At 30.4% G+C, this 57,671-nt stretch carries 57 protein-coding genes and 1 tRNA gene (1 of these 58 running past the window's edge); 45 read left to right on the top strand and 13 right to left on the bottom strand.

The genetic code is table 11. The features are described from left to right. Positions 1-261: the beginning of a multicopper oxidase CueO gene (gene cueO, locus BGS40_RS06675; RefSeq protein WP_087704418.1), read on the bottom strand. The gene continues 1,281 nt to the left of window position 1, outside the view; 261 of the gene's 1,542 nt are visible here — the first part of the coding sequence; it begins with the start codon at positions 259-261; its stop codon lies beyond the left edge, outside the window. Positions 262-384: 123 nt separating this feature from the next. Here cueO and nspC point away from each other — a divergent pair, with 123 nt between their 5' ends. The 13 genes from nspC to putP all read left to right on the top strand — a co-directional run bounded on the left by nspC (position 385) and on the right by putP (position 17,801). Further along, positions 385-1,533 carry a carboxynorspermidine decarboxylase gene (gene nspC / locus BGS40_RS06670; RefSeq protein WP_009883017.1) on the top strand — a complete coding sequence of 383 codons (1,149 nt, stop codon included), beginning with the start codon at positions 385-387 and terminating at the stop codon, positions 1,531-1,533. A 303-nt stretch (positions 1,534-1,836) separates the two neighbouring features. Further along, complete coding sequence (locus tag BGS40_RS06665) at positions 1,837-2,550, top strand: TorD/DmsD family molecular chaperone (protein WP_087692179.1); 714 nt, start codon at positions 1,837-1,839, stop codon at positions 2,548-2,550. Continuing rightward, positions 2,525-2,716, top strand: coding sequence for a twin-arginine translocation signal domain-containing protein (locus BGS40_RS06660; RefSeq protein WP_002851537.1), 192 nt, complete (start codon positions 2,525-2,527; stop codon positions 2,714-2,716). Before BGS40_RS06665 ends, BGS40_RS06660 begins: the two co-directional genes overlap by 26 nt. Beyond that, a complete protein-coding gene (locus BGS40_RS06655; RefSeq protein ID WP_087692178.1) occupies positions 2,716-5,520 on the top strand; it encodes a formate dehydrogenase subunit alpha in 2,805 nt (934 codons plus the stop codon). The genes BGS40_RS06660 and BGS40_RS06655 overlap by 1 nt, the downstream gene beginning before the upstream one ends. After that, complete coding sequence (gene fdh3B, locus BGS40_RS06650) at positions 5,517-6,158, top strand: formate dehydrogenase FDH3 subunit beta (RefSeq protein ID WP_002851264.1); 642 nt, start codon at positions 5,517-5,519, stop codon at positions 6,156-6,158. The genes BGS40_RS06655 and fdh3B overlap by 4 nt, the downstream gene beginning before the upstream one ends. After that, on the top strand, positions 6,155-7,087 hold the full coding sequence (locus tag BGS40_RS06645) for a formate dehydrogenase subunit gamma (RefSeq protein ID WP_002851174.1): 933 nt from the start codon (positions 6,155-6,157) through the stop codon (positions 7,085-7,087). Before fdh3B ends, BGS40_RS06645 begins: the two co-directional genes overlap by 4 nt. A 167-nt stretch (positions 7,088-7,254) precedes the next feature. Then, positions 7,255-8,037 (top strand): formate dehydrogenase accessory sulfurtransferase FdhD, encoded by a 783-nt coding sequence (fdhD, locus tag BGS40_RS06640; RefSeq protein ID WP_096738531.1) that lies wholly within the window; start codon positions 7,255-7,257, stop codon positions 8,035-8,037. Further along, entirely contained in the window at positions 8,030-8,767 is a 738-nt protein-coding gene (locus BGS40_RS06635) for a winged helix-turn-helix domain-containing protein (RefSeq protein WP_002822570.1), read from the top strand. Before fdhD ends, BGS40_RS06635 begins: the two co-directional genes overlap by 8 nt. Positions 8,768-8,879: 112 nt before the next feature. After that, positions 8,880-10,982: an aspartate chemotaxis receptor CcaA gene (gene ccaA, locus BGS40_RS06630; RefSeq protein WP_087692177.1), complete on the top strand. Its 2,103-nt coding sequence runs from the start codon at positions 8,880-8,882 to the stop codon at positions 10,980-10,982. 109 nt (positions 10,983-11,091) lie between these two features. Beyond that, entirely contained in the window at positions 11,092-11,664 is a 573-nt protein-coding gene (yedF, locus tag BGS40_RS06625) for a sulfurtransferase-like selenium metabolism protein YedF (protein ID WP_002851218.1), read from the top strand. A gap of 9 nt (positions 11,665-11,673) precedes the next feature. Beyond that, positions 11,674-12,696: a selenide, water dikinase SelD gene (gene selD, locus BGS40_RS06620; RefSeq protein ID WP_096738530.1), complete on the top strand. Its 1,023-nt coding sequence runs from the start codon at positions 11,674-11,676 to the stop codon at positions 12,694-12,696. Between the two features lie 129 nt (positions 12,697-12,825). Further along, a complete protein-coding gene (locus tag BGS40_RS06615) occupies positions 12,826-16,314 on the top strand; it encodes a proline dehydrogenase family protein (RefSeq protein ID WP_096738529.1) in 3,489 nt (1,162 codons plus the stop codon). 17 nt (positions 16,315-16,331) lie between these two features. Continuing rightward, positions 16,332-17,801 carry a sodium/proline symporter PutP gene (gene putP / locus BGS40_RS06610; protein ID WP_058001008.1) on the top strand — a complete coding sequence of 490 codons (1,470 nt, stop codon included), beginning with the start codon at positions 16,332-16,334 and terminating at the stop codon, positions 17,799-17,801. 15 nt (positions 17,802-17,816) lie between these two features. Here the strand turns inward: putP and yedF (BGS40_RS06605) are convergent, their stop codons facing one another. After that, on the bottom strand, positions 17,817-18,044 hold the full coding sequence (gene yedF, locus BGS40_RS06605; protein WP_002851188.1) for a sulfurtransferase-like selenium metabolism protein YedF: 228 nt from the start codon (positions 18,042-18,044) through the stop codon (positions 17,817-17,819). A gap of 3 nt (positions 18,045-18,047) precedes the next feature. Then, positions 18,048-19,256 carry a selenium metabolism membrane protein YedE/FdhT gene (gene yedE, locus BGS40_RS06600; protein ID WP_096738528.1) on the bottom strand — a complete coding sequence of 403 codons (1,209 nt, stop codon included), beginning with the start codon at positions 19,254-19,256 and terminating at the stop codon, positions 18,048-18,050. Positions 19,257-19,395: 139 nt separating this feature from the next. Between yedE and BGS40_RS06595 the strand changes: the two genes are divergently transcribed. The 30 genes from BGS40_RS06595 (at position 19,396) to BGS40_RS06450 (ending at position 47,889) form a co-directional block, all read left to right on the top strand. After that, positions 19,396-19,493 (top strand) — tRNA-Sec (locus tag BGS40_RS06595). A 27-nt stretch (positions 19,494-19,520) separates the two neighbouring features. Then, complete coding sequence (locus BGS40_RS06590) at positions 19,521-20,771, top strand: adenylosuccinate synthase (RefSeq protein ID WP_096738527.1); 1,251 nt, start codon at positions 19,521-19,523, stop codon at positions 20,769-20,771. Beyond that, complete coding sequence (locus BGS40_RS06585; RefSeq protein ID WP_002877466.1) at positions 20,768-21,196, top strand: flagellar export protein FliJ; 429 nt, start codon at positions 20,768-20,770, stop codon at positions 21,194-21,196. Before BGS40_RS06590 ends, BGS40_RS06585 begins: the two co-directional genes overlap by 4 nt. Further along, positions 21,189-21,707, top strand: coding sequence for a MotE family protein (locus BGS40_RS06580; protein ID WP_002851265.1), 519 nt, complete (start codon positions 21,189-21,191; stop codon positions 21,705-21,707). The genes BGS40_RS06585 and BGS40_RS06580 overlap by 8 nt, the downstream gene beginning before the upstream one ends. A gap of 92 nt (positions 21,708-21,799) precedes the next feature. Further along, positions 21,800-22,351: a DUF507 family protein gene (locus BGS40_RS06575; protein ID WP_002855802.1), complete on the top strand. Its 552-nt coding sequence runs from the start codon at positions 21,800-21,802 to the stop codon at positions 22,349-22,351. Then, complete coding sequence (gene carA / locus BGS40_RS06570; protein WP_002851156.1) at positions 22,351-23,469, top strand: glutamine-hydrolyzing carbamoyl-phosphate synthase small subunit; 1,119 nt, start codon at positions 22,351-22,353, stop codon at positions 23,467-23,469. The genes BGS40_RS06575 and carA overlap by 1 nt, the downstream gene beginning before the upstream one ends. After that, positions 23,466-24,125 (top strand): sulfite exporter TauE/SafE family protein, encoded by a 660-nt coding sequence (locus BGS40_RS06565; RefSeq protein ID WP_002851528.1) that lies wholly within the window; start codon positions 23,466-23,468, stop codon positions 24,123-24,125. The genes carA and BGS40_RS06565 overlap by 4 nt, the downstream gene beginning before the upstream one ends. Further along, positions 24,122-25,333 (top strand): butyrate sensor histidiine kinase-like phosphatase BumS, encoded by a 1,212-nt coding sequence (gene bumS / locus BGS40_RS06560; RefSeq protein ID WP_096738526.1) that lies wholly within the window; start codon positions 24,122-24,124, stop codon positions 25,331-25,333. The genes BGS40_RS06565 and bumS overlap by 4 nt, the downstream gene beginning before the upstream one ends. Before the next feature lie 2 nt (positions 25,334-25,335). Continuing rightward, a complete protein-coding gene (gene bumR / locus BGS40_RS06555) occupies positions 25,336-26,016 on the top strand; it encodes a butyrate response regulator transcription factor BumR (protein ID WP_057100491.1) in 681 nt (226 codons plus the stop codon). 125 nt (positions 26,017-26,141) lie between these two features. Continuing rightward, complete coding sequence (gene ccoN, locus BGS40_RS06550; RefSeq protein WP_096738525.1) at positions 26,142-27,608, top strand: cytochrome-c oxidase, cbb3-type subunit I; 1,467 nt, start codon at positions 26,142-26,144, stop codon at positions 27,606-27,608. Positions 27,609-27,620: 12 nt separating this feature from the next. After that, positions 27,621-28,286: a cytochrome-c oxidase, cbb3-type subunit II gene (gene ccoO, locus BGS40_RS06545; RefSeq protein WP_002869793.1), complete on the top strand. Its 666-nt coding sequence runs from the start codon at positions 27,621-27,623 to the stop codon at positions 28,284-28,286. A 4-nt stretch (positions 28,287-28,290) separates the two neighbouring features. Continuing rightward, positions 28,291-28,554 carry a cytochrome c oxidase, cbb3-type, CcoQ subunit gene (locus tag BGS40_RS06540; protein ID WP_002804842.1) on the top strand — a complete coding sequence of 88 codons (264 nt, stop codon included), beginning with the start codon at positions 28,291-28,293 and terminating at the stop codon, positions 28,552-28,554. Next, entirely contained in the window at positions 28,554-29,417 is an 864-nt protein-coding gene (locus tag BGS40_RS06535) for a c-type cytochrome (RefSeq protein WP_096738524.1), read from the top strand. The genes BGS40_RS06540 and BGS40_RS06535 overlap by 1 nt, the downstream gene beginning before the upstream one ends. After that, positions 29,414-29,635 carry a DUF4006 family protein gene (locus tag BGS40_RS06530; RefSeq protein ID WP_002858873.1) on the top strand — a complete coding sequence of 74 codons (222 nt, stop codon included), beginning with the start codon at positions 29,414-29,416 and terminating at the stop codon, positions 29,633-29,635. Before BGS40_RS06535 ends, BGS40_RS06530 begins: the two co-directional genes overlap by 4 nt. Next, a complete protein-coding gene (locus BGS40_RS06525; protein WP_052782868.1) occupies positions 29,632-29,733 on the top strand; it encodes a hypothetical protein in 102 nt (33 codons plus the stop codon). The genes BGS40_RS06530 and BGS40_RS06525 overlap by 4 nt, the downstream gene beginning before the upstream one ends. Further along, positions 29,730-30,332 (top strand): hypothetical protein, encoded by a 603-nt coding sequence (locus BGS40_RS06520; RefSeq protein WP_002869204.1) that lies wholly within the window; start codon positions 29,730-29,732, stop codon positions 30,330-30,332. The genes BGS40_RS06525 and BGS40_RS06520 overlap by 4 nt, the downstream gene beginning before the upstream one ends. After that, positions 30,319-30,840: a FixH family protein gene (locus BGS40_RS06515; RefSeq protein ID WP_002869790.1), complete on the top strand. Its 522-nt coding sequence runs from the start codon at positions 30,319-30,321 to the stop codon at positions 30,838-30,840. The genes BGS40_RS06520 and BGS40_RS06515 overlap by 14 nt, the downstream gene beginning before the upstream one ends. Beyond that, positions 30,837-33,203, top strand: a complete 2,367-nt coding sequence (locus tag BGS40_RS06510; RefSeq protein WP_096738523.1) for a PD-(D/E)XK nuclease family protein — start codon at positions 30,837-30,839, stop codon at positions 33,201-33,203. The genes BGS40_RS06515 and BGS40_RS06510 overlap by 4 nt, the downstream gene beginning before the upstream one ends. Then, on the top strand, positions 33,200-35,965 hold the full coding sequence (locus BGS40_RS06505) for a RecB-like helicase (RefSeq protein ID WP_096738522.1): 2,766 nt from the start codon (positions 33,200-33,202) through the stop codon (positions 35,963-35,965). The genes BGS40_RS06510 and BGS40_RS06505 overlap by 4 nt, the downstream gene beginning before the upstream one ends. 83 nt (positions 35,966-36,048) lie before the next feature. Continuing rightward, entirely contained in the window at positions 36,049-36,474 is a 426-nt protein-coding gene (rplM, locus tag BGS40_RS06500; RefSeq protein WP_002779321.1) for a 50S ribosomal protein L13, read from the top strand. A gap of 2 nt (positions 36,475-36,476) precedes the next feature. Continuing rightward, positions 36,477-36,866, top strand: coding sequence for a 30S ribosomal protein S9 (gene rpsI, locus BGS40_RS06495; protein ID WP_002851459.1), 390 nt, complete (start codon positions 36,477-36,479; stop codon positions 36,864-36,866). A gap of 125 nt (positions 36,867-36,991) precedes the next feature. Further along, a complete protein-coding gene (gene cadF / locus BGS40_RS06490; RefSeq protein ID WP_087692169.1) occupies positions 36,992-37,951 on the top strand; it encodes a fibronectin-binding outer membrane protein CadF in 960 nt (319 codons plus the stop codon). Next, positions 37,951-38,592 (top strand): HAD family hydrolase, encoded by a 642-nt coding sequence (locus BGS40_RS06485; RefSeq protein WP_052782179.1) that lies wholly within the window; start codon positions 37,951-37,953, stop codon positions 38,590-38,592. Before cadF ends, BGS40_RS06485 begins: the two co-directional genes overlap by 1 nt. 92 nt (positions 38,593-38,684) lie before the next feature. Continuing rightward, entirely contained in the window at positions 38,685-42,245 is a 3,561-nt protein-coding gene (gene nifJ, locus BGS40_RS06480; RefSeq protein WP_096738521.1) for a pyruvate:ferredoxin (flavodoxin) oxidoreductase, read from the top strand. A 23-nt stretch (positions 42,246-42,268) separates the two neighbouring features. Beyond that, a complete protein-coding gene (locus tag BGS40_RS06475) occupies positions 42,269-42,580 on the top strand; it encodes a hypothetical protein (protein ID WP_002880445.1) in 312 nt (103 codons plus the stop codon). Continuing rightward, positions 42,558-43,970 carry a pilus (MSHA type) biogenesis protein MshL gene (gene mshL / locus BGS40_RS06470; RefSeq protein WP_044260333.1) on the top strand — a complete coding sequence of 471 codons (1,413 nt, stop codon included), beginning with the start codon at positions 42,558-42,560 and terminating at the stop codon, positions 43,968-43,970. The genes BGS40_RS06475 and mshL overlap by 23 nt, the downstream gene beginning before the upstream one ends. Continuing rightward, entirely contained in the window at positions 43,963-44,571 is a 609-nt protein-coding gene (locus BGS40_RS06465; protein WP_002851464.1) for an ATP-binding protein, read from the top strand. The genes mshL and BGS40_RS06465 overlap by 8 nt, the downstream gene beginning before the upstream one ends. A 3-nt stretch (positions 44,572-44,574) precedes the next feature. Continuing rightward, on the top strand, positions 44,575-45,162 hold the full coding sequence (locus BGS40_RS06460; RefSeq protein WP_002851370.1) for a membrane protein: 588 nt from the start codon (positions 44,575-44,577) through the stop codon (positions 45,160-45,162). Continuing rightward, positions 45,152-46,711, top strand: a complete 1,560-nt coding sequence (locus BGS40_RS06455) for a GspE/PulE family protein (RefSeq protein WP_044260336.1) — start codon at positions 45,152-45,154, stop codon at positions 46,709-46,711. Before BGS40_RS06460 ends, BGS40_RS06455 begins: the two co-directional genes overlap by 11 nt. Further along, positions 46,708-47,889: a type II secretion system F family protein gene (locus tag BGS40_RS06450; protein ID WP_002868229.1), complete on the top strand. Its 1,182-nt coding sequence runs from the start codon at positions 46,708-46,710 to the stop codon at positions 47,887-47,889. Before BGS40_RS06455 ends, BGS40_RS06450 begins: the two co-directional genes overlap by 4 nt. Here the strand turns inward: BGS40_RS06450 and BGS40_RS06445 are convergent. The 10 genes from BGS40_RS06445 to BGS40_RS06400 all read right to left on the bottom strand — a co-directional run bounded on the left by BGS40_RS06445 (position 47,882) and on the right by BGS40_RS06400 (position 55,581). Next, a complete protein-coding gene (locus BGS40_RS06445; RefSeq protein WP_002855821.1) occupies positions 47,882-48,646 on the bottom strand; it encodes a TSUP family transporter in 765 nt (254 codons plus the stop codon). The genes BGS40_RS06450 and BGS40_RS06445 overlap by 8 nt on opposite strands. A gap of 3 nt (positions 48,647-48,649) precedes the next feature. Next, on the bottom strand, positions 48,650-49,414 hold the full coding sequence (locus tag BGS40_RS06440; protein ID WP_002877433.1) for a TIGR02757 family protein: 765 nt from the start codon (positions 49,412-49,414) through the stop codon (positions 48,650-48,652). 16 nt (positions 49,415-49,430) lie between these two features. Beyond that, positions 49,431-51,257: a flagellar hook-associated protein FlgK gene (flgK, locus tag BGS40_RS06435; RefSeq protein WP_002855300.1), complete on the bottom strand. Its 1,827-nt coding sequence runs from the start codon at positions 51,255-51,257 to the stop codon at positions 49,431-49,433. A 9-nt stretch (positions 51,258-51,266) separates the two neighbouring features. After that, positions 51,267-51,701 carry a flagellar protein FlgN gene (locus BGS40_RS06430; protein WP_002826016.1) on the bottom strand — a complete coding sequence of 145 codons (435 nt, stop codon included), beginning with the start codon at positions 51,699-51,701 and terminating at the stop codon, positions 51,267-51,269. Between the two features lie 44 nt (positions 51,702-51,745). Continuing rightward, positions 51,746-51,943, bottom strand: coding sequence for a flagellar biosynthesis anti-sigma factor FlgM (gene flgM / locus BGS40_RS06425; protein WP_002779262.1), 198 nt, complete (start codon positions 51,941-51,943; stop codon positions 51,746-51,748). Positions 51,944-52,005: 62 nt separating this feature from the next. Continuing rightward, entirely contained in the window at positions 52,006-52,347 is a 342-nt protein-coding gene (locus BGS40_RS06420) for a hypothetical protein (protein ID WP_002784057.1), read from the bottom strand. Beyond that, positions 52,347-53,393: a flagellar basal body P-ring protein FlgI gene (locus BGS40_RS06415; RefSeq protein ID WP_002826014.1), complete on the bottom strand. Its 1,047-nt coding sequence runs from the start codon at positions 53,391-53,393 to the stop codon at positions 52,347-52,349. The genes BGS40_RS06420 and BGS40_RS06415 overlap by 1 nt, the downstream gene beginning before the upstream one ends. Positions 53,394-53,451: 58 nt before the next feature. Beyond that, positions 53,452-54,135, bottom strand: coding sequence for an RsmD family RNA methyltransferase (locus BGS40_RS06410; RefSeq protein ID WP_002867028.1), 684 nt, complete (start codon positions 54,133-54,135; stop codon positions 53,452-53,454). Further along, complete coding sequence (locus tag BGS40_RS06405) at positions 54,128-54,511, bottom strand: hypothetical protein (RefSeq protein ID WP_052797930.1); 384 nt, start codon at positions 54,509-54,511, stop codon at positions 54,128-54,130. Before BGS40_RS06405 ends, BGS40_RS06410 begins: the two co-directional genes overlap by 8 nt. Next, on the bottom strand, positions 54,508-55,581 hold the full coding sequence (locus BGS40_RS06400; RefSeq protein WP_002880438.1) for a DUF5644 domain-containing protein: 1,074 nt from the start codon (positions 55,579-55,581) through the stop codon (positions 54,508-54,510). The genes BGS40_RS06405 and BGS40_RS06400 overlap by 4 nt, the downstream gene beginning before the upstream one ends. 86 nt (positions 55,582-55,667) lie before the next feature. On the opposite strand from BGS40_RS06400, the gene BGS40_RS06395 reads away from it, so the two are divergent. Both BGS40_RS06395 and truD read left to right on the top strand, forming a co-directional pair. Further along, entirely contained in the window at positions 55,668-56,489 is an 822-nt protein-coding gene (locus BGS40_RS06395) for a thiamine-phosphate kinase (RefSeq protein ID WP_012006780.1), read from the top strand. Continuing rightward, positions 56,458-57,576, top strand: a complete 1,119-nt coding sequence (truD, locus tag BGS40_RS06390) for a tRNA pseudouridine(13) synthase TruD (protein ID WP_096738520.1) — start codon at positions 56,458-56,460, stop codon at positions 57,574-57,576. Before BGS40_RS06395 ends, truD begins: the two co-directional genes overlap by 32 nt. Positions 57,577-57,671: the final 95 nt, after the last annotated feature.

Here is a 57,671-nt window from a genome sequence, read left to right as displayed (position 1 = left end):
TAGGGTAGCACGAAAAATATTTTTTTCTTTACTTTCATTTTTGAGCAAAGGTAAGGCTTTTAAAATTTCTCCTTGGGGGAATTGTTTTGGATCTAAAAGTTTTAAATTTTTTGGAGCAAAGTTTATAAAAGAAGTATCTAAGTCATGATTTATAGAATGATTTTTATGCATGGAGTGCATATCGTGCATAGGATTTGCATAGGCTACACCCATACTTGCTAGAGTAAGTGCATTAAATTTTAAAAAATTTCTTCTATTCATTAGTTTTTCCTTTTGCTTGATTTTTTGTATTATAGTCATTATTTTTTTAGTTTTAGTAAATATTTATTTTGAAAATTTGGTTTAATTTTGTTATGATTTTAGCAATTTAATCAAGGAAAAATAATGTTTTATGAAAATATTCAAACCCCAGCTTATATTTTAGAAGAAGATAAATTAAGAAAAAATTGCGAGCTTTTAGCAAGTGTTGGCGAAAAAAGTGGTGCTAAAGTGCTTTTAGCTTTAAAAGGTTTTGCTTTTTCAGGAGCGATGAAAATTGTTGGAGAATACTTAAAAGGTTGTACTTGTAGCGGACTTTGGGAAGCAAAATTTGCTAAAGAATACATGGATAAAGAAATTCATACTTATTCGCCTGCTTTTAAAGAAGATGAAATCGATGAAATAGCCAGCTTATCTCATCATATAGTGTTTAACTCTTTAGCTCAATTTCATAAATTTCAAGCTAAAACACAAAAAAATTCCTTAGGTCTTCGTTGTAATGTTGAATTTTCTCTAGCCCCAAAAGAACTTTACAATCCTTGTGGAAGATACTCAAGACTTGGAATTCGTGCTAAAGATTTTGAAAATGTGGATTTAAGTACCATAGAAGGACTTCATTTTCACGCACTTTGTGAAGAAAGTGCTGATGCTTTAGAAGCTGTTTTAAAGGTTTTTGAAGAGAAATTTGGCAAATGGATAGGGCAAATGAAATGGGTGAATTTTGGAGGAGGACATCACATCACCAAAAAAGGCTATGATGTTGAAAAGCTTATTGCTTTGTGTAAAAATTTCAGTGATAAATATAGCGTGCAAGTTTATCTTGAACCAGGTGAAGCGGTAGGTTGGCAAACAGGAAATTTAGTGGCTAGTGTAGTAGATATCATAGAAAATGAAAAGCAAATTGCTATTTTAGACACTTCAAGCGAAGCGCATATGCCAGATACTATTATCATGCCTTATACAAGTGAAGTTTTAAATGCTAGAATTTTAGCCACAAGAGAAAATGAAAAAATTTCAGACTTAAAAGAAAGCGAATTTTCCTATTTGCTTACTGGAAATACTTGTTTAGCAGGTGATGTAATGGGAGAATACGCCTTTGATAAAAAGCTTAAAATCGGCGATAAAATTGTTTTTTTAGATCAAATTCATTACACCATTGTGAAAAACACAACTTTTAATGGCATAAGACTTCCAAATCTCATGCTTTTAAATGCAAAAAATGAACTTCAAATGATAAGAGAATTTTCTTATAAGGATTATTCTTTAAGAAATTAGTATTATTTATAATTTGCATAAAATGTTAATTTTACTCGGAAGAGAATCAAAGATGTAAATTTTATGCAAAGTATTTTATTTTTTCAAATATAAAATCAACTCAAATATCTAATTTTCAATACTTTGGTATGATTTTTTAATATTTTAAATCCTTGTGGAATTTTATTGAAATTCAGTGATTTTTAAATCAAATAGTATTAAGATAAATCGATTTAAAAATCGGCTTTAAAATGAATATTAGGTATATTTTGCATAATATTCATTCAAGCAAAATTTAAAGCTATTTTTGAAAATTTTGAATGCATGGGAGCTTTAATGGATTTGGAAAAATTAAGATTAGCTAGAAGTCTTTATTATCAATGTCTAGGAGAGCTTTTTGTTTTTTCATTTTCTGAAGAAAGATTGTCAAAATTACAAGAGTATTTAAAGACAATGCAAGAATGTTTATTTGATGAAAATTTAAAATCAAATTTTGATATCTTGCTTAAGCATTTAGATGATGAAAATTCTATACAAGCATTTTTTAAAGAATATGATTTGCTTTTTTTAAGTCTTAAAAATAGCATTCCAACGACTTTTTCTTACATAGAAGAAGGTTTTGAAAATTCAAATCCTTTACTTTGCGTGCGTCAAATTTTAGTCAAAAGTAAAATAAGACGCAATGAAAAATTTTTTAAAGAAAGTGAAGATAGTGTTGGATTTTGTTTATTGTTGATGAGTGAATTTTTAAGGCAAAATGAAGATGATTTAGCCAAAGAGCTTTTTGAAAAAGTGATCAATAAAAACATCGATGAGTTTTTAGGTGATGTTTTCATGAATAAAAATGCGAATTTATACAAGGAAATTTCAAGTATTGCATTGGCTTTTATGGAATTTGAAAGACTTTGCTTTGAAGTAGAAAAACCTGTAAAAATAAATTCTAAAAAAGTGCAAAACGATCTATCGCGTTCAGAATTTTTAAGAAGAGAAGCAAATAAACAAAGGAGGACTCGTGAAAAATCGCAGGGAATTTCTTAAAAAATCCGCTTTTGCCTTAGGGGCTGCTGGAGTGCTTGGTAGCACGACTTTAGCTCTAGCTAAAGATGAAGAAAGAAAAGATTTAGTTAAAGGTAAAAGTAAGAAAAAAGAAGTGCTTTTTCAAAGAAGTGCTAATTGGGAAAATTATTATATAAAGGCTGAGTAATGTCAAGTGTAGGTGAAAATATCAAGCTTACGCGTCGTTCTTTTCTTAAAATGGCAGCACTTTCAAGCCTAGCAACACCGTTGCTTGCTAGAAGTGAAACTTTAAGAGAAGCGAGTGCTGATGAGCTTAAAGAAGCGTACGAAGGTAGTAAAAAAGTAAAAACAGTTTGTACAGCCTGTTCTGTAGGCTGTGGGATTATTGCAGAAGTGCAAAATGGTGTTTGGGTGCGTCAAGAAATCGCTCAAGATCATCCTGTGAGTTCAGGTGGACATTGCTGCAAGGGATCTGATATGATCGATATGGTGCGTTCACATGTGCGTTTAAAATATCCTATGAAAAAAGAAAATGGAGAATGGAAACGCATAAGTTATGAGCAAGCTTTAAGTGAGATCGGAGAAAAACTAGCTGCTTATCGTAAAGAAAATCCTGAAAGTGTTATGTTTTTAGGTTCTGCAAAACTTAATAATGAACAAGCTTATTATATAAGAAAATTTGCAGCATTTTTTGGAACGAACAATGTAGATCATCAAGCTAGAATTTGACACAGCGCAACAGTCGCCGGTGTGGCGAATACATTTGGTTATGGCGCTATGACAAACCATCTTGGAGACATTCAAAGAAGTAAATGTATCATTATCATTGGGGCAAATCCAGCGGTAAATCATCCTGTGGGTTTTAGACATTTCTTAAAAGCAAAAGAAAAAGGTGCAAAGCTTATCGTTGTAGATCCTAGATTTACAAAAAGTGCGGCAAAAGCGGATATTTATGCAAGAATTCGTCCAGGAACTGACATTGCTTTCATGTATGGAATGTTAAAAATCATCTTTGATGAAGGCTTAGAAGATACAAAATATCTTGATGAAAGAGTTTTTGGAATTGATAAAATTCGTGAAGAAGCAGCAAAATGGACAGCTGAAGAGGTGGAAAATGTTACAGGGATCTCTAAAGAACTTTTGGTGCAAATCACTCACGAAGTAGCTAAAAACAAACCAACTACGCTTATTTGGGCTATGGGTTTAACTCAACATACTGTAGGAACTTCAAATACACGTTTAGCACCTATTGTACAAATGGTACTTGGAAATATAGGTAAATTTGGCGGCGGAGTTAATATCTTACGCGGACACGATAATGTTCAAGGTGCTTCAGATATGGCTTGTTTAAGCGAAAATTTGCCAGGTTATTATCCTTTAAATGAAGCGACTTGGAGATACTATGCCAAAATTTGGGGTGTGGATTATGAGTGGCTTTTAGGAAATTTTGTAAGTAAAGATTGGATGCATAAAACTGGACTTTCACTTGCTAGATGGTGGGCAGCGGCTTTAAATGGAAAAGATGGAAATGATGCTATCGATAATGCAGGAACGCCTTTAAAAGCTTTAGTAGTTATGGGAAATGGTATCACTTCAACTGCACAACAAGTAAAAGTTAAAGAAGGTTTGGAAGCTTTAGAGCTTTTAGTTTTAGCCGATCCTTTTGTAAATGAAGCAGGGATTATCGCAGAAAGAAAAGATGGAATTTATCTTTTACCTGCAGCAACACAGTTTGAAACAAGTGGAAGTGTAACAGCTACAAATCGTAGTGGGCAATGGAGATTTAAAGTTGTAGATCCACTTTATGAAAGTATGGAAGATCAAGAAATTTTATTTGAGCTTGCTAAAAAATTAGGCTTTTATGAAGACTTTACCAAGACTTTACGCGATGAAAAAGGTGAGATCGTTTGGCCTGAAAATGCAACAAGGGAAATTGCAAAAGCAGTTAGAAGTATAGGACTTAATGGTTGGAGTCCTGAAAGGCTTAAAAAGCATACTTTATACTGGGATAAATTTGATGAGGTAACTTTAGAAGGAAAAGACGAGGTTGCTGGTGAGTATTATGGGCTTCCTTGGCCTTGTTGGAGTGATAAGCATCCAGGTTCTCCTGTGCTTTATAATACCGATATTGAAGTTGCAAAAGGTGGTATGGGCTTTAGAAATAATTTTGGACTCGAGTATGAAGGAGAGAGTTTGCTTGCTAAAAATGCACCTTTAAATTCGCCTATTAATACAGGTTATCCACAAATTACTAAAGATAATATAGAAAAAGTTTTAGGCATTACTTTAAGTGCTCAAGAAAAAGAAAAAATGGGATCAACTTGGTCTTATGATGATAGTAATATCATAGCAACTAAATGTATAGAAAAAGGCATAGTTCCTTATGGAAATGCTAAAGCTAGGGCTGTAGTTTGGACTTTTAAAGATAAAATTCCACTCCACCGTGAGCCTTTACATTCCCCAAGAAACGATTTAGTACAAAAATACCCAAGTTTTGAAGATCAAAAAGCACTTTATCGCGTGGATACTAAATTTGCTTCTGTGCAACAAGCTAAGGATTATTCTAAAGAATTCCCACTTAATCTTGTTACCGCAAGACTTGTGAATTTAAATGGCGCAGGTATGGAAAATAGAGCATCTATGTATCTAACGCGTTTAACACCTGAAATGTTTTGTGAGATCAATCCTGAATTAGCAAAAGAGCAAGACATTAAAGCAGGAGATATGATTTGGGTGCATTCTCCAGAAGGTACTAAAATTCATGTAAGAGTGAAGGTTAATCCAGGTGTAGCAAAAGATATGATTTTCTTGCCTTTCCATTTTACAGGAGTTATGCAAGGTGTAGATTTAACGCACAATTTCCCAGAAGGAACTAAGCCTTATGCAAGCGGAGAAAGTGCTAATACGGTAACAAATTATGGTTATGATATCATGTGTCAGATTCCAGAGACTAAAGGTGGACTTTGTAGAATCAGTAAGGATGGAAAATGAGTAAGGTAAATTTTGCAAATTTAGAAAAAGAACGCTTGAAATTTTTTTGTGATAATGAGCGTTGTATTGATTGTAATGGTTGTGCGGTAGCTTGTGATGAAGCACATGAGCTTCCTATTCATATTCGCCGCCGCCGTGTGATTACTTTAAATGAAGGAATTCAAGGAAAAGAAGTTTCAACTTCTATTTCTTGTATGCATTGTGATGATGCTCCTTGTTCTATCGTTTGTCCTGTGGATTGTTTTTACATCCGTGCTGATGGTATTGTTTTACACGATAAAGAAATTTGCATAGGTTGTGGATATTGTCTTTATGCTTGTCCTTTTGGTGCACCACAATTTCCAAAAGATAGTGTTTTTGGAAATAAAGGCATTATGGATAAATGTACTATGTGTGCAGGTGGCCCTGAAGCAACGAATTCAGAAAAAGAAAGAGAACTTTATGGTCAAAATCGTATTGCAGAAGGGAAAGTTCCTGTATGTGCTGCGATGTGTTCGACAAAAGCACTTTTAGTAGGTGAAAGTTCTAAAATAGAAGAGATTTATCATAATAGACTTATGAATAGAAATTATGGCATTCCAAATCCTTCGGAAAGTTTGGAGTGGAAGATTGCTTACACAGGAAAGGAACGCTTATGAGAAAAGTATTTGTAACGCTTTTATTAAGCGTAGTGAGTTTATTTGCTTATGGTAGCGAGAGAATGGGACAAGATACTCAAATTTGGGATTTTCATCGTATTACAAATATCCCAAATTATGATACTTTTGGCAAACTTTGGACAACTTTGCAAGGTGAATATATAGCTACTATAGCTTTAATCGCTGTTATTGCGGTATTGTCTGCATTTGCTTTGCATTATATGGTTATAGGACCTAAGCAATTTTCACACGATGGAAAGAAAATTTATGCTTTTACATTATTTGAAAGACTTTTTCATTTTATCGCAGCGATTTCTTGGGTGATTTTAGTGCCAACTGGTTTTGTGATGATGTTTGGAGAAGTTTTTGGGGGTGGAGTTTTTGTAAGGGTTTGTAAAAATTTACACGCTTTTGCAACGATTTTGTTTATCATCTCTATAATCCCTATGTTTTTATGCTGGATTAAAAGAATGCTTCCTGCAAGTTATGATATCAGATGGATGATGATAGTAGGTGGTTATTTAAGTAAAATCAAACGTCCTGTACCTGCAGGTAAGTTTAATTTTGGTCAAAAATCTTGGTATTATATAGCTGTATTTGGTGGATTTTTGATGATAATTACAGGTGGATTTATGTATTTTCTTGATTTTAATTCTACAGCAATTCAAGGTCTTTTTGGTTTAACTCAAATTGAACTTTTGAGAATTTCAGCTATAGTGCATAATTTCTTGGGTATAGTGTGTGCAGTGTTTTTTGGTGTGCATATTTATATGGCAGTATTTGCAATCAAAGGCAGTATCCATTCTATGATTAGTGGTTATAAAGAAGAAGAAGAGGTTTATATTTTGCATTCTTATTGGTATAAAGAATTAAGCAATAAAAAGCAAATTGAACCTAGTTTTTCTTATGATCCTAATGTAAAAATTTAATCTTTAACCGCTATGTTATTGCATAGCGGTAGTTTTAAGCTTTTTTGAAATAAATAGAACGAATTTTATTTTATAAGTTGAATCTAAAATCTATTTTTCCATATGTGAATTTGTTATTTATGTTTTTTTTGATATAATATTATTTAAAGATAATTAAAGGATAAGGTATGGATCCGTTATTTACAACTCAAATTTTAAAATATAAAGGCAATGAATCTTTTACATGTGATGATACTTTAGTGCGTGAAATTAAGCTTGAAATTTTTATTAATGATGAAAAAGTAGGTGCTTTAATGGCAACTCCTGTAGATGAACAGGCATTAGCAATAGGATATTTAATGAGTGAAAATATCATTGCGAAAGTAAGTGATATTGAGAGTATAGAAACAAAAGATGATGGTATGAGTGTGCATATTAAAGCAAAGATTGATAAAGAAAATTTAGCAAAGCTTAATGCTGAAGGTGTAGTTATAAGTGGTTGTGGTAGAGCACATACTGCAAATATCGATCCAGAAGCCATTGAAGCGAGTAAAATTAGTTCTGATGCAAAATTTAGCAAAGGTGAAATTTTAAAACAAATGAGTACTTTTTATACTCAATGCGAGCTTTACGAGAAAACAGGCTGTGTGCATACGGCTAAGTTTTTTGTAGATGAGAAAACTTTTTTTATAGGTGAAGATATAGCTCAACATAATACCATAGATAAAGCTTTAGGAAAAGCACGTTTAGCTGGGGTTGATTTAAGTCAATGTTTTTTAATGGTTAGTGGAAGGCTAAGTTCTGAAATGGTAGCTAAAGCAGTTATGCATAAAATTCCAGTGCTTGTTTCACGCACGGCTCCTACTTGTTTAGGGGTTATGATAGCAAGAAAATTTGATTTAACGCTTTGTGGTTTTGCTAGAGAAAATAAGATCAATATTTATAGTGGAGAATTTAGAATTCATGGATAAAAATCAAGAAAAAGAAATCATCTCATATATGAGAGAATTGTTAAATAGTAATGAAAAATTAGATTGTGGTACGGCTTTTAAAATTGCAAAGAAATTTAATATAAATATAGAAAAAATCGGACAATTAGCCGATGAAAATCACATGAGAATTGATAATTGCGAGTTGGGGCAATTTGGACATTTAGATTTTGAAAAAGCAAAGATTGAAGTGCTTAAAAAAATAGAACCTAGTTTAGATGAAAAGCGTAGAATTTTTTGTAAAGATGCAAGAGATATTGCTAAAGAAGGTTGTGGACTTAAAAGTATGCGTTCAGCTTTAAAAACTTATAAGGTTGATGTAAAGTATTGTCAACTTGGTTGTTTTAAAGAAAAAAAAGGTAAGCAATTTATAGTAAGAACAAAAACTTGGATTGAAAATGCGGATGGAGATTTGCTTTTTGGTCGAGGAAAAACAGAACTTTTAGAACTTATCGGACAAACAGGTAGTTTATTACATGCTTCTAAACTTATGGGGATTAATTATAAAAAAGCTTGGATGCATTTACAAACCTTACAAAAAAATTCTCAAGAAATTTTAGTTAGCACAAGACAAGGACGCTCTAAAGAATCAGGAACAAAACTTACTCCTAGAGCTATGGAATTGATGGAAAATTACTCTATTTTGCAAAAAGACATAGAAGAATACGCTAATAAACGCTTTAAAGAATTGTTTTTAAAAGGAAAAAAATAAATCTTCTATCAAAAAATACTAATACATAATTTTTTTATAATTAATTAATATTATTTTTTTAAAAATATGTTAAAATTAGAATCTAAATTTTTTATTTTTTAGGAGTTATAAGATGTTTAAATCTTTAAATATAGGTTTAAAACTTATTTTTTCTGTAGCAGCTGTTGTTGTTATTGGACTTGTTATTTTAATTTCATTAATCACAAAACAAGTAAGTCAAAATATTACCAAAAATACAGAAGATATTCTTGCTTCTATCACGAAAGAATATGCTACTCAAACTCAAGGAATTTTTGGGGAAATGATCGCTTTAAATAAAAGTATTTCAGGTACTTTAACAGAAATGTTTAGATCAACCTCTAAAGAAGATTTAGATATAGACAATATAACAAATATTATAACCAATACTTTTGATAATAGTGCTTATTCTAATTTTACTTATTTGTATCTTATTGATCCGCCAGAATACTTTAAAGAAGAGAGTAAATTTTTTAATACTCAAAGTGGAAAATTTGTTATGCTTTACGCTGATGAAGAAAAGGATAATAAAGGCGGAATAAAAGCAATACAAGCTAGTGATGAAATAGCTAATCTGCAAGTTGTGCAAGATATATTAAAAAAAGCAAAATATGGGGAAAATAAAGTATATATAGGCCGTCCTATTAAGATGAATTTAGAAGGTCAAGATTTTGATGCTGTAAATGTTGCTATGCCTATTTTTGATCGAAAAAATCAAGTTGTAGGTGTCATAGGCATGACTTTAGATTTTTCAGATATTGCTACTTATCTTTTAGACCCTAAAGGTCAAAAATATGATGGTGAATTAAGAGTTCTTTTAAATTCAGATGGTTTGATGGCGATACATCCAAATAAAAATCTAGTTTTAAAAAATTTAAAAGATGTCAATCCTAATAAAGGTGCACAAGAAACTTATAAGGCCATAAGCGAAGGAAAAAATGGAGTTTTTGACTATATAGCTTCTGATGGTGATGATTCTTATGCTGCGATTAATAGTTTTAAAGTGCAAGATAGTTCTTGGGCAGTTTTGGTAACTGCTCCTAAATATTCAGTATTTAAACCCTTAAAAAAATTACAATTAATTATTCTTGGTGCATCTTTTATTTTTATTTTTGTTGTTTTAGGAGTGGTTTATTATTGCGTAAGAAAAATTGTCGCATCTAGATTGCCTGTGATTCTTAGTTCTTTAGAATCATTTTTCCGTTTTTTAAATCATGAAAAAATTGAACCTAAGGCTATTGAAATTCGTGCTAATGATGAGCTAGGAGCAATGGGAAGAATCATAAATGAAAATATTGAAAAGATTCAAATATCTTTAGAACAAGATCAAAATGCTGTAGATGAATCGGTGCAAACTGCTAGAGAAATCGAAAAGGGTAATTTAACTGCAAGAATTACTAAAAATCCTATAAATCCTCAATTAGTAGAACTTAAAAATGTTCTTAATAGGATGCTTGATGTTTTACAAAGTAAAATTGGTTCTAATATGAATGAAATTAATAGAGTTTTTGATAGTTATAAGGCTCTTGATTTTAGTACAGAAGTATTTAATGCTAAAGGTGAAGTTGAGATTACAACTAATATTTTAGGCAAAGAAATTAAAAAGATGCTTTTGGCTTCTTCAAATTTTGCTAAAGATTTAGCCAATCAGTCAGAAGAGTTAAAAAATTCTATGCAAAAACTTGCTGATGGCTCTAATGCACAAGCGAGTTCTTTAGAACAATCGGCTGCAGCCGTAGAGGAGATTAATTCTTCTATGCAAAATGTAAGTGGAAAAACAGTTGAGGTTGCTTCACAAGCTGATGATATAAAAAATATTGTCAATGTGATTAAAGATATCGCTGAGCAAACGAATCTTCTTGCTTTAAATGCAGCTATTGAAGCTGCACGTGCTGGAGAACATGGGCGTGGTTTTGCAGTTGTTGCAGATGAGGTAAGACAGCTTGCGGAAAGAACAGGAAAATCCTTATCTGAAATCGAGGCAAATATTAATATACTTGTTCAAAGCGTAAATGAAGTAGCAGAATCTGTAAAAGAACAAACAGCAGGAATCACACAGATTAACGATGCTATAGCACAACTTGAAACTGTAACTAAGGAAAATGTCGAAGTTGCAAATGTCACCAATAATATAACAAATGAAGTCAATCAAATTGCTGCGGCAATTCTTGAAGATGTGAATAAAAAAAGATTTTAAAAAAGCTCATTTTTGAGCTTTTAAATTTTTTTATATTATTTAAAATTTTTAAACACAAAACAAGTAATAAAATAATATTATTTTTCAAAGCTAATATCAAGGAAAAATAATGAAAATTGATTGTCGCAATCTATCTTGTCCTCAGCCTATAGTTGAAACAAAAAACGCTCTTGAAAAACTTCAAGAAAATGAAATTTTAGAAATTGTTTTAAATTCTATTATTTCAAAAAATAATGTTGTAAAATTTCTTAACTCTTTAAATTTAAACCCTGTTGTAGATGAAAATGCACAAGAGTTTTGCATCAAAGTACAAAAAAAGAATTTTGATTCTAGTGAAGTAAATATTCACGATTATAATGTTTTATTTTTAAAAACTGACAAAGTGGGTGAGGGTGAATTGGGACAAAATTTACTTGTAGGATTTTTAAGTACCTTAAAAAATTTAGATCATGCTCCAAGTAAAATTCTTTGCGTAAATGAAAGTGTTTTAATCAATGTTGATGAAAATCATAAAGCACATTTAGCTATGAAAGAACTTGAAAATTTAGGTATTGAGATCATAAGTTGTGGAGCTTGTCTAGAATTTTTTAATAAAAGCAAAGAACTTAAAATAGGAAATATAGGCAATGCTTATGAAATTTTAAACGAGCTTTTTGGTAAAGCAAAAATCATTACTCTATAAGGAAAAACACTGCAATATAAAAATCAAAATTTAACGCATTTTGTTAAAGCAGCAGGCTGAGCAGCGAAATTAAGCCCGGGTGGTCTTAAAACAATTTTAAATTTCATGCAAAAAACTCCTGCTTTACTTAGTGGTATCGGAAATAATGAAGATGCAAGCGTATATCAAATCAGCCCCGATTTAGCTTTGGTGCAAACGCTTGATTTTATCACTCCTATAGTAGATAGTGCTTATCATTTTGGTGCTATTGCTGCAGCAAATGCTTTAAGCGATGTTTTTGCTATGGGTGCAGAGGTAATTAATGCCTTAAATATAGTAGGTTTTGATACTTGCAATCATGATTTAAACATCTTAAAAGAGCTTTTAGAAGGTGCAAATGATAAAGTTAAAGAATGTAATGCTTTAGTTGTGGGTGGCCATACTATAGAAAGCACCGAGCTTTTTTTTGGACTTAGTGTTACAGGAAAAGTACATCCTAGTAAATTTATTGCTAATAATACTTCTAAAATCGGAGATTGTATCATTTTAACCAAGCCTTTAGGAACAGGAATTTTAAGTACAGCTTTAAAGGCGCAAATGTTAAATCAAAAACATTTAGATATAATGCTTAAAAACATGATGGAGTTAAATTATAAAGCCAGTCAAATTGCTCTTAAATTTCATCCAAGTGCCATGAGTGATGTTACAGGTTTTGGACTTTTAGGACATTTAAAAGAAATGCTAAATAAAAATATTTCTTTTGAAATTTTTGAAAGTGAACTTCCTTTTTTAGATGGAGTAAAAGAGTATTTTAATATGGGTTTAATTCCTGCTGGAGCTTATAAAAATTTAGAATTTATAAAAGAACTTACCCCTGATTTAAATGAAGAAAAATTATTACTTTGTGATCCACAAACTTCAGGAGGACTTTTAATTTCTATAAGTGAAAAAGATTCCTTAGAATGTTTAAAAAAACTAGAAGATGAAAATATTCAAGCTAAAATTATTGCTAAGGTTGTAAATAAGCAAGAAAATGATATTATCATTTCTTAATTTTTGTTACTTATATACCCATTAAAATTTTTTTTATCATTTTTTATACATTTTCTATGATTTAAAATATTATTTTTATCTTATTTATATATTATTTATTAAAATTTATTTTATCTTAGGAGATACGAAATGATACAAAAAGCTTTAGCCTTAGCTGAAGAATTGCAAGGACAAATAGAAGCCAATATTTCAAATTCTGAAAAAGAATTCCATGCTAAAATGCAAAAACTTCTTAATAATCCCAAAAATAAAGTTATGCTTATAGAGCTTTTAGATCGTTCTTTTAGATGTAAAGATAAAAATGCAAGTTTTGAGCTTATAGAATATACTTTGAGTAAATATGGCATAGCGGATTTTTTTAGCACTTTTGAAAAATTCCTACTTTTTAGCTTTTTAAATTTTGGCAAATTTGCTCCTAATTTAAGTGTACCTTTTTTTGTCAAACATTTAAGAGAAGATACTAAAGCTATGGTTCTAGATGCAAATCCTAGTGTTTTAGAACCACATATTAAGAAAAGAAAAGAGCAAGATAAAATTACCTTAAATGTGAATTTAATCGGCGAAGAGGTTTTAGGTGAAGCTGAGAGTAAATATCGTATGCAAAAATACGAAGAAGCCTTAAAATCAAGCTATATCACTTATATTTCCATAAAAATTACTACTATTTTTTCACAAATTAATATTATAGATTTTAATTATTCCAAAGAAGAGGTCGTAAAAAGACTAGATTATCTTTATGCTTTAGCCTTAGAAGAAGAGAAAAAACAAGGTGTATCTAAATTTATCAATCTTGATATGGAAGAATTTAGGGATTTAGAGCTCACCGTTGCAGCTTTTATGGAAAGTGTGGCTAAATTTGATATTAAAGCAGGGATTGTTTTGCAAGCTTATATTCCTAATTCTTATAAGTATCTTAAAAAACTTTTTGCTTTTTCAAAAGAGAGGGTTTTAAAAGGTATGAAGCCTATTAAGATCCGTTTTGTTAAGGGTGCTAATATGGAAAGTGAAGAAACCGTTGCGTCTCAAAGGGGTTGGGAGCTTCCTACTTTTTACAAAAAAATAGATACTGATAGTAATTATAATAAAATGCTTGATTTTATTCTTGAAGGAGACAATTATAAATACATCAACATAGGAATTGCAAGTCATAATATCTTTGAGATTGCTTATGCTTATACACGCATAAGTGAAGTGGGTGCTTTGGATTCTTTTACTTTTGAAATGCTTGAAGGTATGAGTTTGCAATGTTCTTATGAATTATCTAAAATGCATGATCTAATCCTTTATGCCCCAGTTTGCGATGAAGCACATTTTAACAATGCCATTGCTTATCTTGTAAGACGCCTTGATGAAAATACAAGTGAAGATAATTTTATGCGTTATTTTTTCAATCTTAAAGTAGGAGATAAGAACTGGAATATCCAAAAAGAACTTTTTTTAAAATCTTTAGAAGGCATAAAAACTCTTGATAATACTACACATCGTAAGCAAGATAGAAATAAAGAATCAAATATCATAAGTTCTTATGAAAGTAAAAAATTTAGCAATGAAAGCGATACGGATTTTATTTTAGCACAAAATAGAGCGTGGGCTAAAGAAATTAAAACTAAATATGAAAATTTAAAAGATTATGATGTTTATCCTGTTATAGGCGAACTTGATTTTAAAGCAGAAAATTTAAATGTTTTAGAAGTTAAAGATAAGATCGAAGATAGAGTTATAGGAAAGGCTTATTTAGCAGGAGAAAAAGAAATCAAACAAGCTTTAGAAGTAGCTAAAAATTCCAAATTTACACAAAAAAGTCATGATGAAATTTATCAAATTTTAGCCAAAAGTGCAAAACTGATGAGAGAAAGAAGAGGGGATTTGATAGGTTTGGCAGCTTTAGAAGTGGGCAAAACCTTTTTAGAGATCGATCCTGAAGTAAGTGAGGCTATTGATTTTATAGAGTTTTATCCGCACTCTTTAGAAGAGCTTAAAAAACAAAATCCAAAAGTTACATTCACACCTAAAGGTATAGGGGTTACCATAGCTCCTTGGAATTTTCCTATAGGAATTTCAGTAGGTACTATAGCTGCACCACTAGCCGCAGGTAATGTGGTGATTTACAAACCTTCTTCACTTTCAACTCTAACAGGTTATATGCTTTGTAAGTGTTTTTGGGATTCGGGTATTCCAAAAGATGCTTTGATTTTCTTACCTTCAAAAGGAAGTGATATTTCTAAATATTTACTTATTGATGAAGCGATTAAATTTTCAATTCTTACAGGAGGAGAGGATACTGCTTATGCTATGTTAAAAGCTAATCCAACCTTGCTTTTAAGTGCTGAAACTGGCGGAAAGAATGCGACTATCGTTTCTAAATTTGCTGATCGTGATAGTGCGATTAAAAATATCATTCATTCTGCTTTTAGCAATAGCGGTCAAAAATGTTCAGCTACTTCTTTGCTAGTCTTAGAAGAAGAGGTTTATCATGATGAAGAATTTAAAAAGACTTTAGTGGATGCTGCGAGTTCTATGGCAGTGGGCAATCCTTTTGAATTTAAAAATAAATTAGGTACTTTAGCTGATAAGCCAAGTTCTAAAGTTCAAAAGGCCTTAGATGAATTACAACCTTATGAAGAATGGGCATTAAAACCTAAGTTTTTAGAGGATAATCCTTATTTGATGACTCCAGGCATAAAATATGGCACTAAAAAGGGTGATTTTACTCATATGAATGAACTTTTTGTACCGATTTTAAGTGTGATGAAGGCTAAAGACTTAAAAGAAGCTATTGATATAGTAAATTCCACAGGTTATGGTTTAACTGCAGGTTTTGAAAGCTTAGATGAAAGAGAATGGGAGTATTTTCACACTCGCATAGAAGCAGGAAATATTTATATCAATAAACCAACCACAGGGGCTATAGTGCTGCGTCAACCTTTTGGTGGGATTAAAAAATCAGCTATAGGTTTGGGTAGAAAAGTGGGAATTTATAATTATATCACTCAATTTTTAGAGATTAAGCAAGAAGATTTTGATGATCATTTAATTGAAGATAAATTTTCAAAAAAATTAGCACAAATAAATTTAAAAGAAGCACAAGATTTTATGAACAATTTAATTAAAATGTCTCAATCTTATGCTTATCATTATAAAAACGAGTTTAGTGTTTCAAAAGATTATGTCAATATTCGTGGAGAAGATAATCTTTTTTCTTATACTAAAATAAAGAATATGGTTTTAAGACTTTGTGGAAAAGAAAGCTTAAAAGATGTTTTAGGTGTGGTTTTAGGTGCAAATATTGCAAATATTGATCTAAGTATCAGTTATGATGAACAAGATGTTAGTATGATAGAACGAATTGTTCAAAGCATAGGAGCAAAAGTATTATTTTTAAAAGAAAATAAAGAAAATTTTATCAAGAGTATTAAAGAATATGAAAGAGTGCGTTATTTAGCAAAGCCAGATGTAAATGATGAGATTTATAAAGAGGCTGCAAAGCTTGCTAAAATCATTATAAGAGAAAAGCCATTATTAAATGGTCGTTTTGAACTTTTAAATTATTTTAATGAAAAAGCTTTAAGTATATCTTTTCATCGCTATGGAAATTTAGGCATTAGAGCAATATCTTAATGATCAAGGAGAGATTGATGGAAGTGGTTCAAATTAATACCCCAATAGCAGTGATGTTTGTAGTGTATGCCTTATTAATGCTTTATATAGGTTTTTATTTTTATAAGCAAAATAAAAATTCAGAGGATTATTTTCTAGGTGGGCGTACTATGGGGCCTGTGATATCTGCACTTAGCGCAGGGGCTTCTGATATGAGTGGTTGGCTTTTAATGGGTTTACCGGGAGCTTTATATGTAAGTGGTTTTATAGATTCTTATATTGCAATTGGGCTTACTATAGGAGCTAGTTTAAATTGGATTTTTGTGGCAAAAAGACTTAGAATTTATACCAGTGTGATTGCAAATTCTTTGACTATTCCTGATTATTTTGAAACTCGTTTTGATGATGATAAACATATACTGCGCATCGTATGTGCGGTGGTAATTTTGATATTTTTTACCTTTTATGTTTCATCAGGGCTTGTAAGCGGAGCAAAACTTTTTGAAAGTACTTTTGGTATCAGATACGATTATGCTTTAACTACTGGAACGATTATTATTGTTGCTTATACTTTTTTAGGTGGATATAAGGCGGTTTGTTGGACGGATATGATACAAGGGCTTTTAATGATGATGGCTTTAATTATTGTACCTTTGGTTATGCTTTATCATTTAGGTGGTTTTGGTGAAGCGATGAATATAGTAAGAGAAATAAAGCCACAAGCTTTATCTATGGGCGAAGGAGTAGGAACTGTAAGCATTATATCTGCACTTGCTTGGGGTTTGGGTTATTTTGGTCAACCACATATTTTAGTGCGTTTTATGTCGATTCGTTCTACTAAAGATATTCCTATGGCCACTTTTATAGGTATTACTTGGATGGCGGTTTGTCTTTTAAGTGCTTGTATGATAGGTATTTTAGGTATAGCTTATGTGCATAAATTTGAATTAAGTTTGCAAGATCCTGAAAAGATTTTCATCGTGATGTCGCAGCTTTTATTTAATCCTTGGATAGCAGGTATTTTACTCAGTGCTATTTTAGCGGCTATTATGAGTACGGCAAGTTCACAATTGCTGGTTTCAAGTTCTACTATAGCGGAAGATTTTTATAAAAAGATTTTTAGAGAAGATGCACCAAGTCATATTGTATTAAATTTAGGTAAATTAGGTGTTTTATTGGTAGCTGTAATAGCGTTTTTGATTTCTACTGATAAAAACTCAAGTGTTTTGAGTATAGTTTCGTATGCATGGGCTGGATTTGGAGCTTCTTTTGGTTCTGTAATGCTTTTTTCTTTATTTTGGAGTAGGATGACAAGAGTAGGAGCGATCTTAGGTATGATAACAGGAGCTGCTACTGTGGTGCTTTGGAAGAATTTTGCAAATTCAGGTCTTTATGAAATAGTTCCAGGGTTTTTAGTAGCTTCGGTGGTGATTATTATTGCAAGTTTGTTTACAAATGTAAGATCTGGAACTAAGGCAGCTTATGAAAAGATGTTAAAAGAGCTTTGAGAATAAAAGCCTTTTTTAAGGCTTTTGGATTAAAAATCTTAGTGTAGGTCCACTTTGATCGATTTCAAGCACTTTAAAACCACGGTTTTTTACATCTTGAGGTATAGAATTGATACTTTGTGGGCAATCGCAAAGCACTTCCAAAATTTCTCCACTTTTAAGCTTAGGTAAGACATCAAGTGTTGCTATAGCAGGATAAGGACAAGCTTCACCTTGTAAATTTAAACTATAAGTAATTTTCACTGTTTATCCTTTAAGTTGATTTTTAAAAAAGTGTTTTTTGTAAAATACTACAAAAACAAACATTAAGATGAATAAAATAAGGTTGATAAAAAATCCATTTAAATTGCCAAATTCAGTTAAAAGATTGATTTTTATACCTTCTTTAAAAGCTTTTGGTAAAAAGTCATAACTTAAAGCTAAAATCATAGTTCCTATTATATTTGCAATTCCTACTATTATAAAATGACTTTGTCCTTCAAAGGCACGATAAGTCCAACCACACTCGCAACCTCCGGCAAAAACTATACCAAAACCAAACAAAAATGCTCCCACAGCTACAGCAGGAGAAAGTTCTATGAGTTTGCTATTATGACCTTGCAAGATAAAAGCAAAAGCGATTAAAGAGGCGATAATCATACCGATTAATGCGCCTTTTATAGCATTATCTCTACCAAATAAAAATAAATCTCTAAAGCAAGAAGTAAAACAAATTTGCCCTCTAGAAATAACAAAGCCAAAAACAAAGCCAAAAATCAGTGCTAAAGCTAGAAGACTTTGTTTGTTTTGTGTGCTGATATTGCCATTTGTAAAAACAAGATAAAACACCCAAACTAAAAAGGCTATGAAAAGCAATATGCCTAAGTTAAAATATAATTTTGTACGCAAACTTTGCTTGTTTAACGGCAAGTTTTCTTTATTTACCCGTTCTAATTTAGCTTTAGGTTTAAAAAAGGAAGTGTTGCAAATTTTCACTCCTAGATAAATTCCTAAAACCATAAAAACAGTAAAAAGCCAAGTGTGTAAAGAAAAATAAGGTAAACCTGTAAAAAAATTAGCTAAATTGCATCCAAATGCAAGTCTTGCTCCATATCCTGAAAGAATTCCACCTACTATTGCTTGAAAAATTCTTATATTGCTAGCAGGTAGACGAAATTTGACTTTGTTAGCTAAAAGTGCGGCTACTAAACAACCTATAAACATACCTATGAGCATAATACCATCAGTTCTTGTTAAAGGGGTCCCATTTAAATTTTGCTTTTGGTAATAAGAATACCCATCTAAATTCATACCTAAAAGTTCTAAAAATTCACCACCCCAACGCGTCATTTCCCCAGTAACAGCCCAAACGCCACCAAAAATTCCAAAATACACTGCACTTAAAATTCCAAGCGCAATCATAGAACGGGAATTGTCCCAAAAATTGATTAAATATTTTTGTTTAAAAAAATTCAAAGAAAGATCCTAAAAATGTAATCATCAAAACTTGATGCTAAAAAAGAGTGAGATTATAGCTTAAATTTAATGTGAAGTCAAAAAGAATATTGATAAATTTATTTTGTTTTTCATTAAAAATCGCTATAATTATCACTTTGGAAGATTAGCGTATCTGGTGATCGCCACTGACTTCAAATCAGATGAAAGGATAGTTGACTATTCTTTGGGGAGTTCGATTCTCTCATCTTCTCGCCAATATTAAGTAAAATCAAGGAAATTTTTATGAGCAAAGCAGATATTATTGTCGGCATTCAATGGGGCGATGAAGGAAAAGGTAAGGTAGTTGATAAATTATGTGAAAATTATGATTTTGTTTGCAGAAGTGCAGGTGGACACAATGCAGGACATACGATTTGGGTAAATGGTGTAAGATATGCGCTTCATCTTATGCCAAGTGGAGTTTTGCATCCAAGATGTATTAATATTATCGGAAATGGAGTTGTGGTTTCTCCTGAAGTATTGATTGCTGAAATGGCTCAATTTGAAAATTTAAAAGGTAGATTATATATCAGCGATAGAGCTCATTTAAATTTAAAACATCATTCTTTAATAGACATTGCAAAAGAAAAACTCAAAGGCAAAAATGCCATAGGAACAACAGGTAAGGGTATAGGACCTTCTTATGCAGATAAGATTAATCGTACAGGACATAGAGTTGGAGAGCTTTTAGAACCACAAAGACTTTGCGAGGCTTTGATAAAAGATTTTGAAGCTAATAAAACTTTTTTTGAAATGCTTGAAATTGAAATTCCAAGTGCTGAAGAATTGCTTGCTGATTTAAAACGTTTTAATGAAATTTTAACTCCTTATATTACAGATACTACAAGAATGCTTTGGAAGGCTTTAGATGAAGATAAAAGAGTACTTTTAGAAGGAGCTCAGGGCTCTATGCTTGATATTGATCATGGAACTTATCCTTATGTTACAAGCTCAAGTACTATTTCAGCAGGTGCTTTAACAGGACTTGGGTTAAATCCTAAAGAAGCGGGAAATATTATAGGTATTGTAAAAGCTTATGCAACGCGTGTGGGAAATGGAGCTTTTCCTACTGAGGATAAGGGTGAAGATGGAGAAAAAATTGCGCAAATTGGAAAAGAAATTGGCGTAAGCACGGGACGTAAAAGACGCTGTGGATGGTTTGATGCAGTTGCTGTAAGATATACAGCAAGGCTTAATGGTCTTGATGCTTTATCTTTGATGAAGCTTGATGTTTTAGATGGTTTTGAAAAGATAAAAATTTGTCGTGCTTATGAATATAAGGGCATGGAAATCGACTATATACCAAGCGATTTAGAAAATGTTCAACCTATTTATGAAGAAATGGATGGTTGGGATAAAGTTTTTAGTATAAAAGATTATGATTTATTGCCAGAAAATGCTAAAAAATATATAGCAAGACTTGAAGAGCTTGCAGGGGTTAAGGTAAAGTATATTTCCACTAGCCCTGAAAGAGATGATACTATCATCTTATGAAAAGTAAATATAATTCTGTTGTAAAAGTAAGAAAACAACAACTTGATAAAGCAGAATCAAATCTTAATCAAGCCAAACAAAGACAGCTTGAATATGAAAAAGCTTATGAACTTTCACGCCAAGAGTGTGAAAATTTAGGCGTATTGCCAAAATCAGGATCTATAGCAGAGTTAAGATCGAATTTAAGTATGGCGCAAGTAGGACGCGAGGCTTTGGCAAGAGCTAGGGAGAAAGTAGAACTTTCTAAAAAAGAAATGAATCATTATCAGTTTTTATATCAAAAAGCACATTTAGATTATGAAAAAATGAAGGTTTTAGAAGCCGAGGAAATTAAACAAAAGCAAAAAGAACTTGCCAAGGCTGAAGAAAAATTTTTAGATGAAATTGCAATCAGTCGTTTTTTCAAAGGAGAAAAAGATGATTAAAAAATTTATATTGTTAGTTTTTATTTCAAGTGTAGTTTTTGGAGCTGAACAAGATTGTGAGCAGTATTTTGAAGCTAGAAAAGCTCAAATTGAATTGCAAACTAGAGAATTTGATGAAGCAAGACAATCTTTAGAAGCTTATAAAGCCTCTTTTGAAGCTTTGCAAAAAGAAAGGCTTGAAAATTTAGAAAAAAAAGAGGCTGAGGTTAATGCAACTTTGGCAAAAATTGAAGAATTAAAGCTTGAAAACGCAAGGCTTGTAGAAGAACAACAAAAGATTTTAAATTCAATCAATGATAAAACTCAAGGTAGGGTTAAAGAAATTTATTCCCAAATGAAAGATGCAGCCATTGCAGATGTTTTAAGTCAAATGGATGCAGAGGATGCAAGCAAAATAATGCTTTCTTTGGAATCGCGTAAAATTTCAGGTGTTTTATCTAAAATGGATCCAAAAAAAGCCAGCGAGCTTACTTTGCTTTTGAAAAATTTAGATAATAATGCTAGTAATTAGGTGATTAAAATAATGAAAATTTTTCATTTTTAACATTCTTTTACCAAAAATAAGCTATTATTTCAAACATTATCAAATAAAAGGTTTTTAAGATGCGTATAAAATTACCACATATTCCTTATATCGCAAATAAAATGATGTTAGATATAGCTAATTCTTCTTTTGTAGAAATTAAAGATCAATTAGAAAAGCTTAAGGTATGTATAATAGAAGTTTTAGAGAAAGATATTCTAAATGAAAGAAAATTAGATGAAAGAGTAAAAGAGCTTTTAGAGCAACAAGAAGATGAAATGGAGCTTATGCAAGTAGATCGTAAAAATATGTTTTGGCTTGTGAAGAAAAAGTTAGCTCCTGAATTTAATGTGATTTTAGATTCTGAAGATAGACATAATCATCTAGCGCATCAAATTTTAGAAGAACTTGTAGAGAATGATTATATTAATTTTATAGTGAGTGAAAATAGAGTTAAAAATTTAATCTTTTCAAGCATAGAGTCTTATCTTAAAATTTATGAACAACTTGAAGATGAGGTTTATGAGAAAATTAGCAATTATAAAACAAAACCTATTCCAGGTAGCGAAGAATACGATCTTATCTTTGAAAAACTCTATCAAGAAGAGCTTAGAAAAAAAGGTATGTTTTAATGAAGGCTTATATTTATTTAGAAAATGATATTTTTTTAAGTGCTAAGGCTTTTGGAAAGAGCGGTACTTTTTTTGGAGAGCTTGTATTTAACACTTCTTTAACAGGGTATCAAGAAATTATTTCAGATCCTTCTTATGCAGGGCAATTTATCGTATTTTCCATGCCAGAAATTGGTATAGTGGGAACCAATGAAAATGATAATGAAAGCAAGGAAATTTTTGCAAGTGGTGTTTTAATGCGTGAATTAAGTTCCAGTTTTTCAAATTTTCGCGCTAAAGAAAGTCTGCAAGATTATCTTGAAAAACATGGAAAAATAGGAATTTATGAACTTGATACGAGATATCTAGTAAAAATGATAAGAAATAATGGCAATTTAAGAGCTGTAATTTCAACTGAAATTTCAAATAAAGAAGATTTAAAAATCGCCTTAGAAAAATCAGCAAAAATTGATGAAGTAAATTTTGTAAAAGAAGTTAGCACTAAGAAAAATTATTCTCATAAACAAGGCGTTTGGAATGCTAGTTTTCAAAAATTTAATGATGCTAAAAGAAGTGAGAAAAAAGTTGCTGTTATAGATTATGGTGTTAAAACAAATATCTTAAATGAACTTGTAGAAGTAGGTTTTGAAGTAGAAGTTTATCCATATAATGTTAAAGCAGATGAGTTGATTACTCTGTATAAAAAAGGTGAAATTCAAGGCGTGTTTCTTTCTAATGGTCCAGGTGAGCCAAGGATTTTAAAACAAGAGATTGCAGAGATTAAAAAACTTGCAGAAGCTAAAATTCCTATGCTTGGAATTTGCTTAGGTCACCAGCTTTTAAGCAATGCTTTTGGATATGAAACTTATAAAATGAAATTTGGACAACATGGAGCAAATCATCCTGTGATCAATCTTGATACAAAAACGGTAGAAATTACCGCACAAAATCATAATTATAATGTTCCAGAAGAATTAGCTCAAGTGGCTCATATCACTCATAGAAATTTATTTGGCGATAATGTTGAAGGAGTAAGATATAAAGACTATCCTATTATTTCAGTGCAACATCATCCAGAAAGTTCTTCAGGTCCTCATGAAAGTAAGTATATTTTTAAAGAATTTATGAATTTGATGTGAGTATAGATTTTTTAGCTATTATCAGCGTTGCTTTTTTATCTAGTTTTGGACACTGTTATTCTATGTGTGGTGGTTTTAATTTACTTTTTATAAATTTGAATTCAAAAAGCAATAATTTATTTTTATTAACTTTTATTTATAATTTGTTTAGAATTTTTGCTTATATTGTTTTAGGGATAATTTTTGGGACTTTTGGGAATATCTTGGCAATCAATGCTAAGGTTCAAAGTTTGTCATTTTTTATTCTTGGTATATTTATGATGATTTTGGGTTTTGCTCTTATTTTTAGAGGCAATATGTTATCTTTTATTGAAAATAATGTTTTTTTTGATAGTTTTGTAAAGAAAATTATTAAAAAATCTAAAAATTTTAAAGGATTAAAATCAGCCATATTTTTAGGATTTTCAAATGGTTTTGTTCCTTGTGGATTGGTGTATTTTTTTATAGCCAATGCAATGAGTAAGCAAAATATTTTTGAAGGTATTTTGGTAATGATGATTTTTGGAATATCAACTTTACCTGCGATGTTATTTTTTTCTAAAATTTCACAGTTTTTTAGTGATTTTTTGAAAAATTTATTTAATTATTTATCGTATGGCGTTATTGTTTGTTACGGTATAAATCTTGCCTATATAGGTTTTAAGGCTTTTCAATGAAAGATTTTTTTAAAGATCAGTTTTTTAAAGCTCTTGAAAAAAATACAATTTTTTCAAGAGCTGATGTTCAAGGAAATTTAATTTTTGTCAGTGATAAGCTTTGTCAAATAAGTGGATATAGTAAAAAAGAGCTTATAGGAAAAAAACATTCAATATTTAAACATCCAGATGTTGAGGAATGTTATATTGAAGAACTTTTAAAAAAACTTTCATATAAAAAACCTTATCAAGTTATTTTTAAAAATATTGATAAATTAGGCAAAACTTTCTATCTTGAAACCTTATTAATCCCCATATTGGATAAAAATAATGAATTAATAGAAATAGTAGCATTCTCTCATGATGTTAGTAATTCTTTTAAGCTTAATGAAGAGCTTGCTCTAAATCACGCTAAATTAAGAGAATTAAGTATTAATCTTGAAAATACAGTTAAAAATCACCAACAAGAATTTATACAGTTAGGTAAAAAATTTGAGAAAAAAATGCAAATTGCCTTGGAAAAAAATGAAAAAGATATTAAAATAGCATATGAAGAGATTTTGAAATCTTCATTAGAACAAATGATTAGTGATATAGCACATCAATGGAGACAACCGTTAAATGAGCTCGGTATTGCCATGTTTCAAATGAAGCAAAATCTTAAAGATGAAAAAGGATTTGCTGAAATTTACTCACAATCAAAAGATATGATTAAAAATATGTCAGAAACAATTGATGTGTTTAGAACTTTGTTTAACAAAGGAGTAGAGCAGTGTGTATTTATAAAAGAGACTTTAAATAAAGCCTTGGAAATTGCTTTTGAAACTATAGAAAAAAATCATGTAAATATTAATATTGTTTCGAAAAGTGATTATGAAGTTTTGGCATATGAGAATGGTTTAATAAGAGTTTTTCTTAATTTGATTTTAAATTCAATAGAAGCATTTAAAAACAAAAAAAGGAAAATCATAACAATAAATTTTTCAAAATTTGGAAAAAATTATCTGAAAATTACAATAAAAGATAATGCTGGTGGGATTGATAAAGAAAATTTAGATAAAATTTTTCAACCTTATTTTACAACAAAACATCCTGGTCAAGGTATAGGAGTAGGACTTTATATAAGTAGACAAATTATCGAAAGTTTCCAAGGAAAAATAAAAGTTAAAAATGGAAAAGACGGGGCTTGTTTTGAGATATTTTTAAAACTAAAAGAGAGGGTAGAGTAGAAATGTCACAAGAATGTAAAGAATTGATAATATTAGTAGTTGAAGATGAGGTTAAGACTAGAGAATCAATGATTAATATCTTAAGCGAACGCTTTAGTAAAGTAATCGGAGCTCAAAATGGAGATGAGGGGCTTAAAAAATTTAAAAAATTTAAGCCAGATTTAGTTATCACAGATATTGCTATGCCTATTATGGATGGACTGGATATGGCAAGAGAGATTAAAGAAATTTCAGATGATGTCCCAATTGTTGTTCTTAGTGCGTATTCAGAGAAAGAGAGACTTTTGCGTTCTATTGATATTGGTATAGATAAATATTTGATTAAACCTGTTGATATAGAAGAGTTGTTTAAAGTTTTAGATTATCTGATAGGTGAAAAAATTGAAGCAAATATGCTTGTAAAAATTTCTGAAGAATATCAATTTAACAAAACTAAACGAACTTTAATTTGCAGTGGTGAAGAAATTGTTTTAACTAAAAAAGAATTGGCTTTTATTTCTTTGCTTTTAAAGCAACCTGGAGCTTTGGTTTTGCATGAAGATATTAAGAAAAATGTTTGGATAGGTGAACATGTGAGCGATACTGCTGTTAGAACTTTTATAAAAAGAGTAAGAGATAAAGTGGGTGAAGATTTTATAAAAAATGTGCCAAGTTTAGGTTATAAGATAAATATCAATAAATAAGACTGATTTAACCTTAAAATATAAAGCATAACAAATGATTAACAAAATTGTTGTTTTTAAGAAAAAATGTATAATTAATATTCTATAATATTCTCTTGTTATCAAAAATTTTAAGGAGAAAGTCGATGCATCCAGGTAATGTATTAAATTACGACTATACGGTTGCAAGATATTTTATGTTTGCGACCATATTGTTCGGCATTGTTGGTATGGCTATAGGAACTCTTATAGCTTTTCAAATGGCATATCCTAATTTAAACTATTTAGCAGGAGAATATGCTACTTTTTCAAGACTTAGACCACTTCATACTTCGGGTGTGATTTTTGGTTTTATGCTTTCAGGGATTTGGGCAACTTGGTATTATATAGGTCAGCGTGTTCTTAAAGTGAGTATGGCTGAGTCAAGATTTTTGATGGCTGTTGGTAAGCTTCATTTTTTGCTTTATATGCTTACTATGGTTTTAGCTGTTATATCTTTGTTTATGGGTGTGACTACATCTAAAGAATATGCAGAGCTTGAGTGGCCTTTAGATATTCTTGTTGTTCTTGTTTGGGTTTTATGGGGTGTAAGTATTTTTGGACTTATTGGAATTCGTCGTGAAAAAACTCTTTATATTTCTCTATGGTATTATATAGCTACATTTTTAGGTATAGCTATGCTTTATCTTTTTAACAACATGGAAGTACCAACTTATTTTGTTACTGGAATGGGGAAATGGTGGCATAGTGTATCAATGTATGCAGGAACAAATGATGCTTTAGTGCAATGGTGGTATGGACATAATGCTGTGGCGTTTGTATTTACTGTAGGTATTATTGCTCAAATTTATTACTTCTTGCCAAAAGAAAGTGGTCAGCCGATTTTCTCTTATAAACTCTCTTTGTTTGCATTTTGGGGCTTAATGTTTGTTTATCTTTGGGCAGGTGGTCACCATTTGATTTATTCAACTGTACCCGATTGGATGCAAACTATGGGTTCGGTTTTCTCTGTAGTATTGATTTTACCTTCTTGGGGTTCAGCGATTAATATCTTGCTTACTATGAAAGGCGAGTGGAGCCAGCTTCGTGAGAGTCCATTGATTAAATTTATGATTTTAGCATCAACTTTCTATATGTTCTCAACACTTGAAGGGCCAATTCTTTCAATTAAATCTGTTAATGCTTTAGCACACTTTACAGATTGGATTCCAGGACATGTTCATGATGGAACATTAGGTTGGGTAGGATTTATGACTATGGCTGCGCTTTATCATATGACTCCTAGAGTTTTCAAAAGAGAGCTTTATAGCAAATCTTTAATGGAAGCTCAATTTTGGATCCAAACCACAGGTATAGTTCTTTATTTTGCTTCAATGTGGATTGCAGGTATTACTCAAGGTATGATGTGGAGAGCGACAGATGAGTATGGTAACTTGCTTTATAGCTTTATTGATACCGTTGTGGCTATTGTTCCTTATTATTGGATTAGAGCGATTGGTGGATTGTTGTATCTTATCGGTTTCTTTATGTTTACTTATAATATTTACAAAACAATTGCTTGTGGAAGAGTGCTTGATAAAGAACCAAAAAGCGCTTCGCCTATGGCAGCATAAAAAGGAGAAAATATGTTTAGTTGGTTAGAAAAAAATCCATTCTTTTTTGCTGTAGCTGTTTTTGTAGTGATTGCTTATGCAGGCATAGTTGAAGTTTTACCAAATTTTGCAGAAAATGCAAGACCAATTGAAGGTAAAAAACCTTATACGGTTTTACAACTTGCAGGGCGTGCAGTATATATTAAAGATAGTTGTAATGCTTGTCATTCACAGCTTATTCGTCCATTTAAATCAGAAACAGACCGTTATGGTATGTATTCTGTAAGTGGTGAATTTGCTTATGATAGACCTTTTCTTTGGGGTTCAAAAAGAACAGGACCTGATCTTGCTCGTGTAGGAAATTATAGAACGGCTGATTGGCATGAAAATCATATGTGGGATCCTACTTCCGTTGTTCCAGATTCTATTATGCCTTCATATAAGCATATGTTTAAAAATAATGCAGATATTGAAACTGCTTATGCTGAGGCTTTAACTGTGAAAAAAGTTTTCAATGTTCCTTATGATACAGAAAATGGAACAAAACTTGGTTCATGGGAGGATGCACAAGCTGAAGTAAAAGCCGAAGCTCAGGCTATAGTTGATCAAATGAAAAATCAAGAAGTAAAAGATGCTTTTGCTAGAGGTGAAATCAAAGAAATAGTTGCTTTGATCGCTTATTTAAATAGCTTAAAGTAAGATGATGGAACATTTATCAATAGTTTTTGATGTGATTAAAAATTTAATCACATTTGATTTAGCAACAGTTCAAAAACATGAGTGGGAGATTTTCCAAGGTTATGGTTTTTTTGCACTCGTGATGTTTTTGTCAATAGTATTATATGCGTATTTGTATCATTTATATAGAACAGAAAAAAAAGGCGAGAGAAATTATGAAAATTATGCAAACCTTGCCTTAAAAGATGATATTGATGATAGTGTATTAGAAAGTAAAAGGAGTGCTTAATGCAATGGTTAAATTTAGAAGATAATGTTAATCTCTTATCTTTAATTGGAGCTATTCTTATCATTTTAATCACACTAGTTATTGTGGGTAGAATGTTTAAGCAAATGAAAGAAAAGAAAGGCGAGTCAGAGCTTAGTGAATATAGTTGGGATGGAATAGGAGAGTATAAAAATGCTGTTCCTACTGGTTGGGCTGTGGTATTTTTCCTGACTATTGTTTGGGCTATTTGGTATTTTCTATGGGGATATCCTTTAAATTCTTTTTCAAGTATAGGTCAATATAATGAAGAAGTAGCAACTCATAATACAAAATTTGAAGAAAAATTTAAAAATTTATCTCCTGAAGATAAAATAGTAATGGGTCAAAATATCTTTTTAGTTCAGTGTTCGGCTTGTCATGGAATTACAGGAGATGGTATCAATGGTAAAGCTCAAAATTTAAATATTTGGGGTAGTGAAGAAGGTATAATCAATGTAATTAAACATGGTTCAAAAGGTATGAATTTTCCAGGTGGAGAAATGCTTGGTGCTGCTGATTTAGGTGTAGCAGAAGAAGATATCCCTGCTATTGCTGCTTATGTAGCAAAAGATCTTTCAGCTATTAAGAAAACTGCAAATGAAAATTTAGTAGCAAAAGGTAAAGAAGCTTATGCAACTTGTGCAGCATGCCATGGAGAAGATGGAAAAGGTCAAGATGGAATGTTCCCAGATCTTACAAAATACGGTTCTGCAGCTTTTGTCGTAGATGTTTTACATAGTGGTAAGGCTGGTTTTATAGGAACAATGCCGAGTTTTCCAACACTTAATGATATTCAAAAAGAAGCTGTTGGCGAGTATGTAATTTCTCTTTCAAGGGGTGAATGATGGAAAATAATAATAGATGCGTGTTTTCTCTTTCAGGTGTTACAGGTATGTTAATTGCTACGGTTTTGTTGCTTGCTATCTTAGCAGTTTTAACTATTTGGGGTCTTAAAGCTCAGCAAGAAGTGATGCAAAAGCCATATAGTCTTAAAGATGTACAAAGTGTAAAGATGTTTGGTTCAAAAGAACAAGATCATAGAAGTATAAAGGAAGCACAATGAGTAAGGCTTTGGAATATTTAATTGTTATTGGTTTAGTTGTTGCTGCTGCAATCACCGCTTGGTCGGTTTTAACTGCAAATCATCTTCATATAGGATGAAAAAAATATTACAAGATGGCTTTTTTTTAGCCATCTTCTTCTTTGTTTTATTGCCTTCTAGGGTTTTTGCTCTCGATGCTGTACTTTTTAATGAAAATATTTTAAGTCAAAAAGTAAGTAATGAGATTAATCTTATAGGAAAAGAGCTTTACCAAAAAAGTAATATTTTTATTGGCGTTATGGTTGGTGATAAAACTGAAATTGAAACTTTATTAAATAAACAAAAAGAACTTCCTCAATCTTATATATTGCTTCTTTTGTCAAAAAATTCTCACAAAGTTGATATAGTGGGCTCAAAAGGTACTTTAGCTTTGATTGATAAAGAAGCCGTGCTTAGTCCTTATCCTGGAACAGGATCTATTTTACCGATATTAGCTACAAATAAAGGTGATATTTATAATGCTGCTATACTTAATGGTTATGCAGATATTGTAGATCGTGTGGCAAAATCCTTGGGATTGCAATTAGAACATTCTATAGGTAATGCAAATCGTGATACTATCAATATCTTAAGAATACTTATTTATGGATTTATTTGCTTTGCATTGTTATACTATGCACAAAGAAGAATAAAGAGGAAAAAAAATGTTAGAAACTAAAAAAAGTTTTTGGCCTTATGGTATTTTGCTTTCACTTTTGGCTATAATTATTGCTTGTATTGTAACGATTTTTATAGCAAGTCACCATCCTGTGTATGAGGATGATTTTTATTTTGACTCTTATCAAAATGTTGAAAATAATTACAATCAAATACAAAAACAACAAGTAAATTTTGATAAATTTTTTAAAGTAAATTTTCAAAATGATAAAATCACTTTTATAGGTAAAAGAAAAATTCCTAGTTATGAAGTGGATCAAAATTCTTATGTTGCAAATTTTAAAATTTCTGCATTACAAAATATAAATTCTGATGATTTAAAAGTTCAAGTTCTTCTTACAAGACCATTCACTAAAAATTTTGATCAAAAGTTAGAAGGACAAGTTAAAAATGGAATTTTAAGTATCGCTTTACCTAAATTAGATAAAGGTAGATGGGAGCTTAAGCTAAAGTTTTATGCAAATCAAGAAACAGTGGGTTTTTTTAGCTACGAATTAAATGCTCAATGAAATTAAGAATTTTTAGTTCTTCAAGACAAATTAGAGAATATTATAATCAAAAAAAACAGCAAAATGCTTTATTAGATAGTGCTATTCATATAGGTGAATTTTTAGATAAAGTTTGTTTGAGCAATTTTCATAAAGCAAGTTCTTATGAAAGTTTGCTTTTAATGCAAGAAGCTTGTCTAAAAAGTAAGGATTTAGAAAAAAAACTAGGAATTTCGGTAGAATTTTTTGCTTTTTTGAAAAATAACGAATATCTTTTTTCTTTTTTTAAAGAACTTAGTTTAGAAAAAAAAAGCATAGAAGATCTTAAAAATAATGATTATTATGCCACCTATAATGAACATTTAGAAATTTTAGATGAGGTATATAAAAATTATCTTGCTTTACTTGAAAAAAATTCTTTTTATGATGATCTTTCTTTACCTAAAAATTACACTCTTAATAAAGATTTTTTAGATGAGTATGAAGCTATAGTTTATGATTTGCAAGGTTTTTTGAGTAAATTTGAAGAAAATTTATTAAGTGAAATTTCTCAGATTAAAGAAGTGGTTTTAAGTTTTAAAACAAGTAAATTTAATCTTGAATATCTTTTAAAACTTGATTTTTTAAAAATATTTGATTTAAAAATAAACACTCATTATAAAATCAATCTTTCAAAACAAGAGATTTTAAAAGAAGAAATTTTTAAAACAAAAAATTCAAAAATTAAACTCAAATCTTTTGAATTAAGGGCTTTACAATGTGCCTTTGTTATGGATGAAATTTCACATTTTGTACGCAAAGGTTTAAAGCCTGAAAATATTGCAGTTATAACTCCAGATGAAAGTTTTTGTGAATTGTTGAGACTTTTTGATAAAGACAATATGCTTAATTTTGCAAGTGGAATTAGTATTAAAGAGAGTTTGTTTTATCAAAAATTTCAAGCACTTTATGAAAGTGCTAGCAGTGCTTCTTTTGTCTATAAAAATCAAGAGGATTATTTTGAAGACGCGCAGATGATTTTTGATTATCACAATACGCTTTTACATTCTTTAAAGCTTGATTTTATAGAGTTTAAAAAATATTTTGATCAGAAATGTGATTTTGAATATTTTGAAAAATTACTTGCTTTGTTTTTAGAAAATGAAAAACAAGAGCTTATTTATTTGATACGAAAAGAACTTTATTTTATTAAAGATTTATTGAAAAATCAGTCTTTAACTCTTAAAGAGTTGATCCATCTTTTTTTCATGCAAATTTCACAACTTTCCCTTAGTGATGTAGGTGGAGGTAAGGTTACGGTAATGGGACTTTTAGAAAGTCGTGGGCTTTGTTTTGATGGGGTGATTTTGGTTGATTTTAATGAAGAATTTATTCCTAAAAGAAGTGTTAATGAACTTTTTTTAAACAATGAAGTGCGTAAAAAAGCAGGATTGATTAGCTATGATAGAAGAGAAAATTTACAAAGATTTTATTATGAAAGCTTGATGAAGAATGCTTTAGAAATAAGTATTTGCTTTGTGGAAAATGAAGAAAAAAGCAAATCACGTTTTTTAGATGAACTTGATTTTGACTTTTATTATGAAACCCATATTCACCAAAAAGCTTATCTTAATGCTTTAAAATTAGACTATGAAGGCATAAAACCTAATCTAACTCCTATAAAAGCTCCTATTTTAAAGCATAATCCTTTCGAGTTCCCGCTTTCTTTTAGTCGTTTTAATTTATTGGAAAATCAAAAAAGAACTTATTATTATCGCTATATTTTAAATTTAGCAGAACCTAGGGTTTTAAGCGAGGAAAGCAAAGCGAAAAATCAAGGAAATTTCATCCATAAAATGCTTGAAATTTATTATAAAAATTATGCAAATAATGATTTTGATATAAAAGTTTTTACAAATTTATTGGATAAAGAATATCAAAAATACAATATCAGCGAACTTGATCTTGAAGTATTTAAATTAAAATTTATACAATTTGCTAAAAATGAAAAAGAGCATTTTTCAAAAGGCTTTTATGTCGCACATACAGAGCTCGAGTTAAATAATATTTTAAAGCTTGGAGCAGATAGTATAAAACTTAAGGGCACTATAGATCGTATCGATAGTTCAAAAGAAGGTAATTTGATTATTGATTATAAAAGTGGAAAAGTGCCAAGTAATTCTTATCAACTTGCTTTTTACCAAGCTTTATATGATGAAAATGCAAGCATGGGTTTTTATGATTTAAATAGTATGCAAATATTGCATCAAAAAGCCAAAAGTTTAGATGAGCTAAGAGAAAGACTTAAAGATTTAGTTCTTATGAGCAAGGAAGAAATAGAGTTTGAAAATGAACAAGATGAGTATTGTCCTTATAAACTCATTTATAAAAAGGAATTAAAATGAGTCAATTTGAGCCTTTTTTGGCATTAGAAGCGAGTGCAGGAAGTGGAAAAACCTTTGCCTTGAGCGTGCGTTTTGTAGCACTTATTTTAAAAGGAGCTAGGATTAATGAAATTTTAGCTTTAACTTTTACTAAAAAAGCTGCTAATGAAATGCAAAAAAGAATTATTGAGACTTTTTTAAATTTAGAAAAAGAAAATAAAACCAGTGAATGCAATGAGCTTTGCAAGCTTTTAGGTAAAGATAAAGAAGAGCTTATTTCTTTAAGAGATGCTAAAAAAGAAGAATTTTTAAGAACAGAGTTAAAAATCAGTACTTTTGATGCTTTTTTCGGAAAAATTTTGCGTGTTTTTGCTTTAAATTTGGGCTTAAGTAGTGATTTTACAATGAGTGAAGAGAAGCTTGATGTAAGAGAGATTTTTTTAAAACTTCTTAAAAAAGATGAATTAAAAGATTTGGCTTATTATATTAATTTAGTTGATGAGAAAGAAAATTTTTTTAACGAGCTTGAAAAATTTTATGAGAATGCTTATTTTCAAAATCTTCCTAAAATTCCAAATCCATCTAAAGCTTATATCAATAAAGCTTATAGTGAGTTAAGAAGTTATTGTTTGGGTCTTACTCATGTAAAAAATTATAAAAATTTGTGTGACAATTTTAAAAGTGAAGTTTTAGATTTGTCTGTATTTATGCAATCAAGCTTTATGACAAAATTTGAAAGTACAAAATATTTGCAAGATTTAGAAAGCACTAACTTGCATTTTAGCGCAAAAAGAATGGAGCTTATAAATGCTTTAAATACTTATGCTATAGAGCTTGAAAATTATAAAATTGCTAATTTAATGAATCTTTTAAATCATTATAGTGAAGCTAAAAATATATTTCATAAAGATAAAAATACTTTAAATTTTCAAGATGTGAGTAAAAAAGTTTATGAGTTAATAACCAGTGAATTTAAGGATATGATTTATTTTCGCTTAGATGGTTTTATTTCGCATTTGCTTATTGATGAATTTCAAGATACAAGCGTGATCCAATATCAAATTTTACGCCCTTTGATTGCTGAGCTTGTTTCAGGGGAAGGAGTTAAGAAAAATCGCACTTTTTTTTATGTAGGAGATAAAAAACAAAGTATTTATCGCTTTCGTAAAGGAAAAAAAGAATTATTTGATTTGTTAAAACAAGAATTTGAACAAATTAAAAGTGACAGTTTAAATACTAATTATCGTTCTAAAGAGCTTTTGGTTGATTTTGTTAATGAAACTTTTAAAGAAAAAATCAAAGATTATAAAGAGCAATTTGCCTTAGAAAGCAAAAAAGGCGGTTTTGTGCGTATTGTGGAATCTAAAGAACAAAAGGTTAAAAACCAAGCTCAAGAAATTAAGGAAAAGACTTTAGAAACTTTATTTGAGCAAGTTAATTTTTTAAGATCTAAAAATATTTCTTATGATGATATTTGTATTTTGTGTTGGAAAAATAGCGATACAGATATGGTTTTGGATTTTTTAAGAGAGCAAAATATTCCTGCGTTTACTCAAAGTAATGTTTTACTTGAAAATAAAGCAAGCGTAAGACTTGTTTTAGAATATGCTAAATATTGTATTTTTGGTGATGAGTTTTACTTGGTATTTTTAAAAGAACTTTTAGGTTTTGAGCCGAGAAAAATCGCCCTTGATTTTTCAAAAAATACTATGGAAAATGTACTTTTTTTAATAAAAGAATTAAAACTTGATTTAAATGATATAGCTTTAATGCAATTTATCGAATATGCTAAAACTAAGGAAAATTTTTTAAAGCTTTTATTTGAGCCTTGTACTTTGAAAATAGTAAGCGAACAAAATATGGGTATTAGTATTATGAGTGTGCATAAATCTAAGGGTTTGGAATTTGATCATGTGATTTTGCTAGATAGTTTATCTAAAAACAATTCAAACAATGAAGATATTATGCTTGAATATGATATCAATCAAGGTTGGCAACTCCATATTAAAGATAAAATTCGAGAGCTTACTAAAGAGCCTATTTATACCCTTTTTAAAGAAAATATTACAAAAGCAAATTATGAAGATGATATCAATAAACTTTATGTGGCTTTTACAAGAGCTAAGGAAAGTTTGATTATCATAAAAAGAAACGAAGAAAGTGTAAATGGAAATTATCCAAGTTATTTTAAGGGGGGATTTTTAAATATACACTCTCAAGAAAGAGGTTTTTTAGAAAGCAAAGAACAAATTTTAAGTGTTAAAAAAGAAAGTATTCAAGCTTTACAAAAATTTGAAAAAATTAGCCCACAAGAAGTTCAAAGTGAAGAAAGGCTTGATAGTAAAGAGCTATATTTTGGAAATGCTTTTCATTTTTTTATGCAAAATTTAAAACTCCCTAAGAGTGAAAATTTTCAAATACTTACCCAAAGATGCAAGAGCAAATTTAGGCATTTTTTAGATGAGAGTGATTTTGAAAAGCTTTTTAAAAGAATTGAAATTTTGCTGAAAAATACTCAATTTCAAAATTTAATTAGCGATGGAAAGCTTTTAAAAGAGCAAGCTTTGAGTTTTAATGGAGAAATTAAACAATTAGATTTGCTTGTTTTAAAAGATGAAGAAGCTTTCATAATTGATTATAAAACAGGTCTTGCTATGCAAGATAAACATAAAGAGCAAGTAAGAACTTATAAGATTGCCATTAGTGAAATTTTGAAAAAAGATAAAGTGCGTGCTTTTATAGTTTATTGTTTGGAAAATGAAATTCAAATTTTGGAAATATAAACTTTATTTTTACTTAAATTAAGTAAAAATTAATATTATTTTTTATACAATCACATTTTAAATTTTTGGCAAAGGTAAAAATTATGACAAAGATAACAAAGCCAAACGAAGTAAAACGAGAATGGATTGTTTTAGACGCAGAAGGCAAACGCTTTGGTCGTCTTTTAACTGAAGTAGCAACAATTTTGAGAGGTAAAAACAAGCCTTGCTTTACTCCAAATGTTGATTGTGGTGATTATGTAATTATCATCAATGCTTCAAAAGCTGTATTTACAGGTGCTAATAAAGCAGAAGATAAGCTTTATCATAGACATTCAGGATATTTTGGAAGTGTAAAAAGTGAAAAATTTGGTGATTTACTTGAAAAAAATCCTGCAAAATTGTATAAATTAGCAGTTAGAGGTATGCTTCCTAAAACAAATTTGGGCAGAGCTATGCTTAAAAAATTAAAAATCTATGCGGGTAGTGAGCACCCACACACTGCACAAATTGCTAAAGAAGGAAAATAATCATGGCAACAACATACGCAACAGGTAAGAGAAAAACTGCTATCGCAAAGGTATGGGTAAAACCAGGTAGTGGTAAAATTAGTGTTAATGGTGTTGATTTAAACACTTGGCTTGGTGGACACGAGGCGATTAAGCTTAAAGTGGTTCAACCTTTACTTGTGACTAAACAAGAAACTTCAATGGATATTAAGGCAACTACTTTAGGCGGGGGCTATAGTGCTCAAGCTGAAGCTTTAAGACATGGAATTTCAAGAGCTTTAGCAGCTATGGATGCTGATTTTAGAGCCTTATTAAAACCTAAAGGACTTCTTACTAGAGATAGTAGAACTGTTGAGCGTAAAAAATACGGACGCCGCAAAGCAAGAAGAAGTCCGCAATTCTCTAAACGTTAATATTTTTTGGTGGGATTTTCCCACCTTTCTACAATTTTTTATAAAACTCATCCTTTTTTCTATCATTATATGATATAATTACAAAATTTAAATTTTATTTTATAACACTAATGAAAGGTTTTTCTATGAAAAAAATATTATTATGTTTAGGTTTGGCAAGTGTTTTATTCGGTGCTGATAACAATGTAAAATTTGAAATCACTCCAACTTTAAACTATAATTACTTTGAAGGTAATTTGGATATGGATAATCGTTATGCACCAGGTGTTAGACTTGGTTATCATTTTGACGATTTTTGGCTTGATCAATTAGAATTTGGGTTAGAGCATTATTCTGATGTTAAATATACAAATACAAATAAAACTACAGATATTACAAGAACTTATTTGAGTGCTATTAAAGGTATTGATGTGGGTGAGAAATTTTATTTCTATGGTTTAGCAGGTGGAGGATACGAGGATTTTTCAAATGCTGCTTATGATAATAAAAGCGGTGGATTTGGACATTATGGCGCGGGTGTAAAATTCCGTCTTAGTGATTCTTTGGCTTTAAGACTTGAAACTAGAGATCAAATTAATTTTAATCATGCAAACCATAATTGGGTTTCAACTTTAGGTATTAGTTTTGGTTTTGGTGGCAAAAAGGCAAAAGCTGTAGAAGAAGTTGCTGATACTCGTGCAACTCCACAAGCAAAATGTCCTGTAGAACCAAGAGAAGGTGCTTTGTTAGATGAAAATGGTTGCGAAAAAACTATTTCTTTAGAAGGTCATTTTGGTTTTGATAAAACTACTATAAATCCAACTTTTCAAGAAAAAATCAAAGAAATTGCAAAAGTTTTAGATGAAAATGAAAGATATGATACTATTCTTGAAGGACATACAGATAATATTGGTTCAAGAGCTTATAATAAAAAACTTTCAGAAAGACGTGCTAAAAGTGTTGCTAATGAACTTGAAAAATATGGTGTAGAAAAAAGTCGCATCAAAACAGTAGGTTATGGTCAAGATAATCCTCGCTCAAGCAATGATACTAAAGAAGGTAGAGCGGATAATAGAAGAGTGGATGCTAAATTTATTTTAAGATAATGAATAAAACTATTTTATTTGATTTAGATGGCACTTTAATTGATTCTACTGATGCTATTTTAAATTCTTTCCAAGGAGCTCTTAAAGCCCTTGGATTAACTTCTAAAAATAATGAAGAAATCAAAAATCTCATAGGTTATCCTTTAGAGCAAATGTTTAGAATGCTTTATCCAGATAAAGTAAATTTAAGTAAAGAATTTGTATTAACTTATCGTGAAATTTATACACAAATTTATTTAGAACAAACCACTCTTTTGCCTAAAGCAAAAGAGGCATTAGAACTTGGAAGCGAAATTGCAGATCTTGGTATAGTTACAACAAAAGGTGGTAAATTTACTCCGATTTTACTTGATTATTTGGGAGTTAAAAAATTCTTTAAAACTTTAATTACTCTTGAAGATGTCACAAATCCAAAGCCAAGTTCCGAACCTATAATTTTAGCCTTAAAAAGACTCAATAAAACTCAAGAAAATGCCTATATGATAGGCGATACAATACTAGATATTCAAGCTGCAATTTCTGCTAATATCACTCCTTTGGCCTTAACTTGTGGCTATGGCAATGAAAATGAATTAAAATCCCATTCTATGGTATTTTTAAATGCATATGAGGCTGTTAATTATATAGCTAGATTAAACTAATTTCAAGTTTTCATTAAACGCCTTTTAAGAGAATTTATAGTAAATTGATAGCTAAAAAATTATAAAAATTATCAATATAAAGGAAGGTCTCAATGGGTAAAATTATGAAAACTATGGACGGAAATGAGGCTGCTGCATATGCTGCGTATGCTTTTACTGAAGTTGCTGGAATTTATCCTATTACACCTAGTTCTCCTATGGCTGATTACACCGATATGTGGGCAGCTGCAGGTAAAAAAAATCTTTTTGGAGTTCCTGTAAAAATCGTAGAAATGCAAAGTGAAGCAGGTGCTGCAGGTAGTGTGCATGGATCTTTACAGGCTGGAGCTTTAACTACAACTTATACAGCTTCTCAAGGATTACTCCTTAAAATTCCAAATATGTATAAAATAGCAGGTCAATTGCTCCCCTGTGTAATCCATGTAGCAGCGCGTTCTTTGGCTGCTCAAGCTTTGTCTATCTTTGGCGATCATCAAGATATTTATGCGGCAAGACAAATTGGTTTTGCTATGCTTTGTTCGCATTCTGTGCAAGAAACCATGGACTTAGCTGGTATAGCACATTTAGCTGCAATTAAGGGAAGAGTGCCATTTTTACATTTTTTTGATGGTTTTAGAACAAGCCATGAAATTCAAAAAGTTGAAGTGATGGATTATGCGCATTTTGATAGATTATTAGATAGAGAAGCTTTGCTTGAATTTAGAAATAATGCTTTAAATCCAGAAAATCCAAAAACACGTGGAACAGCACAAAATGATGATATTTATTTTCAAACTAGAGAAGTAAGCAATCGTTTTTATGATGCTTTGCCTGATGTTGTTAATGAATATATGCAAGAAATTTCAAAAATTACAGGTAGAGAATACAAACCATTTACTTATTATGGACACAAAGAGCCAGAGCGTATGATTGTTGCTATGGGTTCTGTAACTCAAGCACTTGAAGAGGTAGTGGACTATCTTAATGCTAAGGGTGAAAAGGTAGGGATTTTAAAAGTTTATCTTTATCGTCCATTTAGTTTAAAATATTTCTTTGATGTTATGCCAAAATCAGTGAAAAAAATCGCGGTTTTAGATAGAACCAAAGAACCAGGAAGTCTTGGGGAGCCGCTTTATATTGATGTAAAATCAGCTTTCTATGGAAGAGAAAATGCTCCTGTTATAGTGGGTGGAAGATACGGACTTTCTTCAAAGGATGTTGATCCTGCTCAAATGATAGCAGTATTTGAAAATCTTAAACTTGATAATCCAAAAGATGGCTTTACTGTAGGTATAGTTGATGATGTAACTCACACTTCACTGAGTGCTGGAGAGAAAATTTCACTTGGAGATGAAAGTACGATCGAATGTTTATTTTACGGACTTGGTGCTGATGGAACTGTGGGTGCAAATAAAAACTCGATTAAAATTATCGGGGATAAAACGGATTTTTACGCTCAAGCTTATTTTGCTTATGATTCTAAAAAATCAGGGGGTTATACAAGAAGCCATTTAAGATTTTCTAAAAAACCTATCCGTTCAACTTATCTTGTTTCAACTCCGCATTTTATCGCTTGTTCGGTAGCGGCTTATTTGGAAATTTATGATGTTTTAGCAGGAATTCGTAAAGGAGGAACTTTCCTTTTAAATAGTATTTGGAATGCTGAAGAAACCATAAGACAACTTCCAGATGCAGTAAAGAAAACTTTAGCCGAAAAAGAAGTAAATTTTTATATCATCAATGCAACCAAACTAGCTCGTGATATAGGTTTGGGAAATCGTACAAATACCATTATGCAATCAGCCTTTTTCAAACTTGCAAAAATCATTCCTTATGAAGACGCACAAAAATACATGAAAGAGCTCGCGTATAAATCTTATAGTAAAAAAGGCGATGCTATTGTAGAAATGAATTACAAAGCTATTGATGTGGGTGCTGATGGACTTGTAAAAGTTGAAGTGGATCCAAATTGGAAAAATTTAGAGCTTAAAGAAAAAGAACAAACCAATGCCTATAAAGGTACTGAATTTGTTGAAAAAATCGTAAAACCTATGAACGCAGCCAAGGGTGATGATTTACCTGTTTCAGCCTTTTTAGGTTATGAAGATGGAAGTTTTGAACACGGCACAACCGAATACGAAAAACGCGGTGTTGGGGTTATGGTACCAAGATGGATAGAGGCAAATTGTATTCAATGTAATCAATGTGCTTCAGTTTGTCCGCATGCTGTTATCAGGCCATTTTTGATCAATGATGAAGAAATGGCAAATGCACCTCGTGGTGTAAAAGATCATGCTTTAGAAGCTAAAGGAACCAAAGGAGAAAAATTAAGCTTTAAAATCCAAGTTTCTCCACTTGATTGTACAGGCTGTGAGCTTTGTGTTCATGAGTGTCCTACTAAGGAAAAATCTTTGGTTATGGTACCACTTCAAGAAGAGATGGATTTTGGCGAGCAAGAAAATGCGGATTATTTATTTAAAGAAATTACTTATAAAGATGATATTTTAAATAAAGAAACCACAAAAGGAGCACAATTTGCCCAACCTTTATTTGAATTCCATGGGGCATGTCCTGGATGTGGGGAAACTCCTTATATTACTTTAATCACAAGATTGTTCGGTGAAAGAATGATTGTGGCTAATGCTACAGGTTGTAGTTCTATTTATGGGGGTTCAGCTCCATCAACTCCTTATAGAAAAAGTGTGAAAAATGGACATGGTCCTGCTTGGGGAAATTCACTTTTTGAAGACAATGCCGAGTTTGGTTTGGGTATGAAAATTGCAACTGAAAACACAAGACACCGCATTGAACATATCATGAATGAGAGTATGCAAGAAGTTCCAAATGCTTTATCAGCCCTTTTTAAAGATTGGATTGCAAATAAAGACAATGGTGCTATGTCTGTGGAAATTAAAGATAAAATGATCCCTATTTTAGAGCAAAATAAAAATATTAAAGCGGTGCAAGATATATTAGAGCTTAAACAGTATTTAAGTAAAAAATCTCACTGGATTTTTGGTGGTGATGGTTGGGCTTATGATATAGGCTATGGCGGACTTGATCATGTTTTAGCAAGTGGAGAAAATGTAAATATTTTAGTACTTGATACAGAAGTTTATTCTAATACTGGCGGTCAAAGTTCAAAATCTTCTAGAACAGGAGCTGTGGCACAGTTTGCAGCAGCAGGCAAACCTATACAGAAAAAAGATCTAGGTCAAATTGCTATGACTTATGGTTATATTTTTGTAGCACAAGTAAATTCAACGGCAAATTATACTCATCTTATCAAAGCTATCACTGCAGCTGAGGCCTATGATGGACCATCTTTGGTGATTTGTTATTCTCCTTGTATAGCTCATGGTATTAAAGGTGGGCTTGGTTACTCAGGAGAGCAAGGTGAGCTTGCTACAAAATGTGGTTATTGGCCACTTTATACCTTTGATCCTCGTTTAGAAGAGCAAGGAAAAAATCCTTTAACTTTAACAGGAAAAGAGCCTGATTGGGATTTATATGAGCAATTTTTAATGAATGAAGTGCGTTATAATGCACTTAAAAAAGCAAATCCTGAACACGCTGCTGAGCTTTTTGAACGCAATAAAAAAGACGCTCAACGTCGCTATAGACAGCTTAAGCGTATCGCTATGGCTGATTATAGCAATGAGGTTGAAAGCTGATAAAATATATTTTTAGTGCAACATTGTGTTTTAGCACTTTGTTTGCACAAGATAATTTTGAAGAGTATTTTAAACTTATAGATAAAGAAAATCGCATAGATTTTAATACTCTTCAAAACCCATTTGTGAATCCTACTTTTGAAAAATTAAGACATATTAAAATTACTGCAATTATGCTTGATAAAGTAAAAATTTATGATCGATGGTATAAAAAAGGTGATATGATTGATGATGCTATAATACATGAAATAAATACTAAAGAGATTAAATTCCAATATGATAATTTAGAAATTGCAATCCAAATAAATAAAAATGATAAGATTAATATTAATTAACATTCTTTGTTGCCATTATCTTTATGCTTTAGATTGTCAAAAGCGTCTTTTTGATATCAGTATTAACGAAAAATTAAGCATACAAGAAAGTCTTGATGAGCTTGCAAAATATTGTTCTTTCAGTATTATTGTTAAAGATAAAATTGCCAAAGAAAAATTAGAAACATTGCAAAACTCTGTCAATATTCATCAAATGAGTTTGGACGAAATTTTTAATTTTTTTATCAAAGAGCATGATCTTAGCTATGATTTTGATGGTAAAATTTTAAGAATTTCAGGCATTAATACGAAGATTTTTAAGATAAGTTATATCACTTCTATCAGAGAAGGACAAAGCATAACTAAAGCGTCTGTAGACGCTAAACCAAGGCAAAGTGAATATAGCGGTAGTTTTGATGATGCAGAAGACAATATGATTAAAAGTATGGAAAAATTTGATTTTTGGCAAAATATAGAAAAAGAGATTATTGTATTATTAAAAAATTCTCATGAAGATTATGAGGCTAAAACTCCCATTATAAATCCCAATGCAGGTCTTATTATAGTAACTGGAACAAATTCTCAGTTAAAAAGTGTGAAAAATTATTTGCAAAAACTAGAAAATCGTCTTAAAAAACAAGTTATTATCGATGTTAGCATACTTGCTGTGAGTTTAAATGAAAGCCATTCTAGTGGGATTAATTGGCAAAATTTTAATATAGGTTTAAATTCACAAGCAAATAATGAAAATTCTTTTATTCAGTTTCAAAATGGGCAAGGTTTTGTTAAGAATTTGGGTTTAAGGGCGAATTTAAATTTTGATTCTATTATTAACTTTCTTTCTCAAAATGGAAAAACTAGCGTGCTTTCTAATCCAAAGCTTATGGCTTTAAATAACCAACAAGCCATTATTTCTGTAGGCGATACTATAAATTATCAAGTTAAAGAAAGTTCTAAAGGTACTGAAAATGGGACTACTGTTAGTGAAAGTTATAATAATTATTCTATTTTTGTAGGCATTTTACTCAATATCTTGCCTGAAATTTCTGATGATGGAAAAATAATGCTTAGGATTAATCCAAGCTTAAGTGATTTTAAGTATCCAGAAGATAATAAACGACAAAAAGAACCAAGAACTATTGCTCCTGATACCATACAAAAAAAGCTTTCTAGCGTTGTGCAAGTAGAGAATAATCAAACTTTAATTTTAGGTGGATTGATTTCTCACGATAAATCTAATGAGAAAAATTCTATCAATTTTCTATCAAAAATTCCAATCCTAGGTTCTTTGTTTAAAGGAGAAGTTTTAAATTCTAAAGCAACCGAAATCGTTTTTATTATCACTCCAAGTATAGTAGATAGCGTAAATGCTCCAAGTCTTAAAGATCTAGGATTTAAGCATTATGAGTAAAATTATTCCATTTAGAGAAGAAATTTTTCATCAAATCAATCAAATTTTAGAAAGCCAAAAAGCTTTTATTTTTTTATGGGGAAAAAGTGGTAGTGGTAAAAGTGTATTGTTGCAAAGATTGGCAAAAAAATATAATGTTGATTTTATTAATGAAAATTTTAAAGATCAGAGTTTCTTAAAAGAAAAAATTGAGTTTTTGATTTCACAAGGTCAGAGTTTAATCATTCTTGATGAAGTGGGAATGTATGATTATGCAATGCTAGAAAGCATCAGGATTTATAGTGATTCTATAAGTTTTGTTTTAAGTTCTCATAAAAAGTTAAATATACTTAAAAAAGAGCATTTTAAAAGTCGTTTAAGTGCTTGTTTTAAATTGAAAAATATTAGTCTTTTAGAACTTGATGATTATATTAAATTGAAATTTGGAATGAATTTTTCAAATAAATGTCTTAAGTTTTTACAAAAAATTTCTCAAGGAAATTTAAGATATATTGATAAAACTTTAAAAAGTTTTTATGAGATAAATAGTTTTTTTGATAAAAACAAAAGTCAAGAGTATATTTTAAAGCTTAGTGCTTTAGAGAATGGCTTATTAAGGTAAGATATGCAAGAAAGAATTAAAGAGCTTGAGCTTAGGTATAAATACTTTTTACTTAAAAAATATTTAAAATATTTATTATTAATTATTCTAATATCAGTAATAGCATTTTGTTTTTTTGTGCTAATGCAAAAATATAATAAGCAAAAAAATATTTATTTGCAGGCTATTGAACATAAAAAGCATTTGGAGCAAAAGATTCTTCAAGCGCAAATTTTACAAGAAAAAAATAAGATTTCTAGGGAAAAGTTATATAAAGAACTAGAAGAAGTTAAAGCGGTGCAGGAAAATACACATATTAGCAAGATAGAAATTGATTCTAAAATTTTAAATATTTCTGATTTAAAAAAATCTTTTTATCAAAATCCAAGCTATGAAAAGGCATTAAATTTAGCTAAGAAGTATTTTGATATTAAAGCTTATCAAAAGACAATATTTTGGGCTTTAAAAGCCAATGAACTTGACAAGCAAAAACAAGATTCTTGGCTGATTTTTGCTCAGGCTAAAAGAGCTTTAGGCGAAGAAAAAGAAGCTCAAAGTGCTTTAGATGCTTATATAAATTATTATGGTTTAATGGAATTAGATGGAAAGTAGAATGGATAAAATTTTTCAAGCTTATATTGATAATGAAATAAGTCTTGATGAAATTTGCACTAAATTTAATATCACTTCTTGGGATTTTTTTAACAAATTAGCAAATTTTTGTAATTTACATTTTGTTGATTTAGATGAAGATAATGATTTTATTTATGAAGGTATACCTTTTTCTTTACTTTTAAAATTTAAATTTCTGCTTATTAAAAACAATGATGGCTTTATGATTATTAGATCCAAACCTTGTTCTTTAGAGCTTTTAGAGCAAGTTAAGACTTTTATGATTTGTGAAAAAATCGACACTGCAATTGCCGATGAATTAAAGATAGCTAAAATTTTAAATCAAATTCGCATTCAAGAGGAGATTAAAAGATTAAGCATTAAGCTTAGACTTGAATGGCAAGAAAATCACAAAAGAGATGATCAAAGTTGCATCAGTCAAATTTTTGATTTTTTATTACATGAAATTTTATCTTTTCATGCGAGTGATATTCATATAGAAGCAAGGAATGATGATGCTTTGATTAGGTTTAGGGTTGATGGAATTTTGCGTGAATTTGCTATTTTTGAGAAGGATATTTATGAAGCTTTGGTTTTTCATGTCAAATTTTTAGCTTGTTTGAATTTAGCTGAATCAAGAAAAACGCAAGATGGAAGTTTTGAATTAGATTTTGAAAATGAAAGATATGATTTTCGTGTTTCATGTTTGCCTTTGATTTATGGCGAAAGTGTTGTTATAAGAATTTTAAAACATGATAAAGAAATTTTGGATTTGCATAAACTAAATCTTGGAGATAAAAATTTAGAAATTTTAAAAAAGATTTTACATCGTCCCAATGGAATGATTTTATTAACCGGTCCTACAGGTAGTGGTAAAAGCACAACTTTATACGCGTGTTTAAATGAATTGAAAAGTATTGAAAAAAAGATTATCTCCGCAGAAGATCCTATAGAATATAAAATTCCTTTAGTGCAGCAAATTTTGCTTAATTCAAAAGTTGGAGTCGAGTTTAATAGTGTTTTAAGAGCAATTTTAAGGCAAGATCCTGATATTATCATGATAGGAGAAATTCGCGATGAAGAAAGTTTAGATATTGCACTTAAAGCTTCTTTAACAGGTCATTTGCTTTTAAGCACCTTGCATACTAATGATGCTCTTAGTACCATTGATAGGCTTTTGGATATGCAAGCAAAAAGTTACTTAATAGCATCGGCTTTGAGTCTTGTTATAGCACAGCGTTTGGTTAGAAAACTTTGTCCTTGGTGTAAGCAAAAAAGCAAAAAACATTATATTGAATTTGAAGGTGAATTTTTTGAACCAAAAGGATGTGAGCGTTGTCATCATAGTGGATTTTTTGGCAGAGAATTAATCGCTGAGTGCTTAGAGATCAATGAAGATTTAGCTTGTGCAATTAGGGAAAATCAAGATAAAACGATTTTAATGGAGCTTGCAAAAAAATATGGCTTTCAAACTATGTTTGAACAAGGTTTAAAAAAAGCCAAAGAAGGTCTTACAAGTATAGATGAGCTTTTAAGGGTTGTAAGATGAAATTTTATGAAGTAGAATTTCTTAAAAACAATCAAAATTATACAAAAACTATAAAAGCTGAAAATTTAAATACAGCACAAGCAAAAGCCTTATCAAAGAATTGGAAAATCATTGATATAAAAGAAATTCAAAAATCTAATTTTCAGAGATTAAAGGATGAAAATTTTATACTCTTTTTTAAAGAGCTAGCTTTGTTGTGTGAAGTTGGATTAAGTGTTCAAGAAGCGATTAGAGAATTATATCTTATGCATTCTTGCAAGATTATGAAAAAAATATTAGACAATTTAATTTTAGCCCAAAATCTAAATCAAGCTTTTGAAAATGCTAATTTTGGATTAAATCGTGCGGAGTTAGCTTTGATTAAAACGGCTGAAAAGACAGGAAAAATCAGTGAAGTGTTTAGTCAAATTTCTAAACTTCGAGAAAAAAGCTTAGAGAGTCAAAAACAATTAAAAAAGGCTTTTAGATATCCTACTTTGGTTTTTTTAAGTATTATCGGAGCATTTTTGTTTTTAATGCTTTTTGTAGTGCCTAATTTTAAAGATTTATTTGAAAATTTAGGCGCGAGTTTGCCTTTTATCACGCATGTAATGTTAGAAATTTATAATTTTTTAGATGACTATGGAATTTTTTGCATATTTTTGTTTGTTATTTTTATTGTTATGCTTATTTTAGCTTATAAAAATTTTCATTCTTTTGCTTTTTCTTGCGATTTTTTATTTTTAAAAGTACCTTTGATTTCTCGTTTGATTATTTATAATCAAAATTATTATTTTTTTATGGTTTTTTCTTTGCTTTTAAAAAATGGAATTTCAATATCTAAAGCTTTTGATTTAGCTATTATAGGGCTTGAAAATAAATTTTTAATTTTTCAGTATAAAAAACTTTTTAGTTTTATAGATTCTGGTCTTGAGTTAAGTCAGGCTTTTAAAAAGATTGATATTTTTGATTCTTTGGTGTTTTCTATGCTTAGTGTTGCGATGAAAAGTGGGAGACTTGAAGTATTAAGTGAAGAAATTGCCAAATATTATCAACAAAAAAGCGAAAATTTGATGGATAGATTTTTGATTTTTTTAGAGCCTATGATGACTTTATTTGTAGCGCTTTTAGTTTTGTTTTTGGCTTTAGGTATATTTTTACCTATGTGGGAGCTTAGCTCAGGGGTCAATTTTAACTAAAATAATCCCAAGCTACTTTAATAATAGTAGCTCCTACAACGATTAAAAATAAAGTTTTTATAAACTTTCCATTAGTTTTTAATACAAGTTTTGAGCCTAAATAAGCTCCTAAAACTTGTCCTACACCCATAAGCAAACCTACAGCCCATAAAAGTTCATATTGCCATAAAAATATAGCAAGAGCAATGATGTTGCTTGTGAAATTTAAAATTTTAGTATTAATGCTCGCTTTTCTCATATTAAAACCTAGTAGCATCACACAAGCAAAAATCCAAAATGAACCCGTTCCAGGCCCTAAAAATCCATCATAAAATCCTAAAGTTAAGCCACAAATTAAATGAAAAATTTTGATATTTTTTATTTTAGGTTCGCTTTCGTGTTTGCCTAAGTTGGGACGTAAGGCTGTATATAAGAAGGTAAGAGTTAAAAAGATTAAGATAATAAGCTTTAATTGCTCATCTTTTACAAAAAGAACACTATAACTTCCTATAGCTGCTCCTAAGGCTGTGAAAAAAACACCCCAAGCAAGATGAGGTAGAGTGGTGGATTTAAAATAAGTTAAAGTAGCTGTAAAAGAACCAAAGACGCTTTGGAGTTTGTTTGTTGCTAAGGATAAATGCGCAGGAATTCCACAGGCTATGAGTGCTGGTAGAGTAATAAGCCCTCCTCCACCTACAATAGAATCTATAAAACCAGCAAAAAGAGCTACAAAAAAAAGTATGAAATAATAAATCGTATTTAAGTGCTCAAAACCCATTCTTCACTCCTTAAATTTGTCAATTTCCTTACTTTGCCCTAAACGATAGAGTGCAAAGTCATATTTTATGGGATCATTTGCATCTAATTTTTTTAAATTTTGTGTGAGTTCTAAAACACTTTTATAATCATATATTTTACGCTTTAGAAGTCCTAAAGTCAAGGAAATTTTATGTGCATGTGTATCAAGTGGGATTAAAAGATCTTTGGTGTGAATTTTGGTAAAAAGTCCAAGATCAAGTTCATCTTTTCTAACCATCCATCTTAGATACATATTATAGCGTTTAAGAGGTGAAGTAGGGGTGTTTTGCCAAATTTTTCCAAAGAAAAAATCATATCCATAACTTGAATATGAATTTAAGGTTTTGATTTTTTGCATAAAAGCTAAGATGGCATCTGTGGTATTTTCTCTTTCTTGATAGGCTTGATAAAAAAGTTCGTAGAGTGAACTTTCATTTTTCAGCCTTGAAAGAGTGATAAAAATTTCTTGTATATCTTTTTCATTTTGGAAGCGGTATTTTAAATTTTTAAGTTCTTTTTTTATTTGTTTTTCTTGAAGGTTTAATAAAGAAAAATCAAGTTTCTTTAGAAAATTTACTATATTTTTAGCATTTCCATAGGCAAATAAAGCACAAATTAAGGCAATAAATTCATCATTGTGAATTTTAGCAATTTGCAAAGGATCTGGAGTTTCAAAAAGGGAATGATTGGTATTTTTTTGATTGGCTAAAAAATCAAGCTTAGCTTTAAGATGGATAAAATTTTTCATTTGATATTACTAGAGCTTAAGATTTAAGCCCTAGTAAGGTATCAAGCATTTGATCTACGGTAGAGACGATTTTTGCTGCTGCACCGTAACTTGATTGATATTGTATAAGGGCGGCTAATTCTTCATTTGTATTTACGCCACTTTTAGATTGGTACTCGCTATAAACAGAATTATAAAGAGTTTCATTGCTTGAATTGACGACATTGTTATTTTCACCATCTGAGGCTATTTTACCTGTAAGTTTGCGGTAATATTCTTCCATGGTAAGATTATCGATAGTGCCATCTTCATTATAAAAATTAACTTTTTCATATTGAAGTTGGATGATTTTATTTGCCATGTCATTTCCACTATCAACCCCACTTAAACTTGCTCTTACTGTGCTTGGATCATTTAAGATGGAATCTTTTACTTTCATATTACTTGCATCAGTTCCGCTGAAAAAACCACCTATGCTAAACGCGCCTGCGAAATTTGTGCCCTTATCTTCAATGGCTACCTTAAAACCTGATTTTGCATTGATTTGAAATAAACCATCTCCAGTTTTTGCATCGTAGCTAAAACTTGCATTGATATGATCATCAACATCATCGTTTGAATTTTTATTGTCATTATCATCTGTATTAGCATTGATTTGACGCATGATATCATTCATGGTTGTATTTACATCTATGGTGATGGTTTTGGTGAGTTTTTTATCGCCTTTATCATCATAAATGACTATATCAAAACTTCCTGGTTGTATGGTTCTATCGTAATTAACTAAAGGAATATCTCCCTTAAGCCCAGATAGATAATCAGAAGTAACAGAACTTTTCGCAGAACTTGCATAAAGATTGTTAGTTTCATTGATCATGGTCTTAGCAAAAGTATCTAAAGAATCCATATAACCTTGGATAATTCCATCTTCATATTTTCCTTCGCTTTTGCTATAGTTTCTACCGCGTAAGTCAAGTTGAGCACCAAGCTGTCCACCGCTAATTTTTGCAGTAAGATCGCGAACTTTTTCATCAGGAGTTTCATAATAAATGCTATAAGATTTATTTTTATCATCATAATCAAGCTTTAAAGGATGAAAATTTATTCCATCTACTATACTAAAACCTTCTATACTTAGATTGTATTGATGTCCTGGATCAGTGATGGTTGTATCAAGGCGATTATCTTGATTGATTTCATTTTTGCTTGCAACTGCACTAACTAGCTTTGAAAGAGTAAGCTCAAGTTCATCTCTTCTATCCCTAAGTTCATTTGCGTGTTCTGTTGGTAAGGCTTCTTGTCCATAAATTTGTTTATTTATAGTAGCAATTTCTTCGCCAATTCTATTAATCTCATCAACTGTATTTTTAATATCATCATTTACTTTTTTTTGGATTTTATCTAAGGTTGCAAAAGTGTTATTAACGCTTTCTGTTAAGGTCTGAGAAGCTTTTACAAGGGCTATTTTTGTGGCATTTTCGTTGGGGTTAGATGCAAAATCATTCCAAGCTTTGTTATAATTTTCTAAATCTTGCAAAATTCCAGTATTTTGTAAGTCGGGAAAACGCTGCGCAATTTCTTGTAAAGTGGAAGCCATATATTTAGTATATTCTAGTTGAGTAGATGCACCTTTTAATTTATAGTAAGAATACTCATCATGCAAACGCACTATACTTTCTACAGCAGTTCCTGTACCTACTTGAACTCCACCTGTTGTAATATATCCATTTGTAGTTTGCACCACTCTTTGGCGTGTATAAAAAGTTGCATTAGCATTTGAGATATTATTTCCAGTTGTTGCGATTTGAACTTCGCTTGCCTTTAAGCCTGTAACACCTGTGTATAATGTTCCAAAAATACCCATTATAAATCCTTATACATTGATCTTGAAAATTGACTCTGGATTTGTCTTTTTATCTCCATAAGCATTATTTGTTCCATCATTGATATTAAACATTTTATTTACTAAGCCATCAAGAAAATCTTTGACAATAAGAACAAATTTAGCATACTCTTTGTTTTTACTATGAAGGTTTTGAAGATTTTTTTTAAGTAGATCTAGTTTTTGTTTATCTTCATCATCTAAGAGTTCACTAAGCCCTTTTGTAGAGCTATTATTTAGCTCAACTAAGGCAACATCAAGTTGTTTTTTAGCTGTAATAAATTCCGCAATAAGTTTGTTTTTTTCTTCTACACTTGGCGTTACACTCTCATGTTTAGCCACTTTGATATTTTCTATATCTTCTTCGGTTAAAGCAATAAGTTTTGCTAAGATAGCATTTACTTCATCAAGTCTTTGTTTAAGCATATTTTCTCCTTTTCTCTCTCTCAAAAAAAGGAGAATGAAAGTTTTTAGATTAAAGAGTCAGCAATCGCAGCAGCCGTAGCTTTTGTATCGATTTTATAAGTACCGTTTTTAATCTGCTCTGCGATTTTACTCGCTTTATCATTTTCCGTTTTTTGAGTATCGTTTGTTTTAGTTTCTTTATCTATTCTATTTGTATTTAATGCGGTATTTGCCACATAACTTTGTTGTATAGGATTGATCATTTCTGCCTCCTTGATCTTAGTTATAATCCTCTACAAACCATATCGACCTAAATTTAAAAAACTTAACCCCTTTCTTTTAAAAAATCGTATAATAATTTTGAAAAACCCATACCTCCACTTAAAGCTTTACTCATGGTATCATTATACATGGAAGAGTATATTTCATCGCTGGCATCTTTTCCAAAGAGTGAATTTTGACTTTTTAAAGATACATCTAAAACTTGCTTTAAAAAAAATGCCTCAAAAGCATCCGTTTGTTCTTTTAAGGCTTCATCTTCTTTGCTCTTTGTAACTATATCATTGTCATTTATTTTGATGCTTGATTCTAAACTTCTTGCTTTGGCTGCACGATCAAGTAAAGCGCTATTCATACTATAAGTATTTAAAAAATTATCCACTTTCATTAGATGATCTCCAAATCCGCGTTAATTGCACCTGCGCGCTTTAAATTTTCCATAATAGCGATAATGTCATTTGGGGTTGCTCCAAGTTTGTTAAGCATTCTAGCTATATTTGCAACTGTGCTTTTGGCATTGTTGATTCTTAAGGTATTTGAACTTGGATCTACAAAACCACCATCTTTCATATCGATTTCATTTTGATTAGCTACTGCGTTATTGTTTGGATCTATTTTTATAGTGATATCTTTATGAGTGATTAAAACAGGTTCTACCTCTACATCAACTCCAGCAATCACTGTTCCTGTTCTTTCATCGATGATAACTTTGCTTTGTGGTTTATAAGCTATATCTTGTTCTAAAACTCTTGCCATAAAATCAACATTTGAAAGATCTTCAGGTTTTTTGAGTTTTACTGTGCGAGAGTCGATGGCTTTAGCTACTTCTTCGCCAAAGACAGTATTTAAAACTCTTTCTATATCGTTTGCGGTTTTAAAATCCGCTACTTTTAAACTTAAGGTTAGATCATTGTTTTGGCTAAAATTTTGTGGAATTTCTCTTTCTACATTAGCTCCACCCATTACAGTTGCAGCAGTTGAGTGAGAACCTGCTCCTCCTGGTCTAGGTGTTAAACCTCCTGTTGAGATAGAGCCTTGTGCTATAGCATAAATTTCACCATCAATCCCACGAAGTGCAGTCAGTAAAAGTGTTCCACCTTGTAAAGATTTTGCATCACCCATAGATGAAACGGTAATATCAAGTTTATCTCCGCTTTTTGCAAAGGCTGGAAGTTTGGCTGTAACCATAACAGCTGCGGTATTTTTTGATTTGATATCATTAGGATCTACTTTGATATTCATACCTTGCAAAAGGTTTGAGATAGATTGTAGTGTAAATTTAGAGCTTGTTCCATCGCCGCTTCCATTAAGCCCTACAACAAGTCCATAACCTATAAGTTGGTTATCTCTTACACCTACAGTATTTGCTACATCCTTGATTTGCACTGCAAAAATGCTTGTCATAAAGAGTAAAAATATCGTTAAAACTCTCATGGATTCTTCCTTTAATCTATTGTTGATGATAGATCAAGCAAAAAGTGTTCCAAGTGAGTTAAGAAGAGTAAAAACTTAAGCTAGTTGATCCAAATTTCTTTTCTTTGACTTTTTGAAAATTTTGGATTTTTTCGGGAGTTTTTATGGTTGAGTGGTGTTCAAAAATGATTAAATTTAAAGTCTTTAAATCTAAATTTTCTAAAAAATGATAAATTTTTTCATAAATATCACTAAAACCTTCTCTGATATCAAAAGGTGGGTCAAGATATAAGATGATTTCATTTTTTGAATTTTCTATGAGTTTAGGTAAAATTTCAAAAGTATTTGCATGGATCACTTCTAAATTCGGATCTATATTTTTAGCATTTTCTAAAGCAATTTTATAAGCTTTTATATCAAGTTCTATAGCATAAGCTTTTAAAGCATAATTACTTAGTGCTTCAGCCGCTATTAAAGCACTTCCGCCAAAGGCTTCAATGAAAATTTTACTTCTTAAATCTTCTCTTATTACATTAAAAACACAACTTTTGACTATGCTTTTAGTACTTCTTGTTGTTGTAAGACTAGGTAAAAGTAGTTTTTTCCCTTTGTATTTACCACTTTCTATATTTGTATAAAGCTTTGTTTCTTTAGTTTTTTTTGTTTTTTCTTTAGGAGGTTTAATTTCTTGTTTTTGAAGAAATTTTTTTCTTTTTTCATTGTGATTAAAAAAGTCTTTAACGCTTATAAATTCATCATTCATCATTAAGTGCTTTTACGAGTTTGTTTTTAAGATCTTTTATGGCAAGATCGATTTTATTTTCATAATCTTTTTTAAATTCCAAAGCAATAGCGTCAATTTTTTCTTCAAGCAGTCTTTTTTGTTCAAGTGCAAGTTGCAAAGCTGCTGCTTTTAAGGCATTATCAAATTCACTTAAAGACTCAAACAAGGCTTCTTTGCTAAATGGTATGCTTAAAAATGGAGAGTTTTTAGAGATGATAAATAAGGGTTTTGCGGTATGAATTTTTTCATCGCTAATGATGAAATCACAATTTTTTTTCATTACCAAATGATCTTTTAAAAAAAGTTCTAAAGTTTTTTCTATGATGAGATCTTTGCATTCTAAAGAGATTTTCATATCAAACTAACCTTTAAAGTGTGATTTTTTAATGATGGAGCTTGTATGCCTTCGATAAGGGCTAAAAACTCAAAACGGCTCAAAATATAAAAGTCTTCAAATTCTCTTCCACTTGTTTGCATAAGTTTTTTAGCACAAGTATCAAAAAGATAAAAATCTTTTTCTTCTTTTACTACCATAAAATCCGCCCCGCTATCATAAGCGTCCAAAACAATATCTGCGGCTATTTTATAGCTTAGCGTAGGATTTAGATTAAGCAAGCTAAAGCCATTATTTTTTACACTGTTTTCATAGGAAATAAATTTAGCCTTAAGTTTGGATTTTAAAGTATCGCAAGCATTAAAACCATAAAAAGCTATATTGAAATCTTTAAAATTATGTTTAATTTCTTTAAGTTCTTTGATCTCATTATCAAAAGCATTGGTTTTAGGTAAATCAAAGTGTAAAATATTTTTATCAAAAAGCCCTAAATTTAAAATTTCATTTTGTAAGTTTTTGATCGTTGTTTCTAAAATTTCATTTTTGCTTTCAAGATGATAAAAAATACCCTTTTCTTTATCTGCTAGAGTTTTTAAAATTTCTATCTTTTTTTCAGGATATTTTTCTATCATTTTTGAAGCCAAATAAAACACTCCATCGCCCATATATTCAGGAAGATAGTCTAAAATTTCACTTGCATAATATAAATAATCATATTTTGCATAAAGTTTTTTATCCTCTTCATCACCAAATTTTTCAAGATATTTGTATTTGTCTAAAAAATCATTTTTATCGATGATAAGATCTTTAATGGCTCTTTTTGTGCTTAAAGGCTCGATACAAAGACTAAAATCAAATTCTTTTGCTATTTTTTCTAAAGGTGTAAAAAGTGGTATGATTTGCTTATTTACAACTATGTAAGTATCTTCATCTTTATCAAAATCAAAATAAATATCATCATCTTGAACTTGCAAAAGCAGATCATAAAAACTTGCAAAATTTTCATAATTATCATAAATATAAGGTTTATAATAAGCCTCATAATCCTTGGTTTTATCAAATCTAAAAATTCTTAATTCTAATTTTTTCATGGTTTTTCCTTAAATATTTTTATATTATATAAAATTTTTCTAAAATTCACTAGAATTTAAAAGGAAATTTTATAAAATCACGCATTATGAACAAAGAAGATTTTATTATCAAAGCTTTTTTAAATGAAAAAAATGGCGATGATGGAGCTATTATTGATGATTGGTGTTTTAGTAAGGATTTGTTTTTTGAAAATGTGCATTTTAAAAGAGAGTGGTTTAGCTTAGAGCAAATTGCTACAAAAGCAATGCTTGTTAATATTTCAGATGCTATTTCAATGAATGCTGTACCAAAATACGCACTTTTAGGACTTGCTTTACCAAAAAATTTAAGCGAAAATGAGATCAAAGCCTTGCAAAAAGGTTTTTTAAAAACAGCTAGGAAATTTAATATAAAAATTATAGGCGGTGATACTATAAGCAATGATAAAATAGACATTAGTCTTACTATCATTTCAAAGATTAACGATAAAGCTGTTTTTAGAAAAGGTTTAAAAAAGGGGCATTTACTTGCTTATACGGGAAAATTAGGACGAAGTTTAAAAGGGCTTGAAATTTTACAAAATGGGGGCACTTTAAAACCAAACCATGTATTTATAAAGCCAAAATTAAGAGCTAGTTTTTTTTATGAAGTCGCACCTTTAATTTCTTGTGCTATGGATATTTCAGATGGTTTAAGCAAGGATTTATCAAGACTTTTAGCCTTAAATAAATGCGGTATTTCTTGGTTTAAAAAGCTTGATGATTATACGCTTTATAGTGGAGAAGAATATGAAATTTTGTTTGCTTTTGATGAAAAAGAGCGTCAAAATATAAAAACAATAGCCAAAAAACACGGCGTGAAATTAAATATCTTTGGAAAAGCAGTGAAAGGAAAATATGAATTTAGAGGAAGAGAACACCATTTTTAAGCCTTTGTATAGTTTAAAACACAGTCCTATTAATGCGTATTTTAGTAAAAATAGCGATGATTTTGTAGTGCGTGAAAGGCCTTTGTATGAATTTAGCGGTAAGGGTGAACATCTTATTTTGCATATCAATAAAAAAGATTTAACCACAAATGAAGCTTTAAAAATTTTAAGCGAAACAAGCGGGGTTAAAATAAGAGATTTTGGTTATGCAGGGCTTAAAGATAAGCAAGGATCAACCTTTCAATACCTTTCTATGTCTAAAAAATTTGAGAGTTTTTTGTCAAATTTTTCTCATCCTAAACTTAAAATTTTAGAAATTTTTACCCATGAAAACAAGCTAAGAATAGGGCATTTAAAAGGAAATACTTTTTTCATACGCTTAAAAAAAGTTTTACCAAGCGATGCTTTAAAACTAGAACAAGCTTTGATGAATTTGGATAAACAAGGTTTCGCGAATTATTTTGGTTATCAGCGTTTTGGAAAATTTGGGGATAATTATAAAGAAGGGCTTGAAATTTTGCGTGGTAAAAAGATGAAAAATGTAAAAATGAAAGAGTTTTTAATTTCAGCTTTTCAAAGTGAGCTTTTTAATCGCTATTTGAGTAAAAGAGTGGAGTTATCACATTTTGCAAATGATTTTAGCGAAAAAGAATTGATCCAAATTTATAAAATCTCCAAAGAAGAAGCCAAGGAACTTAAAAAACAAGAACAATTTTTTAAGCTTTTAAAAGGTGAGGTTTTAGGGCATTATCCTTTTGGAAAGTGTTTTTTATGTGAGGATTTAAGTGCTGAGCTTGGGCGTTTTAAGGCAAGAGATATAAGCGCTATGGGGCTTTTAATCGGTGCTAAGGCTTATGAAACAGGAGAAGGTTTGGCCTTAAATTTAGAAAATGAAATTTTTAAAGATGCTTTGGAGTTGAAGACTAAAATGCAAGGTTCAAGACGCTTTATGTGGGGATATTTAGAAGAGTTAAAATGGCGTTATGATAAAGAAAAAGCTCATTTTTGTATAGAGTTTTTCTTGCAAAAAGGTTCTTATGCTACTGTGGTTTTAGAAGAAATTTTGCATAAAAATTTGTTTGAGTGAGTGTAAATATATCTAATATATATTTTATCTTTTCCTCTCAAATTCTCTCTTCAACCTAGGCGCATCTTTGAGTATAAATTTGATATACCCCCCCC

The sequence above is a fragment of the Campylobacter sp. 107 genome (assembly GCF_002383835.1).
In the GTDB taxonomy this organism is placed as follows: domain Bacteria; phylum Campylobacterota; class Campylobacteria; order Campylobacterales; family Campylobacteraceae; genus Campylobacter_D; species Campylobacter_D jejuni.
This window is presented reverse-complemented; position numbering and strand designations above follow the sequence as displayed.

Excerpts from the sequence above, each read along its gene's own strand:
- bumS (WP_096738526.1), top strand. The coding sequence starts at position 24,122 with ATGAAAGATTTTTTTAAAGATCAGTTTTTTAAAGCTCTTGAAAAAAAT.
- BGS40_RS06445 (WP_002855821.1), bottom strand. The coding sequence starts at position 48,646 with ATGGGTTTTGAGCACTTAAATACGATTTATTATTTCATACTTTTTTTT.
- BGS40_RS06410 (WP_002867028.1), bottom strand. The coding sequence starts at position 54,135 with ATGAATGATGAATTTATAAGCGTTAAAGACTTTTTTAATCACAATGAA.
- BGS40_RS06575 (WP_002855802.1), top strand. The coding sequence starts at position 21,800 with ATGCGTATAAAATTACCACATATTCCTTATATCGCAAATAAAATGATG.
- BGS40_RS06405 (WP_052797930.1), bottom strand. The coding sequence starts at position 54,511 with ATGAAAATCTCTTTAGAATGCAAAGATCTCATCATAGAAAAAACTTTA.
- BGS40_RS06455 (WP_044260336.1), top strand. The coding sequence starts at position 45,152 with ATGGAAAGTAGAATGGATAAAATTTTTCAAGCTTATATTGATAATGAA.
- bumR (WP_057100491.1), top strand. The coding sequence starts at position 25,336 with ATGTCACAAGAATGTAAAGAATTGATAATATTAGTAGTTGAAGATGAG.
- BGS40_RS06530 (WP_002858873.1), top strand. The coding sequence starts at position 29,414 with ATGATGGAAAATAATAATAGATGCGTGTTTTCTCTTTCAGGTGTTACA.
- carA (WP_002851156.1), top strand. The coding sequence starts at position 22,351 with ATGAAGGCTTATATTTATTTAGAAAATGATATTTTTTTAAGTGCTAAG.
- BGS40_RS06440 (WP_002877433.1), bottom strand. The coding sequence starts at position 49,414 with ATGAAAAATTTTATCCATCTTAAAGCTAAGCTTGATTTTTTAGCCAAT.
- flgK (WP_002855300.1), bottom strand. The coding sequence starts at position 51,257 with ATGGGTATTTTTGGAACATTATACACAGGTGTTACAGGCTTAAAGGCA.
- BGS40_RS06645 (WP_002851174.1), top strand. The coding sequence starts at position 6,155 with ATGAGAAAAGTATTTGTAACGCTTTTATTAAGCGTAGTGAGTTTATTT.
- mshL (WP_044260333.1), top strand. The coding sequence starts at position 42,558 with ATGATAAGATTAATATTAATTAACATTCTTTGTTGCCATTATCTTTAT.
- truD (WP_096738520.1), top strand. The coding sequence starts at position 56,458 with ATGAATTTAGAGGAAGAGAACACCATTTTTAAGCCTTTGTATAGTTTA.
- BGS40_RS06415 (WP_002826014.1), bottom strand. The coding sequence starts at position 53,393 with ATGAGAGTTTTAACGATATTTTTACTCTTTATGACAAGCATTTTTGCA.
- ccoN (WP_096738525.1), top strand. The coding sequence starts at position 26,142 with ATGCATCCAGGTAATGTATTAAATTACGACTATACGGTTGCAAGATAT.
- fdhD (WP_096738531.1), top strand. The coding sequence starts at position 7,255 with ATGGATCCGTTATTTACAACTCAAATTTTAAAATATAAAGGCAATGAA.
- yedF (WP_002851218.1), top strand. The coding sequence starts at position 11,092 with ATGAAAATTGATTGTCGCAATCTATCTTGTCCTCAGCCTATAGTTGAA.
- rpsI (WP_002851459.1), top strand. The coding sequence starts at position 36,477 with ATGGCAACAACATACGCAACAGGTAAGAGAAAAACTGCTATCGCAAAG.
- BGS40_RS06450 (WP_002868229.1), top strand. The coding sequence starts at position 46,708 with ATGAAATTTTATGAAGTAGAATTTCTTAAAAACAATCAAAATTATACA.
- BGS40_RS06525 (WP_052782868.1), top strand. The coding sequence starts at position 29,632 with ATGAGTAAGGCTTTGGAATATTTAATTGTTATTGGTTTAGTTGTTGCT.
- nifJ (WP_096738521.1), top strand. The coding sequence starts at position 38,685 with ATGGGTAAAATTATGAAAACTATGGACGGAAATGAGGCTGCTGCATAT.
- flgM (WP_002779262.1), bottom strand. The coding sequence starts at position 51,943 with ATGATCAATCCTATACAACAAAGTTATGTGGCAAATACCGCATTAAAT.
- BGS40_RS06515 (WP_002869790.1), top strand. The coding sequence starts at position 30,319 with ATGTTAGAAACTAAAAAAAGTTTTTGGCCTTATGGTATTTTGCTTTCA.
- BGS40_RS06485 (WP_052782179.1), top strand. The coding sequence starts at position 37,951 with ATGAATAAAACTATTTTATTTGATTTAGATGGCACTTTAATTGATTCT.
- BGS40_RS06540 (WP_002804842.1), top strand. The coding sequence starts at position 28,291 with ATGGAACATTTATCAATAGTTTTTGATGTGATTAAAAATTTAATCACA.
- ccoO (WP_002869793.1), top strand. The coding sequence starts at position 27,621 with ATGTTTAGTTGGTTAGAAAAAAATCCATTCTTTTTTGCTGTAGCTGTT.
- BGS40_RS06505 (WP_096738522.1), top strand. The coding sequence starts at position 33,200 with ATGAGTCAATTTGAGCCTTTTTTGGCATTAGAAGCGAGTGCAGGAAGT.
- BGS40_RS06400 (WP_002880438.1), bottom strand. The coding sequence starts at position 55,581 with ATGAAAAAATTAGAATTAAGAATTTTTAGATTTGATAAAACCAAGGAT.
- BGS40_RS06615 (WP_096738529.1), top strand. The coding sequence starts at position 12,826 with ATGATACAAAAAGCTTTAGCCTTAGCTGAAGAATTGCAAGGACAAATA.
- BGS40_RS06460 (WP_002851370.1), top strand. The coding sequence starts at position 44,575 with ATGCAAGAAAGAATTAAAGAGCTTGAGCTTAGGTATAAATACTTTTTA.
- rplM (WP_002779321.1), top strand. The coding sequence starts at position 36,049 with ATGACAAAGATAACAAAGCCAAACGAAGTAAAACGAGAATGGATTGTT.
- cadF (WP_087692169.1), top strand. The coding sequence starts at position 36,992 with ATGAAAAAAATATTATTATGTTTAGGTTTGGCAAGTGTTTTATTCGGT.
- BGS40_RS06585 (WP_002877466.1), top strand. The coding sequence starts at position 20,768 with ATGAAAAGTAAATATAATTCTGTTGTAAAAGTAAGAAAACAACAACTT.
- BGS40_RS06510 (WP_096738523.1), top strand. The coding sequence starts at position 30,837 with ATGAAATTAAGAATTTTTAGTTCTTCAAGACAAATTAGAGAATATTAT.
- BGS40_RS06430 (WP_002826016.1), bottom strand. The coding sequence starts at position 51,701 with ATGCTTAAACAAAGACTTGATGAAGTAAATGCTATCTTAGCAAAACTT.
- nspC (WP_009883017.1), top strand. The coding sequence starts at position 385 with ATGTTTTATGAAAATATTCAAACCCCAGCTTATATTTTAGAAGAAGAT.
- BGS40_RS06520 (WP_002869204.1), top strand. The coding sequence starts at position 29,730 with ATGAAAAAAATATTACAAGATGGCTTTTTTTTAGCCATCTTCTTCTTT.
- BGS40_RS06635 (WP_002822570.1), top strand. The coding sequence starts at position 8,030 with ATGGATAAAAATCAAGAAAAAGAAATCATCTCATATATGAGAGAATTG.
- fdh3B (WP_002851264.1), top strand. The coding sequence starts at position 5,517 with ATGAGTAAGGTAAATTTTGCAAATTTAGAAAAAGAACGCTTGAAATTT.
- BGS40_RS06590 (WP_096738527.1), top strand. The coding sequence starts at position 19,521 with ATGAGCAAAGCAGATATTATTGTCGGCATTCAATGGGGCGATGAAGGA.
- BGS40_RS06580 (WP_002851265.1), top strand. The coding sequence starts at position 21,189 with ATGATTAAAAAATTTATATTGTTAGTTTTTATTTCAAGTGTAGTTTTT.
- ccaA (WP_087692177.1), top strand. The coding sequence starts at position 8,880 with ATGTTTAAATCTTTAAATATAGGTTTAAAACTTATTTTTTCTGTAGCA.
- BGS40_RS06420 (WP_002784057.1), bottom strand. The coding sequence starts at position 52,347 with ATGAAAGTGGATAATTTTTTAAATACTTATAGTATGAATAGCGCTTTA.
- BGS40_RS06535 (WP_096738524.1), top strand. The coding sequence starts at position 28,554 with ATGCAATGGTTAAATTTAGAAGATAATGTTAATCTCTTATCTTTAATT.
- BGS40_RS06395 (WP_012006780.1), top strand. The coding sequence starts at position 55,668 with ATGAACAAAGAAGATTTTATTATCAAAGCTTTTTTAAATGAAAAAAAT.
- BGS40_RS06665 (WP_087692179.1), top strand. The coding sequence starts at position 1,837 with ATGGGAGCTTTAATGGATTTGGAAAAATTAAGATTAGCTAGAAGTCTT.
- putP (WP_058001008.1), top strand. The coding sequence starts at position 16,332 with ATGGAAGTGGTTCAAATTAATACCCCAATAGCAGTGATGTTTGTAGTG.
- BGS40_RS06465 (WP_002851464.1), top strand. The coding sequence starts at position 43,963 with ATGAGTAAAATTATTCCATTTAGAGAAGAAATTTTTCATCAAATCAAT.